Genomic DNA, 43,683 nt, shown 5'->3' with positions numbered 1-43,683 from the left:
CGTGAGGTGCGGGGCTTCGTCGTTCCCGGAGCCGACCGTTCCCGGGCCCGTCCGGTCCCGACCGGACTCCTGACGGCGCCTCCGACGGCACGCCGACCACCCCCGCAGAACTCCCCCCGCCCCCGGCCCCCGCGCGCCGCCTCAGTGCCGGTGCAGGTGCGCGGTCGCCGTCTCGCGCAGCGACGCGATCGCGGCCTCCGGGTCGTCCGCACCGAAGACCGCGGAGCCCGCGACGAAGGTGTCGGCTCCCGCCTCCGCTGCGATCTCGATCGTCCCGGGTGCGATCCCGCCGTCGACCTGGAGCCAGACGTCGAGCCCGGTGCGGTCCACCACGTTCCGGAGCGTGCGCAGCTTGGGCATCGTCTCCTCCATGAAGGACTGTCCCCCGAAGCCGGGCTCGACCGTCATCACGAGGACCTGGTCGAACTCGGGCAGGAGGTCGAGGTACTCGTCCACCATCGTGCCCGGCTTGAGCGCGATCCCCGCCCGCGACCCGATCTCGCGCAGGCGCCTCGCGAGGGCCACGGCGTCGCGCGCGGCCTCGGCGTGGAAGGTCACGGAGTAGGCGCCGGTCTCGGCGTAGTCGGGGGCCCAGCGGTCGGGGTCCTCGATCATCAGGTGCAGATCGAGCGGTCGGGGCGAGACCTCCTGGAGGCGCTGGACCATGGTCAGCCCGAAGGTGAGGTTCGGCACGAAGTGGTTGTCCATCACGTCGACGTGCACGAGGTCGGCTCCGGCGATGCGCTGCAGCTCGGCCTCGAAGTTCACGAAGTCGGCGGAGAGGATGCTGGGGTTGATCCGTGCGGGCATGCCTCCAGCCTAGATCGGAGCGTCCTCCGCGACCGCCCGGCCGCGCGCGCTCCCGCTCCGGACGTCAGGCGTCCGGCGACGCCGACTCGAGGGGCCGGCGGCGGAGGAGCTGCACGAACATGGCGTCGGTGCCGTGCCGATGCGGCCAGAGCTGCACGTGGAGGGGCCCGTCCGGCAGCGGGAGCGGGTCCGCCGTCACCCCGCGCAGCACGGCCGGCGTGTCGACGAGCTCGAGCTCGTGCCGCTCCTGCGCCAGGGCGAGCACTCGCCGGGTCTCGCCGAGGTGCGGCGAGCAGGTCACGTAGGCCAGCAGCCCGTCGGGAGCGAGAGCCCGCACCGCGGAGTCCAGCAGCTCGCCCTGGAGGGCGGCCAGCGGCTCCACGTCGGCCGCGGACTTGCGCCAGCGCGCCTCGGGCCGCCGCCGCAGCGCGCCGAGACCGGTGCAGGGCGCGTCGAGGAGGATGCGGTCGAACGATCCCGGCTGCTCGTCGCCCAGGTCGCGCCCGTCGCCGGTGCGCACCTCGACCGACGGATCGACGGCGGCCAGCGCCTGCCGCACCAGGCCCGCGCGGCCCGGGACCACCTCGTTCGCGAGCAGAGACGCCCCTCCCGTGCGCGCCTCCGCCGCGAGCAGCGCCGCCTTGCCGCCGGGTCCCGCGCACAGGTCGAGCCAGCGCTCGCCCGGGCGGACCGGCCGTGCCCGGGAGAGTGCTAGAGCGGCGAGCTGGGAGCCCTCGTCCTGCACTCGCACGCGGCCCTCGTGCACCGCGGGGAACGCCTCCGGGTCGCCGCCGGTGCTGGTCATGCCGACCGGCGAGAACCGGTCGGGCTCGGCGTCGGCGATCTCGCCGGGAGACGCCAGGCCCGGCAGAGCGACCAGGTTCACGCGCGGAGCCGCGTTGTCGGCGTCGAGCAGCGCGTCGAGCTCATCGGCCGCCCCCTCCGCCGCCAGCGCCCGTCGCAGGGCGCGCACGATCCACACGGGGTGCGAGCTCAGCGCGGCGATCCGGTCGTCCCCGGAGACCGCGGCGGCGGAGACCCGCTCCCGCCAGTCGACGGCGCTGGAGCGGGAGACCGTGCGCAGCACGGCGTTGGCGAAGGCGACCGCTCCCCGCGAGGAGCCGGCCGCGACGAGCGCGACGCTCTCGTTCACCGCGGCGTGCGGGGCCACGCGGGTCGCGAGGAGCTGGTGCACGCCCAGGCGCAGCGCGTCGAGGACCGGCGCGTCGATGCTCTCGACGGACCGGCCGGCCGCGAGGGCGATCACGCGGTCGTAGTAGCCGGACATCCGCAGGGTGCCGTAGCAGAGCTCGGTGGCCAGTCCCGCGTCGGCGGGCGAGAGGCCGGCGGCGCTGATCCGCGCCGGCAGGACCAGGTTCGCATAGGCGTCCGACCCGCTCACCGCGAGCAGGACGTCGTAGGCGACCCGGCGGGCGGGAGCGGCCTCGCGCCGGGCGCTCACGCGAGCACCGTGCTCTCGCGCAGACCGCGGGCCCAGGCCGCGCCGGCCATCGGGTTCTTGCCGGCGGGCTGGACGCTGACGAGCTCGACCGCTCCGTCCGCGGTGCCGACGAGGGCGCGCCCCGAGTCGAGGCGGACGACGCCCGGAGCGAGGTCGCCCTCCGCCGCGCGGACCGCGAGCACCTTGAGGCGGGCGTCGCCCACCGCGGTCGAGGCTCCGGGCTCGGGAGTCGTTCCGCGCACGAGCGCGAGGACCCGCGCGGTGGGGAGCGTCCAGTCGATCCGGCCGTCGGCCGCGTCGAGCTTGGGAGCGGGGGTCGGCTCTCCGGCCTGCGGAGTCGCGACGGCCGTGCCCTCCTCCAGCGCGTCGACCACGCCGAGGGTGAGGCCGGCGCCGCTCCCGGCCAGCTCCGCCAGCAGCTCGCCCGCGGTGCGCTCCCCCGCGTCGACGGCGAGCTCGGCGTAGACGTCGCCCGCGTCGAGCTCGGCGACCAGCTGGAAGACGCTCGCACCGATCCGCGTGTCGCCGGCCATCAGGGCCCGCTGGACGGGGGCCGCCCCGCGCCAGCGCGGCAGCAGGGAGAAGTGCAGGTTGATCCAGCCCAGGCGCGGCACCGCCAGCAGGCGCTGCCGGACGAGGCCGCCGTAGGCCACGATCACGCCTAGATCGGGGGCGAGCCCCGCGATCCGGTCCGTCACGTCCTCGTCGAGGCGGTTCGCCCGGATCACCGGGATCCCCAGCTCCTCGGCCGCGACGGCGACCGGCGAGGGGGTGAGCACGCGCTTGCGGCCCACCGGGGCGTCCTCCCGGGTGACCACGGCGGCGACCTCGTGCGCGGAGGCGGCGAGGTCGCGGAGGGTCGGGACGGCGGCGGCGGGCGTGCCGGCGAAGACGAGGCGCACGGGGGTCTCCTGGGGAGTCAGAGGATGTCGGGGTCGTCGAGACGGACCCGGAGCCGGGGGGCCGGCCGGAAGCGGCCGGGCGTGGTCGGCGGGCGACGGCGGCGCGTGGCGTTGCGGATCACGGCGGAGCGGAGGCGGGCGGCCACCTCCGCACCGCGAGCGTAGTCGAACCGCACGATCGCCCGGACGGAGCCGTCCTCGAGCCCGACCGGACCGAGCACCTCGTGCCGGTCGTCCTCGTCGAGCGCATCGAGCGCCTCCTCCACCGCGTGCGCGTCACCGCTCACCGTCGCCAGGCGCACCGCGGGCGGGAACCGCAGAGCGCGCCGCTCCTGCAGCTCGGCCCGGAGGTACTCGGCCTGCCGCCAGGTCGCCAGGGCGGTCGCGAGCCGGCCGCCGACCCCGACCAGGAGCACCGGGGCGCCCGGGCGGGCCAGCGCCGCGGCGTTCGACCAGGTGCGGAGCGCGTCGTCGGCGACCCGCAGGCTCTCGCGAGCCAGCATGCGCTCGCCGTCCAGCAGCAGGACGGCGTGGTAACCGCCGTCGGCCCGCGGCTCCGCTCCGCGCGTGGCCACGACGAGCGCGGGCTCGTCGGGGAGGGTGAGCACAGGGCGCTGCCCGTCGGCGACGATCACTGTGGCTCCCGGGAAGGCGCGCCCGAGCTCCTCCGCGGTGCGGCCGGCGCCGAGGGAGACGAGGCGCAGAGCCGTCGCCTCGCAGACGGAGCAGGTCCAGTCGGCCGCGATCAGGCCGCACCAGCCGCAGCTCGGCCGCCCGCCCTCGGAGTGCACGCCGAGCGGACCCTGGCAGCGGTTGCAGCGCGCGACGGTCCGGCAGCGGGCGCAGGCGACCACGGGCGCGTAGCCGGGGCGCGCGACCTGCACCAGCACCGGGCCGGAGTCGAGGGCCTTCCGCGCCTCCCGCCAGGCGGAGGAGGGGATGCGCGCGGCCGCGTCGTGCTCGTCGGCCGCCCACTGCTGCGCCGTCGGCACGACGTGCGGGCGGCGGCTCGGCCGCGGCTCCACCTCGGTCGCGAAGCCGATCTCGACGAGCCGCTCGACCTCGACCGTGCGCGTGTTGCCGAGCAGGACGAGGCCGGCGCCGCTCTGCTCCTGCCGCACCAGGGCGACGTCGCGGGCGTGCGCGTAGGGTGCGAGCGGCTCGGCGAAGAGTGGATCCCCGTCGTCCCAGAGCGCGATCAGGCCGAGGGCGGAGGAGGGCGCGTAGAGGACGGAGCGGTTGCCGACGACGACCCGCGGCCCGGGATCGAGGCAGCGGACGAAGGCGGAGTACCGCTCGGCGCCCTTCTGCCGCGCATCGAGGCGCACCACCGCCTCCGCGGGGACGAGGGCGGCGAGTGCGAGCTCCAGCTGCTCCTGGTCGCGGTAGTCGGGGACGGCCAGGATCGCGTCGCGGCCCGCGGCGAGCGTCTCCCGGGCGAGCTCGGCGAGCGTGACGGCCCAGCCGCCGACCCAGGCGCCCGAGGCGAGCCTCACGGGAGCCGGCACGGCCCCGACCGCCAGGCGGGCCCCCTCGGCCAGCCCGGCGAAGGAGGCGTCGGGGTAGCCCGTCACGCCGCCCGCCTCGACCGCGGGCGCCGCAGGAGCGGGACCCGCGGCGAGGCGCGCCTTCTCCACGCGGACGTGGCGGCGCGGCACGGCCAGGCGCAGCACGTCGCTCGCGCCGCCGGAGGCGCGGTCGGCCACTCGGCGGGCCAGGGCCCAGACCTCCGGAGTCAGCACGACGAGCGGCGAGACCAGCTCCTCGATGCCGCTGAGCGCTCCGGCGTGCTCGGTCCCCTCCCCCGTCTCGACGACGAACGCGTCGGCGATCCGGCCCCCGGTGCGCAACGGCACGCGCACGCGCACGCCGGGGACCACCCCGCCGCGCAGCGCCTCCGGCACCGCGTAGTCCAGGAGCCGGTCGAGCTGCGGGAGGGGCGAGTCCAGGAGCACGCGCGCGACGGCTCCGCTCGTCGCCATCGCCGCCGCGTCCGCTACGAGAGGCCCGCGGCGGAGCGCAGGTCGTCGACCCGGTCGAGACGCTCCCAGGTGAAGTCGGGGAGCTCACGGCCGAAGTGGCCGTAGGCCGCGGTCTGCGCGTAGATCGGGCGGAGCAGGTCGAGCGCGTGGATGATCGCGGCCGGGCGCAGGTCGAAGACCGAGCGGATCGCCTCGGTGATCGTCTCGTCGGAGACGGTGCCGGTGCCGAAGGTCTCGACGTAGAGGCCGACCGGGGCCGCCTTGCCGATGGCGTAGGCGACCTGCACCTCCAGCCGCGAGGCGAGCCCTGCGGCGACCGCGTTCTTGGCGACCCACCGCATGGCGTAGGCGGCCGAGCGGTCCACCTTCGACGGGTCCTTGCCCGAGAACGCGCCGCCGCCGTGGCGGGACGCTCCGCCGTAGGTGTCGACGATGATCTTGCGGCCGGTGAGGCCGGCGTCGCCCTGCGGGCCGCCGATCTCGAAGCGGCCGGTCGGGTTGATCAGGAGGCGCACGGCGGAGGAGTCGAGGTCGACCGTCTCGAGCACGGGGCGGATGACGTGCGCCGCGATGTCCGCGTGGATGGTCTCGGTGCTGACGTGCTCGGCGTGCTGGGTGGACAGCACGACGGTGTCGATGGTGGACGGCGTGGTGCCGTCGTAGCCGATGGTGACCTGGGTCTTGCCGTCCGGCCGGAGGTAGTCGAGCTCGCCCGACTTGCGGACGGCGGCCAGGCGCTCGGCGAGGCGGTGCGAGAGCCAGCTCGGCAGCGGCATGTACTCGGGGGTCTCGTCGGTCGCGAAGCCGAACATCAGGCCCTGGTCGCCCGCGCCCTGGCGGTCGAAGGCGTCCTCGCCCGCCTCGGAGGAGCGGACCTCGAGCGCCGTGTCGACGCCCGCCGCGATCTCGGGCGACTGCTGGCCGATCGAGACCGAGACGCCGCAGGAGCGGCCGTCGAAGCCCTTCTCCGAGGAGTCGTAGCCGATCTCGACGATCGTATCGCGGACGATCTTGGGGATCTCGACGTAGCCGCTCGTGGAGACCTCGCCCGCGACGTGCACGAGCCCCGTCGTGACCAGCGTCTCGACGGCGACCCGGCTGTGCGGGTCCTCGCGGAGCAGGGCGTCGAGGATGCGGTCCGAGATCTGATCGCAGATCTTGTCCGGGTGGCCCTCGGTGACGGACTCGGAGGTGAACAGGCGGAGGGGACCGGAGGTCATGCTTCTCTTCTCGTCCCGGCTCGTGCGCACCGGGGTCGTTCGTACCGGGAGTGGCCTGGCGGGCGCGATGCCGGGCGGCAGGCGATCGGCGCCTGGGCGGGCGGACCGGCGGGGCTAGCGCACGACCGCGTCGAGGACGCGATCGGCCACCTCCGCCTTGCTGCCCGAGGCCTCGCCAACTATAACGCCGGCCCGATCGAGGACCACGACGGCGTTGCTGTCGCTCTGGAAACCCTCGGCCCAGCCCACCCTGTTGAGGACCAGCAGGTCGCAGCCCTTGCGGACGATCTTGGCGCGGCCGAGGGCGAGCATCGCGTCCCGGTCCGGCTCGGTCTCCGCGGCGAAGCCGACGACGATCTGCCCCTCCCGCCGGGAGGCGGAGATCTCGGCGAGGACGTCCGGGTTCTTGACGAGCTCGAGGACGAGCCGGTCGCCCTGCTGCTCCTTCTTGATCTTCGCCTCGGCGACCGCGGCGGGCCGGTAGTCGGCGACGGCCGCGGCCATGATCACGACGTCCGCGCCGGGGGCCGCGGCGAGGGCGGCCTCGCGCAGCTCGAGCGCAGTGCCCACCGGGAGGACCGTGACGCCCTCCGGCGCCGGCACGTCGAGGTTCGCGGCGAGGAGGGTGACCTCCGCGCCCCGGGCCGCAGCGGCCAGCGCGAGCGCGACGCCCTGCCTGCCGCTGGAGCGGTTGCCGACGAAGCGCACCGGGTCGAGGGGCTCGCGGGTGCCGCCGGCGGTCACGAGGACGCGCACGCCCGCGAGGTCGCGGCGGGCGGAGGCGGAGCGGGCGTGGACGGCGAGGGCCTCCGCGACGATCGTCTCGGGCTCCTCCATGCGGCCCGGGCCCGAGTCTGCGCCGGTGAGGCGCCCGACCGCGGGGCCGACGACGTGCACGCCGCGGGAGCGGAGCACCGCCATGTTCGCGACGGTGGCGGCGTTCGCCCACATCTCGGTGTGCATCGCGGGGGCGACCACGAGCGGGGCCGTGCTCGCCAGCACCGTGTTGCCGAGCAGGTCGTCGGCGAGACCGGCGGCGAGCTTCGCGAGCGTGTGCGCCGTGGCGGGCGCGATCACGATGAGGTCGGCGGCCTGGCCGATGGCCACGTGCCGGACCTCGGCGACGCCCTCGTAGAGCTCGGTGTGGACCGGGTTCCGCGAGATGGCCTCGAGGGTGGGCTTCCCGACGAAGCGCAGCGCGGCCTCGGTCGCGACGACGTGCACGTCGTGCTCCGCGAGGACCAGCGCGCGGACGACTCCGACGGCCTTGTACGCGGCGATGCCGCCGGTGATGCCGACGACGACGTTGAGCCGTCGGCCGGCCTCGAGAGAGGAGCCCACCCGGAGGGGACTACTCGGCGAGGGGCTTGGCGACGAGCTTGTCCTCGTTGATCTCGTGCAGTGCGACCGAGAGGGGCTTGTCGTCGATGGTGGAGTCGACCAGCGGGCCGACGTTGTCGAACAGGCTGCCCTCGTGGAGGTCGGCGTAGTAGTCGTTGATCTGGCGGGCGCGCTTGGAGGCGAAGATCACCAGCGCGTACTTCGAGTCGACCTTCGAGAGGAGCTCGTCGATGGGCGGGTCGATGATGCCGAGGTTGTTGGCCATGGGTGTCTCCTTGCAGGCGCATCAGCGCCGATCTGCGGCTCCGGAGCAACACGGCGCGCGGGCTCCGAGGGGCGTGAGCCCGGTGGGACCCGGGGCGTCGGCCCGGAGGTGGTCGGTGGCCCGGTGTCAGCGGCCCGGGTCAGCGGGCGCGCCGTCGGCACGAGGCGACATCAATTCTACGACCTCGCGGGCCGCTTCGGGCACGGTGCTGTTGACGACGGCGAAATCGAACTCGTCCTGCGCGGCCAGCTCCACCCTCGCGGTGGCCAGGCGGCGCTCCTGCTCCTCCGCGCTCTCGGTGCCGCGGCCGACCAGCCGACGGACCAGCTCGTCCCAGCTCGGCGGCAGGAGGAAGACCAGGCGGGCGTCCGGCATCCGCTCGCGCACCTGGCGCGCGCCCTGGATGTCGATCTCGAGCATCACCTGGCGGCCCTGCTCCAGCGCGGCGTCGATGGGACCGCGGGGCGTGCCGTAGCGGTGCGCGTTGTGGACGACGGCGTACTCGAGGAACTCCCCCGCCGCGACCATCCGGTCGAACTCGGCGTCGTCGACGAAGTAGTAGCTGACGCCGTCCACCTCGCCCGGACGCGGGGCCCGGGTGGTGGCCGAGACCGAGAGCAGGACGTCCGGGTAGTTCTCGCGGATGTAGGTGGACACGGTGCCCTTGCCGACCGCGGTCGGACCGGCGAGGACGAGCAGGCGGTTGCGGCCGGGGCGGCGCTGCCGCGACTCCCGCTCCTCCAGGAACGACGCCAGGCCCTCGACCTGGCGCCGGCCGAGCCCGCCGAGGCGCTTCGACTCGGCGATCCGCAGCTGGTCCATCACCCGGGGGGTCTTCACCACGCCGAGCGCGGGCACGGCGCGGAGCAGCTCGCTGACGCGCATCCGCCCCTCGACTCCGAGCGGCTCGGCCTGGGCCGCCGCGAGCACGGCGGTCGCGGGGCGGCGTCCGGCGGCGACGGCCTTCTTCACGGCGGCGCGGGCACGGCGCGCCGCGATCGCGGCCTCGGAGGCGGCTCGCCGGTCGACCTCGGGCGGCGAGGGACGGCGCACGGCCTCCGGGCGCGACGAGGCGCCGGGATCGGGGCTGACGGTTTCAGCGGACAAGGGTCTCCTGGATGTCGGTCGCGCGGCGGGTGATCTCGGCCGCGATCCCCGAGGGGCCGGCGCCGAGCACGCTGCGCGACTCGCTGACGATGGTGGCGGCGCTCAGCGCGCCGAACAGCCGCTGCGCGTCCGCGACGGCCGCGCCCTGGTGGCCGAAGCCGGGCGCGAGCACCGGGAGTGCGGGGTGCAGCGGCTCGTCGATGCCGATGCCGAAGTCGCCCAGGGCGACCGTGGCGCCGAGCACCACGCCGACCGATCCGATCGACGCGCGAGCGTGAGCGTCGTTCCAGGATGCCACGTCCGCCACGACCGCGCGTGCCACGGTGGAACCCGCACGGCCGCCGTCCTGCACGAGGGCGCGCTGCACGGGGCGGGCCTCGGGGTTGGAGGTGGCCGCGAGGACGAACACGCCCTTGCCCGCCTCCTCGGCGAGGCTCAGCATCCCCTCGAGGGAGCCGAGCCCCTGGTAGGCCGCTGCGGTCATGGCGTCCGCCTCGAGCGGCGAGCCCGGCCGGAGCCACGCCTCGGCGTACGCGGTGACGCTGGTGCCGATGTCGCCGCGCTTGACGTCGGCGATCACCAGCAGTCCGGCCTCGCGGGCGTCGGCGAGCACGCGCTCGAGCGCGGCGTAGCCCGCCGAGCCGTGCCGCTCGAAGAACGCGATCTGCGGCTTCACGACGCCCACGCGGCCGGCCGCCGCCTCGACGACCGTGCGGCCGAAGCTCTCGAGCCCGGCCGCGTCGTCGGCGAGGCCCCACGCGTCGAGCAGGTACGCGTGCGGGTCTATCCCGACGCAGAGCCGGCCGTGCGCGGCGAACGCCGCCTCGAGGCGCGAGCCGAAGGAGGCGGTGCCCGCCGCGCCGCCGCTCACGCGGTGCGCTCCGCGCGGCGCAGGGCGTAGTCCTGCAGGCTCGTCACCTCGAACGGCTCGTTCGCCGCGTCGAGCGAGGCGACCGCGGCGGCGAGCTGAGCGATCGTGGTGAACAGCGGCTTGTCCGCGGCGACCGCGGCGGCGCGGATCTCGTAGCCGTCGGCGCGGGTCGCTCCTCCGCTGGGCGTGTTGATCACCACGTCGACCTCGTCGCGGGCGATCAGCTCGACGATCGAGGGCGCGTCGCCCTCGGCGGCCTCGCTGTACTTGCGGACCACGCGGGCCTGGATGCCGTTGCGGTTCAGCACCTCGGCCGTGCCCTCGGTCGCGAGGATGTCGAAGCCGAGCTGGCGCAGGCGCAGCGCGGGCAGGACGATCGAGCGCTTGTCGCGGTCGGCGACCGAGATGAAGACGGTCCCACCGGTCGGCATGCCGCCGTACGCCGCGTCCTGGCTCTTCGCGAAGGCGCGCGGGAAGTCGCGGTCGATCCCCATGACCTCGCCGGTGGAGCGCATCTCGGGCCCGAGCAGCGAGTCGACGATCTGGCCCTCCTTGGTGCGGAAGCGCTTGAACGGCAGGACCGCCTCCTTCACCGCGATGGGAGAGTCCATCGGGACGTCGGAGCCGTCGCGCTCGGGGAGCAGGCCCTCGGCCTTGAGTGCGGCGATGGTCTCGCCGACCATCAGGCGCGAGGCGGCCTTCGCGAGCGGGATCCCCAGCGCCTTCGACACGAACGGCACGGTGCGCGAGGCCCGGGGGTTCGCCTCGAGCACGTAGAGCACGCCCTGGCCGATCGCGAACTGCACGTTGAGCAGTCCCCGGACGCCGACGCCCTGCGCGATCGCGAGGGTCGCCTCCCGCACCTGGTCGATCTGGCGGCGACCCAGCGTCACCGGCGGGAGCGTGCAGGCCGAGTCGCCGGAGTGGATGCCGGCCTCCTCGATGTGCTCCATCACGCCGCCGATGTAGAGCTGCTCACCGTCGAAGAGCGCGTCGACGTCGATCTCGATCGCGTCGTCGAGGAAGCGGTCCACCAGCAGCGGGTGCGCCTCGTCGATGATCCCCTCGCCGGCCATCCGCTCGAAGTAGTCCTCGAGCTGGGGAGTGCCGTAGACGATCTCCATCCCGCGCCCGCCGAGGACGAACGACGGACGGACGAGGACCGGGTAGCCGATCTCCACCGCGACCTCGCGGGCGCCGTCGAGGTCGGTGGCCGTGCCGTTGCGCGGAGCGAGCAGCCCCGCCTCGTCGAGGATGCGCGAGAAGGCGCCGCGCTCCTCCGCGAGGTCGATGTTCGCGGGGGTCGTGCCGAGGATGGGCACGCCGGCCGCCTCCAGGCCCGCGGCGAGCCCGAGCGCGGTCTGGCCGCCCAGCTGCACGACGACGCCCACGAGCTCGCCGGACTGCGACTCGGCGTGGATGACCTCGAGCACGTCCTCGAGCGTCAGCGGCTCGAAGTAGAGGCGGTCCGAGGTGTCGTAGTCGGTCGAGACCGTCTCGGGGTTGCAGTTGATCATGATCGTCTCGAAGCCCGCGTCCGAGAGCGCGAACGAGGCGTGCACACAGGAGTAGTCGAACTCGACGCCCTGGCCGATGCGGTTGGGGCCGGAGCCGAGGATGACGACCTTGCGGCGGTCCGCGGCGACGACCTCCGTCTCCTCGTCGTACGAGGAGTAGTGGTACGGAGTGAGCGCGGGGAACTCCCCCGCGCAGGTGTCGACGGTCTTGTAGACCGGGCGCACGTCGAGCGCGTGGCGGGTGCGGCGGACCTCCGCCTCGTCGAGCCCGCGGAGCTCGGCGATCTGAGCGTCCGAGAAGCCGTGGTCCTTCGCCAGGCGGAGGAGCCCGGCGTCGAGACCGTCGTGCTCGCGCACCAGGTCGGCGATCTCGTTGATCAGCACGATCTGGTCGAGGAACCAGGGGTCGATCTTCGTGGACTCGAACGCCTGCTCGACGGTCGCGCCCAGCCGCAGCGCCTGCTGCACCGTCACGATGCGGCCGTCGGTCGGGGTCTTCGCGATCTCGAGGAGCTCCTCCACCGACCGCTCCTGCGCACCCCAGTGGAACGACGACCCGCGCTTCTCGAGCGACCGCAGCGCCTTCTGCAGCGCCTGCGCGTAGTTGCGGCCGATGGCCATCGCCTCGCCCACCGACTTCATGGTGGTGGTCAGCGTCTTGTCGGCGGCGGGGAACTTCTCGAACGCGAACCGCGGGACCTTCACGACGACGTAGTCCAGCGTCGGCTCGAAGCTCGCCGGGGTCACCTTGGTGATGTCGTTCGGGATCTCGTCGAGGCGGTAGCCGATGGCGAGCTTCGCGGCGATCTTGGCGATCGGGAAGCCGGTCGCCTTGGAGGCGAGGGCGGAGGAGCGGGAGACGCGCGGGTTCATCTCGATCACGATGATCCGGCCGTCCGCCGGGTCGATCGCGAACTGGATGTTGCAGCCGCCGGTGTCCACGCCCACGTCGCGGATGATCCGGATGCCGATGTCGCGCAGCTTCTGGTACTCGCGGTCGGTGAGGGTCAGCGCCGGTGCGACGGTGATCGAGTCGCCCGTGTGCACGCCGACGGGGTCGACGTTCTCGATCGAGCAGACGACGACCGTGTTGTCGGCCGTGTCGCGCATCAGCTCGAGCTCGTACTCCTTCCAGCCGAGGATCGACTCCTCCAGGAGCACCTCGGTGGTGGGGCTCTGGTGCAGGCCGTCGCCGACCATCCGCACCAGCTCCTCGCGGGTGTAGGCGAAGCCGGAGCCGAGGCCGCCCATGGTGAAGGACGGGCGGATGACGAGGGGGTAGCCCAGGTCCTCGGCGTACTCGATCGCCTCGTCGACGGTGTGCGCGATGTAGGACTTCGCGACGTCGGCGCCCGCGTCCAGCACCAGCTGCTTGAAGATCTGGCGGTCCTCGCCGCGGTTGATCGCCTCGAAGCTCGCGCCGATGAGCTCGACGCCGTACTTCTCGAGGATCCCGAGGTCGTGCAGCTGGATGGCCGCGTTGAGGGCCGTCTGCCCGCCGAGGGTCGGCAGGATCGCGTCCGGCTTCTCCTTGGCGATGATCGCCTCGATCGCCTTGGGCGTGATCGGCTCGACGTAGGTGGCGTCGGCGAAGTCGGGGTCGGTCATGATCGTCGCCGGGTTGGAGTTGACGAGGATGACGCGCACCCCCTCGGCGCGGAGCACTCGGCAGGCCTGGGTGCCGGAGTAGTCGAACTCGACGGCCTGTCCGATGACGATCGGGCCGGAGCCGATGACCAGGACGCTCTGGATGTCTTCCCTGCGCGGCATTACTTCTGCTCTCCGATGCTGCTGGTCGTGGGGATGTCGGTGGGCTCCGAGGCCGGGCGCCCGGCCGTGCGCTGCACGACCATCTCGCGGAAGCGGTCGAAGAGGTGGTTGGAGTCGTGCGGGCCGGCCGCCGCCTCCGGGTGGTACTGCACCGAGAAAGCGGGGATGTCGATACAGCGCAGGCCCTCCACGACCGAGTCGTTGAGGGAGTAGTGGCTGACCTCGACGCGCCCGAAGCCCTCGGGCGAGTCCAGCTCGCCCTCGATCGGAGCGTCCACGGCGAACCCGTGGTTCTGCGAGGTGATCTCCACGCGGCCGGTGAGCTTGTCGAGCACCGGCTGGTTGATCCCGCGGTGCCCGAACGGGAGCTTGTAGGTGCCGAAGCCGAGCGCGCGCCCCAGCAGCTGGTTGCCGAAGCAGATGCCGAAGAACGGCAGGTCGGCGCGCAGGGTGGTGCGCAGAAGCTCGACGTGGCGGTCCGAGGCCTCGGGGTCGCCGGGGCCGTTGGAGAAGAAGAGCGCGGACGGGTCGAGCGCGAGCACCTGCTCGGCGGTCACCGACTCGGGCAGCACGTGCACGTCGAAGCCGCGCTCCGCGAGGTAGGTGACCGTCGAGGTCTTCACGCCCAGGTCGATCACCGCGACCGAGCCGACGCGCTCGCCGCGGGCGGGGACCGTGTACTGCTCATCGGTCGAGACCGAGGAGGAGAGGTTGAGCCCCTGCATCTGCCGGCCGCCGAGGACCAGCGCGAGCTGCTCCTCCTCGGGGAGGGCGAGGTCCTCGCCGGAGAACACGCCGGCGCGCATCGAGCCGGCCGAGCGGATGTGGCGGGTGATCGCGCGGGTGTCGACGCCGGAGATCCCGACGATGCCGTCGGACTCCAGGTCGTCGCCGAGGGAGCGCTGCGCGCGGAAGTTGGAGACGACGCGGGAGGGGTCGCGGACGACGTAGCCGGCGACCCAGATGCGGCGCGACTCCATGTCCTCGTCGTTGGTCCCGGTGTTGCCGATGTGGGGCGCGGTCTGCACGACGATCTGGCCGGCGAGGCGCTGCAGCTCGGCGACCAGGTGCGCCCGGAGGGCGGGCTCGGCCACACGGAGGTAGCTGTCGACGGTCTCGTCGCCGCGGGGCGACCAGGAGATCACGAGCAGGCCGCCCTCCTCGACGACGCGGTCGATCACGTAGCTGCCCTGGCCCGCTCCGCGCAGGAGGGCGGCCGGGATCACCGTCTCGCGCTCGCCGACGGGGGCGATCACGACGCCGCGCTCGTGAAGGCGCAGCACCGCGTTGCCGCGGAAGCCGAGCCCGGGCAGCACGACGCGCTCGAGCGGCTGCTCGAAGCGGGTCGTGGCCACGTACGGCAGGTCGACGCGCTCGACCTCGGCACCCAGCGAGGACGCGGGCACGGGCTCCGGCGCGAGGGCGGCCGAGCGGCGGCGCCGCTTGCGCCAGGAGAGCAGCATGCCGACGAAGACGAGGACGACGACCGCGGCGATGACGATCGTGATCGCGGCCCTATCCACGGGAGGCCTTCGCGGACGCGGCGACGACCGCCGCGTCGACGAGCTCGCCGTCCAGCACGGTCGGGAAGCCCCGGTGGAGAGTGGCGACGACGCGGCCCGGCAGCTCGCGACCGAGGTACGGGGAGTTGCCGCTGCGACCGCGCAGGTCCCCGGCCGAGAAGCGGCGGCGCGCCTCCGGGTCGTAGAGCACGACGTTCGCGGCGGCCCCGACGGCGAGGCCCTGGTCGTAGCCGTCGAGCCGACCGATGCGGGCGGGCGCGGAGGAGAGCACGCGCGCGACGTCGGACCAGCTCATCCGGCCGTCCTCGACGACAGCGGCGTGCACCACGCTCAGCGCGCTCTCGAGGCCGACCATGCCGAACGCCGCGGCGTCCCACTCGCAGTCCTTCGCCTCCACCGGGTGCGGCGCGTGGTCGGTGGCGACGATGTCGATGGTGCCGTCGGCGAGGGCCTCGCGGAGGGCGAGCACGTCCTCGTCGCGGCGCAGCGGCGGGTTCACCTTGAAGCGGGCGTCGTAGCTCGGCCCGTCCTGGCCGGCGACGGCCTGCTCGGTGAGGAGCAGGTGGTGGGGGGTGACCTCGGCGGTCACGTCGATCCCCCGGGCCTTCGCCCAGCGGATGACGTCGACCGAGCCCGCCGTCGAGACGTGGCAGACGTGCAGTCGGGAGCCCACGTGCTCGGCGAGGAGCACGTCGCGCGCGATGATCGCCTCCTCGGCCACGGCGGGCCAGCCCTGCAGCCCGAGGGCGCTGGAGACGGCGCCCTCGTTCATCTGCGCGCCGACGGTGAGCCGCGGCTCCTGCGCGTGCTGGGCGACGACTCCGTCGAACGCTTTGACGTACTCGAGCGCGCGCCGCATCAGCAGCGCGTCCGAGACGCACTTCCCGTCGTCCGAGAAGACCCGCACGGCAGCACGGCTGCGGGCCATCGCGCCGAGCTCGGCGAGCGACTCCCCCGCCAGCCCCACGGTCACCGCACCGATCGGGCGGACCGTCGCGTAGCCGGCGTCCTCGCCCAGGCTCTGGACCTGCTCGACCACGCCCGCGGTGTCCTGCACCGGCGAGGTGTTCGCCATCGCGAAGACGGCGGTGAAGCCGCCCGCGGCCGCAGCGCGCGTGCCGGTGAGGATCGTCTCGCTCTGCTCGAACCCCGGCTCGCGGAGGTGGGTGTGCAGGTCGACCAGGCCGGGCAGCGCCAGCAGGCCGTCGGCGTCGATCACGCGGGCCCCGCTCGAGTCGAGGTCGGCGCCGATCTCGACGATCACGCCCCCGTCGATCAGCAGGTCGGCGGTCGACTCGTCGGCGAGGGTCGCTCCCGAGATCAGGATCCGCTCCGTCGCCGTGCTCGGGCGTTGCTGGGCAGTGCTCATCAGTGGACCTCCCGTTCGCCGGACAGCAGCAGGTAGAGCGCGGCCATCCGGACGGACACTCCGTTCGTGACCTGTTCGAGCACCGTGGAGCGGCTCGAATCGGCGGCCGCCGAGGAGATCTCGACGCCCCTGTTCATGGGTCCGGGGTGCATGACGATGGTATCCGGACCCAGCCGGGCGAGCCGCTCGTCGTCGAGGCCCCAGATCCGCGCGTACTCACGGCCGTTGGGGAAGAACCCGCTCGACATCCGCTCGAGCTGGATGCGCAGGAGCATCACGACGTCGGGGAGCCCGGTGTCGATCGCCTCGTCCAGATCGAAGCGGACGGTCGCGGGCCAGTCGCGCGTGTCGACCGGCACGAGGGTCGGCGGAGCGACCAGGGTGACCTCGGCGCCCAGCGCCGTCAGCAGCCAGACGTTCGAGCGCGCCACGCGCGAGTGCAGGACGTCGCCGACGATGGTCACCGCGACGCCGTCGAGGCTCTTGCCCCGGGACGCGGACGCGCCGTGCAGGCGCCGGCGGATGGTGAACGCGTCCAGGAGCGCCTGGGTCGGGTGCTCGTGGGTCCCGTCGCCGGCGTTGAGGATCGACGCGTCGATCCAGCCGCTCGCGGCCAGCACCGCGGGAGCTCCGGAGGCGCTGTGGCGGATGACCACGCCGTCGGCGCCCATCGCGGCGAGCGTCTGCGCGGTGTCCTTCAGGCTCTCGCCCTTCGAGACGCTGGAGCCCTTCGCGCTGAAGTTGATGACGTCGGCCGAGAGCCGCTTCGCCGCCGCCTCGAACGAGATCCGCGTGCGGGTGGAGTCCTCGAAGAAGAGGTTGACCACGGTCTTCCCGCGCAGGGTCGGGAGCTTCTTGACCTCGCGGTTCTGCACGTCCGCCATGTCCTCGGCGATGTCGAGGAGGGCGATCGCGCTCGCGCGGTCGAGGTCGCGGGTCGAGAGCAGGTGCTTCACGGAGCCGCCTCCTCGCCGGTGGCGTGCGACTCGATCGCGACCAGGTCCTCGCCGTCCGTCTCGACGAGCCGGACGTTGATCCGCTCGCTCAGGCTGCTCGGAAGGTTCTTGCCGACGAAGTCGGCCCGGATCGGGAGCTCGCGGTGCCCGCGGTCGACCAGCGCGGCCAGCCGCACGGCTCGCGGACGCCCGATGTCGCTGAGGGCGTCCAGGGCGGCGCGGATGGTGCGGCCCGAGAAGAGGACGTCGTCGACGAGGACCACGGTCCGGCCGTCGATGCTCGCGGGGACGGCGGTGCGAGCGGGGGTGCGGACCGGGTGCCGGGAGAGGTCGTCGCGGTACATCGTCACGTCGAGGGAGCCGGCGAAGACGGGGGCCGCGTCCGGCTCGATCCGCGCGATCGTCTCGGCGATGCGCCGCGCGAGGGCGACGCCGCGCGTGGGGATCCCGAGGATGACCAGCGACTCGGGGCCGCGGTTCGACTCGAGGATCTCGTGGGCGATGCGCGTGAGCGCTCGCGTGATGTCAGCGCCGTTGAGCACGATTCGTGCCGTCACACCGACCTCCTTCCCCGCCTCACAGGACGGCTGTTAAAGGAAAAGCCGTGTCGAGTATAGGGGCCGTCGCGCACCCCGCCGGACGGGCCCCCGGGAACGTCCTCGGCCCGCCGGATCACGGGGATCCGGCGGGCCGAGGACGGTCTCGTGGCGGTCAGGCCGTCGTGCGGGACTCCGCGACCGAGGCCAGGAGCCCGTTGATGAAGCCCGCCGAGTCGTCGGTCGACAGCGACGTCGCGGCCTCGACGGCTTCGGAGATCGCGACGCCGTCGGGGACCGCGTCGTTGTGCAGGATCTCCCACACCCCGATCCGGAGGATCGCGCGGTCGACCAGCGGCATGCGCGAGAGGGTCCAGCCCTGGGCGAGGCGGGCGATCAACTCGTCGATCTCGTCGGCGTGGTCGATGACTCCGTCGACGATCTCGCGGGCGTAGAGCCACGAGGCCTCACGAGCCGGCTCGTTCGCCGCCCGCTCGGCCTCGGCGCGCAGCGACTGGGCGAAGCTGATCTGCCGGACGTCGGCGTTGTAGAGGATGTCGAGGGCGCGCTTGCGCGCCTTCGTGCGAGCACTCACGGGAGGCCCGGCTCAGCTGACGCGGCCGAGGTAGTCGCCCGTGCGGGTGTCGACCTTGACCTTCGTGCCCTGCTCGAGGAAGAGCGGGACCTGGATCTGGTAGCCGGTCTCGACCGTCGCGGGCTTGGTGCCGCCGGTCGAGCGGTCGCCCTGGAGGCCGGGCTCCGTGTAGGTGATCTCGAGGACGACCGAGGCGGGGAGGTCGATGTAGAGGGGGTCGCCGTCGTGCAGGGCGAGGGTCACGTTCTGGTTCTCGAGCATGAAGTTCGCCGCGTCGCCGACGACCGCCTCGGGGACGGTGATCTGGTCGTAGTCGCTGGTGTCCATGAACACGAAGTCCGCGCCGTCGCGGTAGAGGTACTGGAAGTCGCGGCGGTCGACGTTGGCCGTGTCGATCTTGGCGCCCGCGTTGAAGGTCTTGTCGACGACCTTTCCGGTGAGGACGTTCTTCATCTTCGTGCGGACGAAGGCGCCGCCCTTGCCCGGCTTGACGTGCTGGAAGTCGATGACGTTCCAGAGCTGGCCGTCGATGCTGAGGACGGTGCCGTTCTTGATGTCGGTGGTAGAGGCCATGCGAAGGGGGATCCGTTTCGGTGGAAGTCTGCGCCGGCGAGCCCGGTACGCGGGCGCGGCGATATCGGCCGGTCCGGCTGACCCGTCGAGTGTAGTCGACGCGGCCCCGTCGGCAGAGGAGTCTGGACGCCGCGTGCGAATCGCCCCACCGGTCCGCCGGAGCGCGAGACGGTGGAGGACCGACCCCGAGGAGGAGCACATGGACACCGTTCCCGCCGACATCGTCGTGCCGCCCTGGTACTCGATCGCGTTCACCGCCGTGCCGATCGTCATCGCCGTCGTGATCGTGCTCGTCGTGGTGCTGATCGTCGTGAACGTGCGCCGGGCGCGCTCGCTCGGAGTGGATCCGCTGACCCTGCGGACCGACGTCGCGGCCCGCTTCGCCCGCGAGGGCCCCGGCTCCGCCCGCCCGCTCGCGGACCGGCTCGCCGAGCTGGAGGCGCTGCGAGCGGCGGGAACGATCACCGAGGCCGAGTACGCCCAGGCGCGGAGGGCGGCCCTGGGCGGAGGCTGACGGCGCCGCCCCGGCGAAGGCTCCTGCTCAACCGGAGCTACGACCCGATCTCCTGGTACGCCGCGAACAGCAGCGACGTCTCCGGACCCTGCAGGATGCTCGGCCGCGCGATGTCGTCGAGGACCACGAAGCGGAGCATCCCCGCGCGGGTCTTCTTGTCGCGCTGCATGGCGGCGAGGAGCGTCTCCCACCGGCCGAGCGGGTAGCTCGTCGGCAGGGTCAGCGACTCGAGGACCCGGCGCTGGCGGTCCACGACCGCGTCGCTGAGCGATCCGGTCAGGCGCGAGAGCTCGGCCGCGAACATCATCCCGACGGAGACCGCCGCGCCGTGGCGCCACTGGTACCGCTCGGCGTGCTCGACCGCGTGCCCGAGGGTGTGCCCGTAGTTCAGGATCTCGCGCAGGCCCTTCTCGGTGAAGTCCTCGCCGACGACCCGCGCCTTGATCCCGATCGACAGCTCGACCAGGCTGCGGAACTCCTCCGACGTCGGGTCGGTGGCCAGGTCGATGTCGGACTCGATGATGTCGAGGATGCGGGGCTCGGCGATCATCCCGTACTTCACGATCTCGCCGAAGCCGGCGAGGATCTCGTTGCGCGGGAGGCTGGTCAGCACGTCGAGGTCGGCGACGACCGCCCGCGGCGCGTGGAAGGCGCCGACCAGGTTCTTGCCCTCGGCCGTGTTGATGCCGGTCTTCCCGCCGACGGCTGCGTCGACCATCCCGAGCACCGTGGTCGGCACCTGCACCAGGTCGACCCCGCGGAGCCAGGTGGCGGCGACGAAGCCGGCCAGGTCGGTGATCGCGCCGCCGCCGAAGCCGACGACCACGTCCGTGCGGGTGAAGTCCGACTGCCCCATCACCTGCCAGCAGAACGCCGCGACCTCCACGCGCTTCGCGGCCTCGGCGTCCGGGACCTCGGCGAGCAGCACCTCGTAGCGCTCGAGCAGGCTCTCGCGGATCTCGGCGGCGAGGACCGCGAGGGTCGGCGGGTGCACGATGAGCACCTTCGCGGCCCGGGGGCCGATCGCGTCGGCGAGGCCGTCGAGGAGTCCGCGCCCGACGTGGATGTCGTAGCCGTTCTCTCCGGCGACGGGAATGGCGGTGGTGCCGTCGTTCATGACTGTCTTCCGCTCGGGCGGCTCGTGGCCGCCGGGTCCGATGGTGCAGGGGTGGCGGAGGAGCGCTGCGCGCGCACCCACTCCGCGATCTCGGCGGCGATCAGGGTGATCGGCCGCCGGGAGGTGTCGACCACGGTGTTCGCGAGGGACTCGTAGACCGGGCGCCGCTCGTCGAAGATGCGGACCCAGTCGCCGACCCCGCCGCGCACCAGAGGGCGGGAGCCGGAGCCGAGCCGGTCGCGGACGGCCTCGGCCGTGGTGGTGAGAAGAACGACGGGCACGTCGGCGAGGTCGGCGCGCGTCGCAGGATCGAGCACCGCTCCCCCGCCGAGGCTCAGCACGACGTCGCGGCGGACGGCGCGCTCGACGACGCGGCGCTCCTCGCGGCGGAAGGCCGGCTCGCCGTGGGCGTCGAAGTAGGGGGCGATCGGGCCGTGGGTGCGCACGAACTCCGCATCGGAGTCGACGAACCCGGCGCTCAGCGCCTTCGCGACCCGCTTGCCGATCGTCGTCTTGCCGGCCCCCATCGGGCCGATCAGGACGACGCGGGCGCGGGCCGCGCCGGTATCGTGACCCGCCATCAGCGGGCCGCCGAGGACGCGGCCATCAGGCGAGCCCGAGACCCGGGTCGCTCGCGGCGGCCGTGCGGAGCTCGTCGGGGACGGCGGCGAGGTAGCCCTGCAGGTTGCGGCGGGTCTCGGTGACGCTGTCGCCGCCGAACTTCTCGAGCACGGCGTTCGCGAGCACCAGGGCGACCATCGCCTCCGCGACGACGCCCGACGCCGGCACCGCGCAGACGTCGGAGCGCTGGTGGTGGGCGCCCGCCGCCTCACCCGTGGCGACGTCGACGGTGCGCAGGGCGTGCGGCACGGTCGCGATCGGCTTCATGCCGGCGCGGACCCGCAGCACGGTCCCCGTGCTCATCCCGCCCTCGGTGCCGCCGGCCCGGTCGCTGGACCGGGAGATCCCGGCGGCGGCCTGGAACAGCTCGTCGTGCGCCTCCGAGCCGCGGCGGGTGGTGGTGAGGAAGCCGTCTCCGACCTCGACGCCCTTGATCGCCTGGATGCCCATCAGTGCCGCCGCGAGCTGGGCGTCGAGGCGACGGTCCCAGTGCACGTAGGAGCCGAGTCCGGGCGGGAGGCCGTACGCGAGGACCTCGACCACGCCGCCGAGGGTGTCGCCGTCGTCGTGGGCGCGGTCCACCTCGGCCACCATGAGGGCGCTGGTCGCGGCGTCGTGGCAGCGCAACGGGTCCGCGTCGAGGGCGGCGACATCTGCCGGCCCGGGCAGCGGCGAGCCCTCGGGCACGCGGACCGGCCCGATGGCGAGCGTGTGGCTGACGAGCGCGATGCCGAGCTCGCCGAGGAAGCGGCGGGCGACGGCGCCGAGGGCGACGCGGGCAGCGGTCTCGCGGGCGGAAGCGCGCTCGAGCACGTTGCGGGACTCGGGGAAGCCGTACTTCTGCATCCCGACGAGGTCGGCGTGGCCCGGGCGGGGACGGGTGAGCGCGGCTCCGCGGCCCTTCGGCAGGCTCTCGGGGTCGCGGGGCTCCGCCGACATGACGTCGACCCAGCGCGGCCACTCCGTGTTGCCGATGCGCAGGGCGATGGGGCTGCCCATCGTCGCTCCGTGCCGGACGCCGGAGGAGATCGTCAGCTCGTCCTGCTCGAAGTTCATCCGGGCCCCGCGGCCGTAGCCGAGCTTCCGGCGCGCCAGATCGGCGCGGACGTCGTCGAGGGAGACGGGGACGCCCGCCGGCAGTCCTTCGAGGACGGCGACGAGTTCGGGACCGTGGGATTCCCCGGCCGTGAGCCAACGGAGCATCCTCCGATTCTGGCACACGAGGTCAGTGCGCCGGGCCCGCCGAGACGGCTCGGCGCATCGCGGCGAGCACCTCGTCCTCGCGTTCGAGAGGCAGGGCCGGGTCGCCGCCGACGAAGATCCGCACCTGCACGAGGGCCTGGTGGAGCAGCATCCCGAGCCCCGAGACGACCGGGGAGCCGCCCTGCTCCCAGGTCCGGGCGAGCGCGCTCGGCCACGGGGAGTACGCCACGTCGAACAGGGTGGAGCCCGCGACCGCCGCGTCCGGGACGTCGAGGTCGTCCGCTGCTCCGCCCGGGAGCGTCGAGATCACCAGGGGCGCTCCGGTGGACCAGTCGCCGAACGAGTGGACCGAGAGCGAGACGCCGAGCGACTCCGCGAGCGGAGCGAGCTCGGCGGCCCTCGACGCCGTCCGCAGGACGAGGTCGACCCGCGCCGCACCCAGTCCGGCGGCGGCGGCGAGGGCGGAGGCGGCGGTCGCTCCCCCGCCGAGCACCTGGACGCGCTCCGCCGAGACGACGCCCGCCTCGGCGAGGGCCCGCACGATGCCCGCGACATCGGTGTTGAAGCCGCGGAGACGGGGTGCCGGGCCGGAGCGGTCGACCAGCACAGTGTTGACCGCGCCGGTGACCCGGGCGACCGCGTCCTCCTCTGCCAGCAGCGGACGCACCGCGTGCTTGAGCGGCATGGTCAACGACAGGCCGTGCCAGGGCTCGCCGGACACGACCTCGGCGAGGGTCTCCTCGGTCGTCTCGACGGCACGGTAGCTCCAGTCGAGTCCGAGCACCCGGTAGGCGGCCGCGTGCAGCGCGGGCGACTTCGAGTGCGCGATCGGCGCGCCGAGGACCGCGAGGCGGTACCCGGCGGCCGTCACTGGTACTCCGGGTGGTCCCGCATCCAGGCCTGCCACTGGTCGACGGCCGCGTTGTGCTCGGCGTCGGTGGTGGAGTAGACCGTCTCGCCCGTCTCGAGGTTCACCGTGACGAAGTACATCCAGGTGCCGTCCGCGGGGTGCATGACCGCGTCGATCGCCACGTCGCCCGGGTTCGAGATCGGCGCGGGCGGCAGTCCGTCGCGCTGGTAGGTGTTGTAGACGTTGCCGGCGTCGTTCCGCTCGGCGTCCGTCGTCGAGACGCGATCGGTCGCGCCGGTGCCGTAGGCCACGGTCGCGTCCGACTGCAGGCGCCACCCCTGGTCGAGACGGTTCTGGAACACGCGCGCGACCTTCGGGAAGTCCTCGGCGACGCGGGCCTCGCGCTGCACGAGGGAGGCGAACACGACGACGCGGTAGCGGTCGTCCACCGGCACGCCGGCCTGGTCGAGCGCCTGGTACATCCGGTCGACCAGCGTCTTCAGGATGTCGTGCGCGGGCGTCGACGGGTCGATGTCGTACGTCGCGGGGAACAGGAACCCCTCGAGGCTCGTCGCGCCGGCCGGGAGTCCGAACGAGCCCCAGTCGGCGGCGGCCGCCTCGAGGTCCGTCAGCGCGACCCCGGTGCCGTCGGCGATGAGCGGCAGCGCCTCCTTGAGGGCCGTCCCCTCGGGGATGACGAAGGTGTTCGCGAGGCGGGTCGACTCGGAGTCGAGCAGCGCCGACAGTGCGGCCTTGGCGCTCATCTCGGCCTTGAGCGAGTAGGCGCCGGGCTGGAAGACGGGCTCGGGGCTCTGGGCGAGGAGCAGGTCGTAGAACGGGTCGTAGGACTTGATGACCCCGTCCGAGACGAGGTTGTTGGCGATGTCGCTGCCGCCGTCGCCCTGGTGGATCGTGAACAGCACCTCGCTCGAGCCGGTGCCGGTGAAGTCGGTCGGCTCGGGCTCGGCGAACAGGCCGCGCACGGGCTCGAGGAAGATCGTCACGGCGATGGCGACGAGCGCGGCGAAGACGCCGAAGGCCAGGAGCCCGCCGATGAGCCCGCGGCGGCTGCGGCGCTTCTTCGCGCCGCCGGTCGCGCGAGCCGCGCGGCGCCGCTTCGGGCGCGCGTCCGGGTCGAACGCGGCGGCGTCGTCGCGGCCGCGGGGCTCGGGCACGTCGGGCCCGGTGAAGAGGCGGCCCAGCGGATCGTGCGCCTCAGTCGGCGCGGGCTGCTTCTCCGGAGTCGGGTCGGGCGGAGTCGGCTGCGACTGCTCGGCGGCGCGGGCGTCGCGGCGGCTCGGGGGGACGTCGGTCACGAGGAGGTCCTTCGTTCGGTTCGAGCAGGACTCCGGCCGGGGTGCCGGCCGAGCGCTCGGAATCGATGGCGTGCTGCAGGATCACCACGGCGGCGACCTGGTCGATCACGGCTCGGGAGCCGCGGGTGGTGCGTCCGGAGCGGTGCAGGGCGCTCTGGGCGGTGACCGTCGACAGCCGCTCGTCGACGAGCCGCACCGGAGCGGTGGGGACCGCTTCGGCGAGCAGCCGAGCGAATCCGCGCGCGTCCTCCGTCGAGGCCGTCTCGGCCCCCGACAGCGACAGCGGCAGTCCGACGATGATCGCCTGGGCATCGTACTCGGCGGCGAGGTGCGCGATCCGGGAGACGTCCGAGGATCCGCCGTCAGTGCCCGCCCGCGGGACCGTCTCGACGGGCAGCGCGAGCAGGCCGTCGGCGTCGCAGCGGGCGACTCCGATGCGGGCTCGGCCCACATCGATGCCGAGCCGGACGCCGAACCGGCCCATTCAGCTGGTCGCTTCCTGGACCACGGCCTCGAGTGCTGCGCCGATGGCGGAGACGTCGGAGCCGCCGCCCTGGGCGAGGTCGTCCTTGCCGCCTCCGCCGCCGCCGAGGATCCCGGCGGCGCGCTTGGCGAGCGCACCCGCGCGGCGGCCCTGATCGCGGGCGGCCTGGTTGGTGGCGACGATCACGGCGGGCTTGCCCGAGACGTCGGCGGCCAGCGCGACGACGGCCGGCTCCTGGCCGAGCCGCTCGCGGACGGAGGTCACGAGGGAGCGCAGCTCGTCGGTCGATCCCGCGGTGCCGATGTTCTCGGCGACGACGGTCGTGCCGCCCACTGTGCGGCGGGTCGCCGCGAGGGCGGGCACCCGGTCGGAGAGGGCCTTGGCCTCGAACGCGGCGATCCGCTTCTCGGCGGCCTTGAGGCTCGCGACGAGCTCGCCGATCCGCTCGGGCAGCTGCTCGCGCGGGGTCTTCAGCGAGGACGAGATCGTGCTGACGAGGGCGCGCTCGGCGGCGAGCTCCTGGAAGGCCTCGCGGCCCACGAGCGACTCGACGCGGCGGTTCGTCGATCCGACCGAGGACTCGCTGACCAGGCTGATCACGCCGACCTCGGACGAGCGCCCGACGTGGGTGCCCGCGCAGAGCTCGCGCGACCAGGGCCCGCCGATGTCGACCACGCGGACGACGTCGCCGTACTTCTCGCCGAAGAGGGCCATCGCGCCGAGCGCCTTCGCCTCGTCGATCGGGAGCTCGCGCGTGACGACCTCGAGGTTGTCCCGGATCGCGGTGTTGGCGATCTCCTCGATCTCGCTGCGGGTCTCGAGTGAGAGGGCCTGGTTCCACGAGAAGTCCAGGCGCAGGTAGCCCGCCTTGTTGTACGAGCCGGACTGGTGCGCCTGCGGGCCGAGGACCTGGCGCAGCGCGGCGTGGATGAGGTGCGTGCCCGAGTGGGCCTGCGTGGCGCCCCGGCGCCAGTCGCGGTCGACGACGGAGGTGGCGGCGTCGCCCACTCCGACCTCGCCGCTGGCGACCTGGACCTTGTGGCTGATCAGCCCCTTGACGGGCTTCTGCACGTCGAGGACCTCGAGGTCGAAGCCGGAGCCGACGATGCGGCCCGCGTCGGCCTCCTGGCCGCCGGACTCCGCGTAGAGGCTGGTCGCCTCGAGGATCACCTCCGCGATGTCGCCCGCGACCGCCTTGGTGACGGAGTGCCCGCCGACGATGAGGCCGAGGATGCGCGTCTCGGTGTCGAGCACGTCGTAGCCGGTGAACAGCGTCTCGCCGTGGGCGCGGAAGTCGGCATAGACCGAGAGGTCGGCCAGCGCCGACTTCTTCGACTTCGCGTCCGCCTTCGCCCGCGTCCGCTGCGCGGTCATGAGGGAGTCGAACGCCTCGCGGTCGACCGTCAGGCCCGACTCCTCGGCGATCTCGAGGGTGAGGTCGATCGGGAATCCGAAAGTGTCGTGCAGGAGGAACGCGGTGTCTCCCGGCAGCGTCGGCGACTCGGCCTTCTTCGTCTTCAGGACGGCGAGGTCGAGGATCTCGGTGCCGGCCGCGAGGGTGCGCAGGAACGCCTCCTCCTCGCCGTAGGCGCTGGTCGAGAGGCGCTCGAACTCGGTGGACACCTCGGGGTAGGCGGATGCCATCGCGTCGCGCGAGGCGGTGAAGAGCTCGGGGAACGTCGCGGTGTCCACTCCGAGCAGGCGCATGGCGCGCACGGTGCGGCGCATCAGGCGGCGGAGGATGTAGCCGCGCCCCTCGTTGGACGGCGTCACGCCGTCCGACAGCAGCATCAGCGAGGAGCGCACGTGGTCGGCGATGACGCGCATGCGGACGTCGTCCTCGTGGACGGCTCCGTAGCGGCGGCCCGAGAGCTCGGCGGCGCGGTCGAGGACCGGCCGGACCTGGTCGATCTCGTACATGTTCTCGACGCCCTGCTTGAGGAAGGCGACGCGCTCGAGGCCCATGCCGGTGTCGATGTTCTTGCGCGGCAGCTCGCCGAGGATGTCGAAGTCGACCTTGCTCGTGCCCTCTCCGCGGAGGTACTGCATGAAGACGAGGTTCCAGATCTCCACGTAGCGGTCGTCGTCCGTCGCCGGGCCGCCGTCGATCCCGTAGGCGGGGCCGCGGTCGAAGAAGATCTCGGAGCAGGGCCCGGCGGGGCCGGGCTGGCCGGTCGACCAGTAGTTGGTGTCCTTGTCCAGGCGCTGGATGCGCTCGTCCGGCAGTCCCGCGATCGTCTTCCAGAGGGCGATCGCCTCGTCGTCGTCCTTGTAGACGGTGACCCAGAGGTCCTTCTCGTCGAAGCCCAGTCCCCCGTCGCTCTCGGCGCCGGTGAGCAGCTCCCAGGCGTAGCCGATCGCCCCCTCCTTGAAGTAGTCGCCGAAGGAGAAGTTGCCGTTCATCTGGAAGAACGTGCCGTGACGCGGCGTCTTGCCGACCTCCTCGATGTCGTTGGTGCGGATGCACTTCTGCACGCTGGTCGCGCGCGGGAACGGCGCGGGGACCACTCCGGTGAGGTAGGGCACGAACGGCACCATGCCGGCGACGGTGAAGAGGAGGCTCGGGTCCTCGCTCACGAGGGAGGCGGAGGGGACCACGGTGTGGCCGCGGCTCCCGAAGAAGTCGAGCCAGCGGTTGCGGATGTCTGCGGTCTGCATGGGTTCCGTTACGGTTCGGTCGGTGACGACGCGGATGTCGGGCGGCGGGGCGTCAGCCCTCGCCGATGGCGGCCTTCAGTTCGGCCTCGCGCTGGTGGTAGCCCTCGGAGACGGCCTCGCCGAGCTCCTTCGCGGTGCGGTTGATGTCGGCGAAGAGCCGGGCGCCCGCCTCGGTGCGCGAGACCTGGTGGGCGACCGCGAATCCGAGGCCGATCCCGATGACGATCAGGAGGATGTTCTTCACGGGGTGTCCTTCCACAGCGGCGGGGCGGGCGCGGCGGCGCGACGACCCGTTCGATTCTAGGGCGCGGGCGCGGCGCTACTTCGAGCGCGGCCGCTTCGTGCGCTTCGCGGCGGAGCGGCCGACCGCGGCTCCGGCCTTGTCGGCCGTGCGTCCGGCGACGAGCACGGCGCGGACTCCGGCGGTGAAGCCGGCGAGCTTGATCAGCGGACCGCCGACGGTCGCGGCCGTGAGGGCGACGAGCGCGTTGACGTTGCCGGTGACCTCGGCGACGTCCTTCGTGATCGTGTCCACCCGGGCCAGCTGGTGGTTGGCCTCGCGGAGGGTGGAGGCCGACTCGTCGAGGATCGGCGTCAGGCCGTCGCCGGCCTGCTTGATGGCCTCGCTCGTGCTGTCGAAGACGCGTCCGAGCTTCCAGAGCGGGACGGCGGTGATCGCCACCAGGATCGCGAACACCCCCGCGGCGATGAGCCCTGCGATGTCTCCACCGGTCACGGTGACCTCCGTTCGATGCCGCCCAGCGCGGCACTCCAGCCTACCGACGGGCTGCGAGCGGGCGTGCCGGGTCCCCGCGTGCGATCTGCAGGTGCCTGTGCCGTGTGCAGGTGTCAATGCGGTCTGCAGGTGACCGTGCCGTGTGCAGGTGTCCGTGCCGAGACGCCGTGCCGTCTGCAGGTGACCGTGCCTGGCCGCCGTGCCGTCTGCAGGGGGGCGGATGTGCCGTCTGCAGGGCGCGGGTGTGCCGTCTGCAGGGCGCGGGTGTGCCGTCTGCAGGGCGCGGGTGTGCCGTCTGCAGGGCGCTGTGCCGTCTGCAGGGCGCTGTGCCTTCTGCAGGGGGCGGAGGTGCCGTCTGCAGGTCATGCAGGGCGAATCGCCTGTTTTTCCACATGATCGGAGTCGAAACCCCGGCATCCCCTGCAGATCGCGCCTTCCCCTGCAGATCGCGCCTTTCCATGCAGATCGCGCAGGTGCCTGCAGAGCGCACCTTCGCCTGCAGATCGCGCAAGTGCCTGCAGATCGCGCAGGTGCGTGCAGGTCGCGCAGGTGCCTGCAGATCGCACGCCGAGACCCCGGGAACGGGAAAGGCCCCGGTGCGGACACCGGGGCCTTTCTCTGCGGGGCTGGACTCAGCGGGCCGCGTAGTACTCGACGACGAGCTGCACTTCGCAGGTCACGGGGACCTCGGCGCGCTTCGGGCGGCGCAGGAGCGTCGCCTGCAGCTTGTCGATCTCGACCTCGAGGTAGCCCGGGGTCTTGGGGAGGACGTCGACGTGTCCACCGGCCGCGGCGACCTGGAAGGGCTCGGTGCCCTCGGAGCGGGTCTTGACGTGGATGACCTGGCCCGGCTTCACGCGGAAGGAGGGGCGGTCGACCGTCTTGCCGTCCACCATGATGTGGCGGTGGGTGACGAACTGGCGCGCCTGCGCGGTGGTGCGGGCGAAGCCCGAGCGCAGGACGAGGGCGTCGAGGCGCATCTCGAGGAGCTCGACCAGGTTCTCACCGGTCAGGCCCTGGGTGCGGCGCGCCTCCTGGAAGGCGATGCGGAGCTGCTTCTCGCGGATGCCGTACTGGGCGCGCAGACGCTGCTTCTCACGCAGGCGGACCGCGTAGTCGGAGTCGGCCTTGCGCTTCGAGCGGCCGTGCTCACCGGGAGCGTAGGGACGCTTCTCGAGGTAGCGGGCGGCCTTCGGGGTCAGGGGGATGCCGAGGGCGCGCGAGAGGCGCGTCTTCGAACGGGTACGGGACGTGGTCGACACAGTGGTCCTTCCAAGGTCTGAGAGGTTCGGTCGCAGCTCTCGACCGCCGGCTCCGGGAGGAGGGCGGACGCCGCGGTCGTGTCCTCCGCGGGTGCGGGGGAAGGGTGACCGCAGTGGCGGGCTGCGCGATTCAGAGGGATGTGCTGCTCCGCTCGGCTACAGAGCGGTGGGCAACCTCGCAAGACTATCAGGCCGCGGCCTCCCGTGCGGGTCCCGCGAGCACGCGGTCGGCGAGGTCAGCCCCGGTCGCCGCGGATGATGCGCAGGAGCTTCGCCAGGCGCGCGGAGACGTCGCGCTCGTTGCCGTGCTCGGTGGGCCGGTAGTACCGCGCGCCCTGGAGCGGGTCCGGGAGGTACTGCTGCTCGAGCACGCCGAGGTCGGCGTCGTGCGGGTACCGGTAGCCCTTGCCGTGGCCGAGCTTCTTGGCGCCGGGGTAGTGCGCGTCGCGCAGGTGCGGCGGGACCCGCCCCGCGCGGCCCGCACGCACGTCCGCGATGGCCGCGTCGATGGCGGAGTAGGACGCGTTCGACTTCGGGGCGGTCGCCAGGTGCACGACCGCCTGGGCGAGCGGGATGCGCCCCTCCGGCATGCCGATGAACTGCACGGCGTCGGCCGCGGCGATCGCGACGACGAGCGCCTGCGGGTCGGCCATGCCGATGTCCTCGGACGCGGAGACGATGATGCGGCGGGCGATGAACCGCGGATCCTCCCCCGCCTCGATCATCCGGGCCAGGTAGTGGAGCGCCGCGTCGACGTCGGAGCCCCGGATGGACTTGATGAAGGCGCTGATGACGTCGTAGTGCTCGTCGCCGTTGCGGTCGTAGCGCAGCAGGGCGCGGTCGACGGCGCGCGCGACGACCTCGGTCGTGATGACGGGGAGCGCGGGCTCCTCGGCGACCGCCTCGACGGGAGCGTCCTCCTCGTCGTCCTCCTCGTCCGGGTCCTCCGCGGCGGCGGCCCGGGCGACCCGGTCGGCCTCGCGGGCCTCCGAGCGGGCGGAGGTGGCGGCGGCCTCGAGCGCGGTCAGCGCCCGCCGGGCGTCTCCGGAGGCGAGCCGCACGATGCTCGCCCGGGCCTCCTCCTCCAGCGTCACGGAGTCGCGGAGGCCCCGCTCGTCGTGCAGGGCGCGGTCGACCAGGACGCCCAGGTCGTCGTCGCTGAGCGGCTCGAGGGTCAGCAGGAGCGAGCGCGAGAGCAGCGGCGCGATCACCGAGAACGAGGGGTTCTCGGTCGTGGCCGCGATGAGGATGACCCACCCGTTCTCGACCCCGGGCAGCAGCGCGTCCTGCTGGGCCTTCGTGAAGCGGTGGATCTCGTCGAGGAAGAGCACCGTCGACGTGCCGTAGAGGTCGCGGGTGGAGAGCGCCTCCTCCATCACCTGCCGCACGTCCTTCACGCCCGCCGTGACGGCGGAGAGCTCGACGAAGCGGCGGCCGCTGGAGTGGGCCACCGCCTGCGCGAGCGTGGTCTTGCCCGTGCCGGGAGGGCCCCAGAGGATGACGGACACCGCTCCCCGCTCCCCCGTCGTGTCGGCGGCGAGGGCGACCAGGGGCGAGCCGGGCGTGAGGAGATGGCGCTGACCGGCGACCTCCTCGAGGCTGCGCGGCCGCATCCGCACGGCGAGCGGAGTCGCCCCGGAGCGGAGTCCGGCCTGCTGCATGGTCATGCCCCCAGCGTAACGACGGCCTCCGACAGATCCCCGGCCCGACCGCTCGGCGCGACGGAGCGGCGTTTGTCGCGCCTCCGGCGGTTCTCGTAGGCTCGACGCGGCCTGCGTGCGCGGGCCGCCGCGCCGAAGCCGCGCGGACGAGGACGTCGGAGGAACACGTGGCCCAGGGCAAGTCGAACGACCGCGAGGCGCGCACCCGGCTCCGGGCCTACCAGGCCCGTCAGAGCCTCCACCGCTCGAGGCAGAAGCGGCGCGTGCGCGACAACGTGATCGCGGCGATCGCCGCCGTCGTCGTGATCGGGCTCGCCGTCGTCGCCCAGATCCTCTACTTCTCCGGCGGCCCCGGCACGCCGGTCGCCGCGCCGACCCCCTCCTCCTCCTCGACCCCGACGCCCGAGGCGACGGGCGAGAACACCGGCGACGTGCCCTCCTCGGACATCGCCGAGGGCCGCGACTGGACGGGCACGCTCACGATCGGCGAGGACCCGCTGGGCATCACGCTCGCCGGCGCCGCCGCACCGCAGGCCGTCTCGTCCTTCATCTCGCTGACGCAGTCCGGCTTCTACGACGGCGTCTCCTGCCACCGTCTCACCACCGAGGGCCTCTACGTCCTCCAGTGCGGCGACCCGAACGGCGACGGCACCGGCGGACCGGGCTACAGCTACGGCCCCGTCGAGAACGCGCCCGAGGACGGCGTCTACCCGGCCGGGACCATCGCGATGGCCCGTCAGGGCGGCAACGGCTACAGCCAGGGCAGCCAGTTCTTCGTCGTCTACCAGGACACGACCCTGCCCGCCGACGCGGCCGGCGGGTACACCGTGCTCGGGCAGGTCACCTCGGGGCTGGACGCGCTGGTCGCCGACGTCGTGTCGAAGGGCACGGCCGACGGATCGAGTGACGGCGCACCCGCCGAGCCCGTGACCATCACGTCCGTCTCCGTCCAGTAGCCGCACCCGCGGCGTCGTCACGGTCCGCCCGCGCGGGGAGTGCAATAGGCTTGTCGTCACTGCCCGTTCGCGGCCGAGCGCGGTCTTCGGCCCTCCGGCCGTCGAGCCCCACCGGCCGACGACGCGACGGGCACCGAGAAGCACGACATCGAACAGCAAGGTGAGGCTCCGAGCGATGAGTGACCAGCAGCCGTGGGGACGGGTCGGCGACGACGGGACGGTCTACGTCCGCGTCGGCGACGGGGAGCGAGAGGTCGGCCAGTACCCCGATGCGACTCCCGAGGAGGCGCTCGCCTACTACGAGCGCAAGTACACGGAGCTCGCCGGGCAGGTCTCCCTGCTCGAGCAGCGCGCCAAGCGGGGCGCACCCGCCGGAGACGTCGCACGCACGGTGCAGTCGCTGTCCGCGGCCATCGCGCAGGCGAACGCGGTCGGCGACCTCGAGTCGCTGCAGACCCGGGTCGACGCGCTGAGCGGCTCCGTCGAGGATCTGACCGAGCAGCAGGCGGCCGAGTCCAAGGCCGCGCTGTCCGAGGCCCTCGCCTACCGCGAGGCCATCGTCGCCGAGGCCGAGGCCCTGGCGGCGGTCGACCCGGCGAAGACGCAGTGGAAGCAGGCCAGCGCTGCCATCGACGACCTCTTCGCCCGCTGGCAGAACCACCAGCAGCAGGGTCCGCGCCTGCCCAAGAACGACGCGAACGAGCTGTGGCGCCGGTTCCGCGGTGCGCGCACCACGATCGAGCAGAACCGCAAGGCGTTCTTCGCCGACCTCGACTCCGCGCACCGCGAGGCCAAGCAGGCCAAGCAGGCGCTGATCGACCAGGCCGAGGCGCTGGTACCCCAGGGCGCGGACGCCATCCCGGACTACCGGGCGCTCCTCGAGCGCTGGCGTGTGGCAGGCCGGGCCGGCAAGCGGTTCGACGACGCGCTCTGGGCCCGCTTCAAGGCCGCCGGCGACGCGATCTACGGCGCCAAGGCCGAGATCGTCGCGCAGGAGAGCGTCGAGTACACCGAGAACCTCGACCTCAAGCTCGCCCTCCTCGAGGAGGCGGAGCCGCTCCTGCAGGAGCAGGACCGCGAGAAGGCCAAGCGGGTGCTGCTCTCTATCCAGGAGCGCTGGGACGCCGTCGGCCGCGTGCCGCGCGAGCAGGTGCGCACGGTCGAGGACCGCCTCCGCAAGGTCGAGGCGCACGTCCGCAAGCTCGACGAGGAGCACTGGAACCGCAGCAACCCGGAGCGCAAGGCCCGCTCCGAGGGTCTCGCCTCTCAGCTGACCGCCGCGATCCAGAAGCTCCAGGACGAGCTCGACGAGGCGAAGGCGCGCGGCGACCGCGACGCGATCGCCCAGGCTCAGGAGGCGCTCGACGCCCGCAAGGTCTGGCTCGACGCGATCGGCTAGACCCGCTCCGGCGGATCCCTCCACAGATCCGCTCGCGACGCTCCGGAGGGGAGGCGCATCGGCCAGCATGGCCGGATGCGCCTCCCCTCCGTCCTCCTCCCCGGGCATCTCCCCCTCGCAGAGCTGTGCGCCGCACGCCTCGACGGCGAGCTGGTCGCGCTCGACGAGGGCTTCCTCGTCGCGGACCTGCCCCTGGGGGCGTCCGAGCGGGCAGCCTCCCTGCGCTCGCTGCTCCCCCGCGGCGCCGTCGCCGATCGTCTCTCCGCCGCCTGGGTGCACGGAGCGACGCACGACCCGCCGCCGGTGCACAGCGCCTCCATCGACCGGCGGAAGCGCCGACAGGTGCCGTCGAACCCCCGCCTGCGCTGCCATGAAGTGCTGCTCGACGAGGACGACGTCGTCCTCCTCGGCGGGACGCCGGTCACGTCGCCTGCCCGAACGCTGATCGACCTCGCCCGGACGGAGGACGCGGGCTCGATCCTCCGGGCGCTCTCGCGCAGCACCCGGACCGGGCTGGCCGCCGTCGTCGCGAGACTCGAGGAGGGCAGCGCCGTCGCCGGACGGAGGATCGTCGGACGACGGCTGCGGGCGGCACTCGACGAGACGCCGCCCGGAGATCAGCCCCCGTTGACCCGGTAGACGTCGTAGACGGCGTCGATCCGGCGCACGGCGTTCAGCACGCGGTCCAGGTGGGTCGTGTCGCCCATCTCGAAGACGAACCGGCTGATCGCCAGCCGGTCGCTCGAGGTCGAGACCGTCGCCGAGAGGATGTTGACGTGGTGCTCCGAGAGCACGCGCGTCACGTCGCTCAGCAGGCCCGAGCGGTCCAGCGCCTCGACCTGGATCTGCACGAGGAAGATGCTCTTGGAGGACGGCGCCCACTCGACGTCGACGATCCGCTCCGGCTCCTTCAGCAGCTCCTGCACGTTGTGGCAGTTCGCCTGGTGCACGGAGACGCCGGCTCCCCGCGTCACGAATCCGACGATCTGGTCGCCCGGAACCGGGGTGCAGCACTTCGCGAGCTTGACCAGGATGTCCGGCGCGCCCTTCACGAGGACGCCCGACTCGCTGCTCCGGCTCCGCGGCCGGGGCGAGCGCGGGAGGGTGACCTCGTTCTCGTCCGACTCCGGATCGCCCTGGATGGAGGAGACGACCTTCTCGAGCACCGACTGGGTCGAGACGTGGCCCTCGCCGACGGCCGCATAGAGCGCCTCGACGTCGTTGTAGCGCAGCTGGCTGGCCACCTCGGTGAAGGTGTCCTGGCTCATCAGCTTCTGCAGCGGGAGGTTCTGCTTCCGCATCGCCCGGGCGATGGAGTCCTTGCCCTGCTCGATCGCCTCGTCGCGCCGCTCCTTGGTGAACCACTGGCGGATCTTGTTGCGGGCCCGCGGGCTCTGGACGAAGTGGAGCCAGTCCTGGCTCGGTCCCGAGTCGGGGTTCTTCGAGGTGAAGACCTCGACCACGTCGCCCGTCGTCAGAGCGGACTCCAGCGGCACGAGGCGCCCGTTGACCTTGGCGCCCATCGTCCGGTGCCCGACCTCGGTGTGCACCGCGTAGGCGAAGTCGACCGGGGTCGCGCCGGTCGGCAGGCCGATCACGCGTCCCTTCGGGGTGAAGACGTAGACCTCCTTGGCGCCGATCTCGAAGCGGAGGGAGTCGAGGAACTCGTTCGGGTCGGTGGTCTCCGACTGCCAGTCCGAGAGGTGCGCGAGCCAGGCGAGGTCGGTGTCGTTCGATCCGGAGGTGGGCACCTTGCCGGTGGCCATCTGCTCCTTGTACTTCCAGTGCGCCGCGATGCCGAACTCCGCGTGCTGGTGCATCTCGTTGGTGCGGATCTGGATCTCGACCGCACGGCCCTTCGGCCCGACCACCGTCGTGTGCAGGGACTGGTAGAGGTTGAACTTCGGAGTGGCGATGTAGTCCTTGAACCGGCCCGGCATCGGCGTCCAGCGGGCGTGGATCGAGCCGAGCACGGCGTAGCAGTCGCGCACCGAGTTCACGAGGACGCGGATGCCGACCAGGTCGTAGATCTCGTCGAACTCGCGACCGCGGACGACCATCTTCTGGTAGATCGAGTAGTACTGCTTCGGTCGGCCGACGACGCGACCGCGGATCCGCCCGGCCCGCAGGTCCTCGCTGATCAGGTCGATGACGTTCTGCACGAACTCCTCGCGCTGCGGCGTCCGCCGCTTCACCAGGCTCTCGATCTCGTTGTAGATCTTGGGGTAGAGCACCGCGAAGGACAGGTCCTCGAGCTCCCACTTGATGGCCTGGATGCCGAGGCGGTGCGCCAGCGGCGCGTAGATCTCGAGGGTCTCAGTGGCCTTGCGGGCCGCGGACTCGGCGGGGACGAAGCCCCAGGTCCGCGCGTTGTGGAGGCGGTCGGCGAGCTTGATGATCAGGACGCGGATGTCCTTCGACATCGCCACGATCATCTTGCGGACGGTCTCGGCCTGCGCGCTGTCGCCGTACTTGACCTTGTCGAGCTTGGTGACGCCGTCGACGAGCATCGCGACCTCGTCGCCGAAGTCCGCGCGGAGTTCGTCGAGCTGGTAGTCGGTGTCCTCGACGGTGTCGTGCAGCAGCGCGGCCGCGATCGTCTTCGAGCCGATGCCGAGATCGGCGAGGATCTGCGCGACGGCCAGCGGATGCGTGATGTACGGCTCACCGCTGCGGCGCTTCTGGTTCGCGTGCGCCCGCTCGGCGACCGAGTACGCGCGCTCGATGAGCGCGATGTCGCTCTTGGGGTGGTGCATCCGGACGGTGCGGACGAGGGTGTCGACGGCGCCGGAGGGCTGCGCACGCGAGAAGATCCGCGGGACCAGTCTGCGCAGGGCAGCGGTCGAGGACGTCGTCGTCGTTTCCGTCACGCGAGGATCTCCATCGCCCCATTATCGCCCGTGCGGACGATGCCGATGACCGTTCCGCCCGGGGCGGACGGTACCGGCGTCAGCCGATGCGTCCCGGACGCCCCTCGCCGTCGACCACGTCGCCGCCCGCCGCGGCCCAGGCGGTCATGCCGGCGTCGACGTTGGCGACCTCGTAGCCGGCGCCGTCGAGGGCCTGCGTCACCATCGCGGAGCGGACTCCGGAGTGGCAGACCACCAGGATCGCCGTATCGGCCGGGAGCTCGTCCTGCCGGGCGCCGATCTCCCCCATCGGGATGTGGTGGGCGGCAGGAGCGTGCCCTGCCGCCCATTCGTGCGGCTCGCGGACGTCGAGCAGCCAGACCTCGTCGCGCTGGACGAGTCCGACGGCGTCGGCCGCGGTGACCTGGGCGTAGTCGGCCACGGCTCAGCCCTGGACGGCCGGCGCCGCCGGAGCGGTCGCCTTCGCACGGGCCGACTCCACGCGCTTGTCGTGCTTGGAGATCTCGCTCTCCCGGCTGCGCAGCTGCGCGTACAGCGGAGCCGCGACGAAGATCGTCGAGTAGGTGCCGACGATGATGCCGATCAGCAGGGCGAGCGAGATGTCGCGGAGGGTGCCCGCGCCGAGGACGAACGCTCCGATCACGAGGATCGCGGCCACCGGGAGGGCGGCGACGATCGAGGTGTTGATCGAGCGCACCAGGGTCTGGTTCTCGGCCAGGTTCACTGTCTCGGAGAAGGTGCGGGTCGTGCTGCCGAGAGCCTCCGCCGTGTTCTCGCGGATCTTGTCGAAGACCACGACGGTGTCGTAGAGCGAGTAGCCGAGGATCGTCAGCAGTCCGATCACCGCCGCCGGCGAGACCTCGGTGCCGGTGATGCCGTAGACGCCCGCGACGATCACCAGGTCGTGAAGGAGCGCGACGATCGCGGCGAGCGACATCTTCCACGTCCGGAAGTACGCCCACATGGCCAGGGCCGCGAGGACGACGAAGATCACCAGGCCGCGCAGGGCCTGCTGGGTCACGTCGTTGCCCCATGCCGCTCCGATGAAGGAGGAGGCGACCTGGTCGGCGGGGACGTCGTACGCCTCCGACAGAGCGTTCTTGACCGCGGTCGACTCGTCGGTCGAGAGCTGTCCGGTCTGCACGCGGATGGAGTCGTCGCCGACGATCGACACGCGCGGCACGGTCTCCGGCGCGACGGAGGTGACGGCGTCCGTGGCCGTCGCCTGCTCCAGGCTCGCCGGTGAGGACACGGTGAACTGCGAGCCGCCGGTGAACTCGATGCCGAAGTTGAAGCCGCCGCGGGCGACGGTCCCGAGCAGCGTGATCAGGATCAGGGCGAGCGAGACGAGGTACCACGTGCGGCGCCGGCCGACGAAGTCGATCGATCGCGCACCGGTGTAGAGGTCGTTTCCGAACTGCGAGAAGCTGGCCATCACGCGTCCTTCCCGTTCGAGTCGTTGGAGTCGCGCAGGCCGGTCGCCTCGGCGGCCTTCCGCTCGGCGATGGTCTGGCGCTTGGCCGCCTCGCGGGACGCGGAGGCGCGCTTGCCGGCGACCACCTGGTCCTGCGGACGGAAGGCCGCACGGCCGCGATAGACCGCTCCGAGCGCCCGGGGATCCAGGCCCGAGGCCTTGTGCCCCTCGGCGAAGAACGGTCTGGTGGCCATCAGCTGCAGGATCGGGTGGGTGAACAGAGCCACCACGATCAGGTCGATGATCGTCGTGATCCCGAGGGTGAGCGCGAAGCCGCGGACGCTGCCGACGGCGAGGAGGAAGAGCACCACCGCGGCGAGCAGGTTCACCATGTCGGACGCGAAGATCGTGCGCAGAGCGCGCCGCCAGCCGGACTCGACGGCGGACTCGAGGCCGCGCCCGTCGCGCAGCTCGTCGCGGATGCGCTCGAAGTACACGATGAACGAGTCGGCCGTGATGCCGATCGCGACGATCAGACCCGCGACCCCCGCGAGCGAGAGGCGCAGTCCCTCCCGCCAGGACAGCAGCGTGACGACGAGATAGGTGACGATCGCCGCGACGAGCAGCGAGGCGATCGTGACGGCTCCGAGCACGCGGTACTGCGCGATGGAGTAGACGATGACGAGGATCAGGCCGATGAGGCCGGCGAGCAGGCCGCTGGCGAGCTGGGCGGAGCCGAGCGTCGCCGAGATGCTGTCGGAGCTCTGCACCTGGAAGCCGATCGGCAGCGCGCCGTACTTGAGCTGGTCGGCGAGCGACTTCGACGACTCCTGGGTGAAGGAGCCCGAGATCTGCGCGTTGCCGTCGGTGATCGCGGCGTTCGTCGACGGGGCCGAGATGACCCGGCCGTCGAGCACGATCGCGAACTGGTTCTGCGCACCCTGCAGCGCCACGAGGCGCGAGGTCACGTCGCCGAAGGCCTGCGTGCCCTGGTCGTCGAACGAGAGGTTGACGGCCCAGGTGCCGGTGCTGGCGCCGGAGGAGGTCGTCATCAGGCCGTTCGAGGCGTCCGAGATGTCCTCGCCGGTGATCTCCACCGGGCCGAGGACGTACTTGACGGTGCCGCTGTCGTCACAGGTGATGAGCGGCTGGTCGGCCGGCGCGAGGTTCGGGTCCTGGCCGTTGAGGAAAGCGCAGTCGAAGGCGGTGTACTGCGCCTCGAGAGCCGGAGTGAGGTAGGCGAGGTCGCTCGCGTTCGTCGGCGAGGCGGTCGGCTCCGTCGAGAGGGACGGATCCACGGGCGTCGGAGTGGGCGAGGACGTCGCGTCGCCCCCGACCGAGCTGTTGGTGGCCTGGCTCGCGACGAGGACGGGGCGGAAGTCGAGCTTCGCCGACGCCTCGATGCGCTGGAGGGTCTCGTCGTCCGGCGTGCCCGGGATCGAGACGACGATGTTGCTCGAGCCCTGGGTCGTGATCTCGGCCTCGGAGACGCCGGACGCGTCGATGCGCTGGCGGATGATCGAGACGGCCTGCGTCAGCTGCTCCGACGAGACGGTGTCGCCGTCGTTGAGCTGCGGCTGCAGGACGATCTGCGTGCCGCCCTCGAGGTCGAGAGCGAGCTTCGGCGTCCAGGAGCCGCCGCCCCAGAGGACGGCCGCCGTGTTGAGTCCGACGAGAGCGAGGATCAGGACACCGAGCCAGCTCAGGGAGCGGCGGGCCTTCCGGACGGGGGTTGATGCGGCCACCCAGGGCTCAGCTTTCTCTTCGGTCGACGGTGATCGTCCCGGGGTCGCCCGGGTGTGGAGAAGGGCGGGCGGGCGTCGATGCGCCCGGCCCGCCCAGGAGACTACTGCGCGTCGGGACGGCGGTCGCGCTCCACCGGGTCCACCAGCGGGTCGCGGTGCGCGGAGTCGCGCTCGCCGAACTCGGGCGAGCCGGTCGCGGTCAGCGGGTCGGCCTCGTCCTCGGCCTCGACGACGACGGCGTTCTCGCTCGGGTCGATGAGGCGGGCGATCGCCTGACGGTGGATGGTCAGCAGCGTGCCGGGGGTCGACTCGATGACGATCTTGTTCGCCTCGTCGTCGATCGACACGACGGTGCCGAAGAGGCCGGAGCCGGTCATCAGCTCCACCCCCGGCTGGAGGTTGTTCTTCATGCTCTCCGCGTCGCGCTGGCGCTTCTTGTTGTTGCGGAACATGAAGATGATCATCACGGCGAGCAGCAGGACGAGCAGGATGATCGTCGGATCCATGGGTGGGCCTTCCGGAGTGGATGGGCGATCCGTCGCGCGGCCTCAGGTCGAGGCGGAGCGGATCGAGCGGCCCGTCGGGCCTAGAGAATCATAGATCATCGGGGAACAGGGGCGGCTGAGCCGCCGTCCCCCGGGGGTCGATGCCGAAGTGGCGGTAGGCGGCCGGGGTCGCCACCCGGCCGCGCGGCGTCCGCGTCAGCAGGCCGATCCGCACGAGGAACGGCTCGACGACGGCCTCGACCGTCTCGGCCTCCTCCCCCACCGACACGGCGAGGGTGTTCAGACCGACCGGCCCGCCGTCGAAGCGGGTCAGCACGATCTCCATCACGGCGCGGTCGAGGCGGTCGAGTCCGAGCGCGTCCACGTCGTAGAGCTCCAGCGCCGCGCGGACGGCGATCACGTCGGCACGGCCGCCGTGGACCAGGGCGAAGTCCCGCACCCGCCGGAGCAGGCGGTTGGCGATGCGCGGGGTGCCGCGGCAGCGGCCGGCGATCTCGGCGATCGCGTCCGCGTCGATGTCGAGCTCGAGCAGCCGTGCCGCCCGGGCGAGGACCTGCCGCAGCTCGTCCTCCGCGTAGAACTCGAGGTGCGCGGTGAAGCCGAAGCGGTCGCGGAGAGGGTTGGGCAGCAGGCCGGAGCGGGTCGTGGCGCCGACGAGCGTGAACGGGGCGAGATCCAGCGGGACGGACGTCGCTCCCGCCCCCTTGCCGACCATGATGTCGATCCGGAAGTCCTCCATCGCGAGGTAGAGCATCTCCTCCGCGGAGCGCGCCATGCGGTGGATCTCGTCGATGAAGAGGATCTCGCCGGGCAGCAGCGAGGACAGTACGGCGGCGAGGTCGCCCGCGTGCTGGATCGCGGGGCCGCTGGAGAGCCGCAGGGGCGAGGAGCTCTCCTCCGCCACGATCATCGCGAGGGTCGTCTTGCCGAGCCCGGGCGGGCCCGCCAGCAGGATGTGGTCGGGCGTCCGGCCCTGCATGGCCGCGGCCTTGAGCAGCAGCTCGAGCTGGCCGCGCACCTTGCGCTGGCCGACGAACTCACTGAGATTCCTGGGGCGCAGGGCACCCTCGAAGGCGACCTCGGCCTCCGAGGCGACCTCGGCGCCCAGCACCTCGTCGCTCATGAGCGGGCCGCCGGTCCGAGGCGGGCGAGAGCGAGCCGCAGCAGCGCCTGCACGTTCGCGGCGTCGGAGGCCTGCGCGTCGAGCAGGATCTCATCGACCACGTCGGCCGCGGTGCGCTCGGGCCAGCCGAGGCCGACGAGCGCCGCGAGCACGTTCTGCGCGGCGGTGGCGGCGGGACCGGAGCCGCGGGCGGCGCGCGGCCGCACGGTCACCTTGCCGGCGAGCGAGAGGATGATCAGCTTGGCCGTCTTCGGGCCGATGCCGCTGACCTTCCGGAACACCCCGTCGTCCTCGTCGGCGACCGCCTGCGCGATCCGGTCCGGCTCGACCGCGCCGAGCACGCCGAGGGCGGACTTGGGGCCGACGCCGGTCACGCCGATCAGCAGCTCGAAGATCTCGAGCTGCTCCTCGTCGGGGAAGCCGTAGAGGGTGAGCGAGTCCTCGCGGACGACGAGCACGGTGCTGACCGTCGTCTCGTCGCCGACGCGCATCTCGAGCGCGTGCTGCGGGGTCACGTTCACCGCGTAGCCGACGCCGTGGACGTCGAGGACGGCGAGGCTCCCGCGGGCGGAGAGGACGGTGCCGCGGAGAGAGGAGATCACCGAGTCAGTCTAGATGCTCGAACAGGCGTTCGACTCGCGGCCTCGGCGGCGCGCCACGCACGCTGTGCTGCTGTGCCGCCCGTCGCCCCGTCGGCACCGGCTCCCGCCGACCCGGAGGTCGGCGCGAGCGGGGTCCGCCAGGCGTGGCAGACGGCCAGGGCGAGGGCGTCGGCCGCGTCGGCCGGCCGCGGGGGGGCGTCGAGCCGGAGGACGCGCTGGATCATCGCCGTGACCTGACGCTTGTCCGCGGCTCCGTAGCCGGTGACGGCGGCCTTCACCTCGCTCGGCGTGTGCATCCCGACCGGGAGCCCGCGCCGGGCCGCCGCGACGAGGGCGACGCCGCTGATCTGCGCGATGCCCATGACGGTGCTGACGTTGTTCTGCGCGAAGACCCGCTCGATCGCGACGGCGTCGGGGCGGTGCTCGTCGAGCAGCGCCTCGAGCCCGTCGCCCAGGGCCAGCAGGCGGCGCTCCAGCGCGTCGTCCGGCGGCGTGCGGAGCACCGTCACGTGCACGAGGGTCGCGCGGCGGTCGCGCGAGACGTCGACGATGCCGACGCCGCAGCGGGTGAGCCCGGGGTCGATCCCGAGGACGCGCATCAGGCCGCCCTCCGGGATCGGGCCGGGCTCACCGCGTCACTCCTCGTTCTCGAGCTCGGCACGCACCTCGGCCGTGATGTCGAGGTTGGTGTAGACGTTCTGCACGTCGTCCGAGTCCTCGAGCGCATCGATCAGGCGGAAGACCTTGCGGGCCGTCTCGGCGTCGGCCTCGACCTGGAGGGAGGCGACGAACTCGATGTCGGCGGAGTCGTAGTCGATGCCCGCGTCCTGCAGCGCGGAGCGGGCCGGGACGAGCTCGCTCGGCTCGACGCGGACCTCGAAGCTCTCGCCGTGGTCGAGGACGTCGTCGACGCCGAAGTCGAGGACCGCGCCGAGCACGTCGTCCTCGGTGACGCTCTCGCCGTGGGGCACGGAGATGACGCCCTTGCGCGCGAAGTTGTAGGCGACGCTGCCCGGGTCGGCCATGGTGCCGCCGTTGCGGGTCATCGCAGTGCGGACGTCCGCCGCGGCGCGGTTCTTGTTGTCGGTGAGGCACTCGACGAGCAGGGCGATGCCGTTGGGGCCGTACGCCTCGTACATGATCGTCGTGTAGTCGATGACCTCGCCGGTGAGACCGGCGCCGCGCTTGATCGCGCGGTCGATGTTGTCGTTCGGCACCGAGGTCTTCTTCGCCTTCTGCACGGCGTCGACGAGCGTCGGGTTGCCGGAGAGGTCGGCGCCGCCGGTCTTGGCGGCCACCTCGATGTTCTTGATCAGCTTGGCGAAGGACTTCGCGCGGCGCGAGTCCTTGATCGCCTTCTGGTGCTTGGTCGTGGCCCACTTGGAATGCCCGGACACGGTGCTCCCTCGGAAATCTCGTTGCGTGCGGCCCCCGAGGGCGCCGCTGATGGCAGGGGCCAGTCTATTCGAGAGCCGGTCCCCGCCCGGCTCTCCGCGGTCGGCCCGACGAGGTGGTCGCGCAGGTGGAGCGGGAAGCGTCCGGCTACGTCGATCCGCTGGCACGCGGATCGCCGGTCCGCCTCGCACACGAGCCGGTCCCCGCCCGGCTCTCCGCGGTCGGCCCGACGAGGTGGTCGCGCAGGTGGAGCGGGAAGCGTCCGGCAACGTCGATCCGCTGGCACGCGGATCGCCGGTCCGCCTCGCAGACGAGCCGGTCCCCGCCCGGCTCTCCGCGGTCGGCCCGACGAAGTGGTCGCGCAGGTGGAGCGGGAAGCGTCCGGCTACGTCGATCCGCTGGCACGCGGATCGCCGGTCCGCCTCGCACACGAGCCGGTCCCCGCCCGGCTC

General features: G+C 72.6%; 39 protein-coding genes and 1 pseudogene. 4 read left to right on the top strand and 36 right to left on the bottom strand.

From position 1 onward, the window contains the following. Positions 1 to 141: 141 nt before the first annotated feature. The 16 genes from rpe to efp form a co-directional block, all read right to left on the bottom strand. Entirely contained in the window at positions 142 to 810 is a 669-nt protein-coding gene (gene rpe / locus C5D08_RS14820) for a ribulose-phosphate 3-epimerase (RefSeq protein WP_104277692.1), read from the bottom strand. A gap of 64 nt (positions 811 to 874) precedes the next feature. Then, the gene (locus tag C5D08_RS14815) at positions 875 to 2,272 is read right to left on the bottom strand and encodes an RsmB/NOP family class I SAM-dependent RNA methyltransferase (RefSeq protein WP_258067423.1); all 1,398 of its coding nucleotides are present in this window, start codon (positions 2,270 to 2,272) and stop codon (positions 875 to 877) included. Then, positions 2,269 to 3,174, bottom strand: coding sequence for a methionyl-tRNA formyltransferase (locus C5D08_RS17420; protein ID WP_104277690.1), 906 nt, complete (start codon positions 3,172 to 3,174; stop codon positions 2,269 to 2,271). Before C5D08_RS17420 ends, C5D08_RS14815 begins: the two co-directional genes overlap by 4 nt. Before the next feature lie 17 nt (positions 3,175 to 3,191). Next, a complete protein-coding gene (locus C5D08_RS14805; protein WP_104277689.1) occupies positions 3,192 to 5,156 on the bottom strand; it encodes a hypothetical protein in 1,965 nt (654 codons plus the stop codon). Between the two features lie 14 nt (positions 5,157 to 5,170). Next, entirely contained in the window at positions 5,171 to 6,376 is a 1,206-nt protein-coding gene (gene metK, locus C5D08_RS14800) for a methionine adenosyltransferase (protein WP_104221839.1), read from the bottom strand. A gap of 114 nt (positions 6,377 to 6,490) precedes the next feature. Further along, positions 6,491 to 7,717, bottom strand: coding sequence for a bifunctional phosphopantothenoylcysteine decarboxylase/phosphopantothenate--cysteine ligase CoaBC (gene coaBC / locus C5D08_RS14795; protein ID WP_104277688.1), 1,227 nt, complete (start codon positions 7,715 to 7,717; stop codon positions 6,491 to 6,493). A 10-nt stretch (positions 7,718 to 7,727) separates the two neighbouring features. Continuing rightward, positions 7,728 to 7,982 (bottom strand): DNA-directed RNA polymerase subunit omega, encoded by a 255-nt coding sequence (gene rpoZ, locus C5D08_RS14790; RefSeq protein WP_104221835.1) that lies wholly within the window; start codon positions 7,980 to 7,982, stop codon positions 7,728 to 7,730. Between the two features lie 126 nt (positions 7,983 to 8,108). Next, positions 8,109 to 9,035, bottom strand: coding sequence for a guanylate kinase (gmk, locus tag C5D08_RS14785; protein ID WP_104277687.1), 927 nt, complete (start codon positions 9,033 to 9,035; stop codon positions 8,109 to 8,111). 43 nt (positions 9,036 to 9,078) lie between these two features. Further along, a complete protein-coding gene (pyrF, locus tag C5D08_RS14780; protein WP_104277686.1) occupies positions 9,079 to 9,960 on the bottom strand; it encodes an orotidine-5'-phosphate decarboxylase in 882 nt (293 codons plus the stop codon). Continuing rightward, positions 9,957 to 13,247, bottom strand: a complete 3,291-nt coding sequence (gene carB / locus C5D08_RS14775; RefSeq protein ID WP_104277685.1) for a carbamoyl-phosphate synthase large subunit — start codon at positions 13,245 to 13,247, stop codon at positions 9,957 to 9,959. Before carB ends, pyrF begins: the two co-directional genes overlap by 4 nt. Continuing rightward, positions 13,247 to 14,770 (bottom strand): glutamine-hydrolyzing carbamoyl-phosphate synthase small subunit, encoded by a 1,524-nt coding sequence (gene carA / locus C5D08_RS14770; RefSeq protein WP_258067422.1) that lies wholly within the window; start codon positions 14,768 to 14,770, stop codon positions 13,247 to 13,249. Before carA ends, carB begins: the two co-directional genes overlap by 1 nt. Then, positions 14,763 to 16,139, bottom strand: coding sequence for a dihydroorotase (locus C5D08_RS14765; protein ID WP_104277684.1), 1,377 nt, complete (start codon positions 16,137 to 16,139; stop codon positions 14,763 to 14,765). Before C5D08_RS14765 ends, carA begins: the two co-directional genes overlap by 8 nt. Beyond that, positions 16,139 to 17,095, bottom strand: coding sequence for an aspartate carbamoyltransferase catalytic subunit (locus C5D08_RS14760; RefSeq protein ID WP_104277683.1), 957 nt, complete (start codon positions 17,093 to 17,095; stop codon positions 16,139 to 16,141). Before C5D08_RS14760 ends, C5D08_RS14765 begins: the two co-directional genes overlap by 1 nt. Continuing rightward, positions 17,092 to 17,652 carry a bifunctional pyr operon transcriptional regulator/uracil phosphoribosyltransferase PyrR gene (gene pyrR / locus C5D08_RS14755; protein ID WP_104277682.1) on the bottom strand — a complete coding sequence of 187 codons (561 nt, stop codon included), beginning with the start codon at positions 17,650 to 17,652 and terminating at the stop codon, positions 17,092 to 17,094. Before pyrR ends, C5D08_RS14760 begins: the two co-directional genes overlap by 4 nt. Before the next feature lie 154 nt (positions 17,653 to 17,806). Then, positions 17,807 to 18,226, bottom strand: coding sequence for a transcription antitermination factor NusB (nusB, locus tag C5D08_RS14750; RefSeq protein ID WP_104224751.1), 420 nt, complete (start codon positions 18,224 to 18,226; stop codon positions 17,807 to 17,809). 12 nt (positions 18,227 to 18,238) lie between these two features. Continuing rightward, positions 18,239 to 18,799, bottom strand: a complete 561-nt coding sequence (gene efp / locus C5D08_RS14745) for an elongation factor P (protein WP_068210208.1) — start codon at positions 18,797 to 18,799, stop codon at positions 18,239 to 18,241. A 199-nt stretch (positions 18,800 to 18,998) separates the two neighbouring features. Here efp and C5D08_RS14740 point away from each other — a divergent pair, with 199 nt between their 5' ends. Beyond that, positions 18,999 to 19,313, top strand: coding sequence for an SHOCT domain-containing protein (locus tag C5D08_RS14740; protein WP_104277681.1), 315 nt, complete (start codon positions 18,999 to 19,001; stop codon positions 19,311 to 19,313). 37 nt (positions 19,314 to 19,350) lie between these two features. Here the strand turns inward: C5D08_RS14740 and aroB are convergent, their stop codons facing one another. The 11 genes and pseudogenes from aroB to C5D08_RS14685 all read right to left on the bottom strand — a co-directional run bounded on the left by aroB (position 19,351) and on the right by C5D08_RS14685 (position 31,227). After that, positions 19,351 to 20,430: a 3-dehydroquinate synthase gene (gene aroB / locus C5D08_RS14735; protein WP_104224752.1), complete on the bottom strand. Its 1,080-nt coding sequence runs from the start codon at positions 20,428 to 20,430 to the stop codon at positions 19,351 to 19,353. Further along, the gene (locus C5D08_RS14730) at positions 20,427 to 21,011 is read right to left on the bottom strand and encodes a shikimate kinase (RefSeq protein ID WP_104277680.1); all 585 of its coding nucleotides are present in this window, start codon (positions 21,009 to 21,011) and stop codon (positions 20,427 to 20,429) included. Before C5D08_RS14730 ends, aroB begins: the two co-directional genes overlap by 4 nt. A 25-nt stretch (positions 21,012 to 21,036) precedes the next feature. After that, on the bottom strand, positions 21,037 to 22,254 hold the full coding sequence (aroC, locus tag C5D08_RS14725) for a chorismate synthase (RefSeq protein ID WP_104277679.1): 1,218 nt from the start codon (positions 22,252 to 22,254) through the stop codon (positions 21,037 to 21,039). Positions 22,255 to 22,276: 22 nt separating this feature from the next. After that, positions 22,277 to 23,125, bottom strand: a complete 849-nt coding sequence (locus tag C5D08_RS14720) for a shikimate dehydrogenase (RefSeq protein WP_258067421.1) — start codon at positions 23,123 to 23,125, stop codon at positions 22,277 to 22,279. Continuing rightward, a complete protein-coding gene (mltG, locus tag C5D08_RS14715) occupies positions 23,122 to 24,420 on the bottom strand; it encodes an endolytic transglycosylase MltG (protein ID WP_181110292.1) in 1,299 nt (432 codons plus the stop codon). Before mltG ends, C5D08_RS14720 begins: the two co-directional genes overlap by 4 nt. Before the next feature lie 7 nt (positions 24,421 to 24,427). Beyond that, positions 24,428 to 24,904: pseudogene (gene ruvX / locus C5D08_RS14710) on the bottom strand (Holliday junction resolvase RuvX); the annotation flags it as partial. Continuing rightward, complete coding sequence (gene alaS / locus C5D08_RS14705) at positions 24,905 to 27,562, bottom strand: alanine--tRNA ligase (protein WP_104277675.1); 2,658 nt, start codon at positions 27,560 to 27,562, stop codon at positions 24,905 to 24,907. Positions 27,563 to 27,614: 52 nt separating this feature from the next. Further along, a complete protein-coding gene (locus C5D08_RS14700; RefSeq protein WP_104225329.1) occupies positions 27,615 to 27,806 on the bottom strand; it encodes a hypothetical protein in 192 nt (63 codons plus the stop codon). Between the two features lie 75 nt (positions 27,807 to 27,881). After that, entirely contained in the window at positions 27,882 to 28,298 is a 417-nt protein-coding gene (locus C5D08_RS14695) for a DUF948 domain-containing protein (protein WP_104277674.1), read from the bottom strand. 632 nt (positions 28,299 to 28,930) lie between these two features. Beyond that, positions 28,931 to 29,560 (bottom strand): 30S ribosomal protein S4, encoded by a 630-nt coding sequence (gene rpsD, locus C5D08_RS14690; protein ID WP_068210518.1) that lies wholly within the window; start codon positions 29,558 to 29,560, stop codon positions 28,931 to 28,933. A gap of 236 nt (positions 29,561 to 29,796) precedes the next feature. Beyond that, complete coding sequence (locus C5D08_RS14685) at positions 29,797 to 31,227, bottom strand: replication-associated recombination protein A (protein ID WP_104277673.1); 1,431 nt, start codon at positions 31,225 to 31,227, stop codon at positions 29,797 to 29,799. 161 nt (positions 31,228 to 31,388) lie between these two features. Between C5D08_RS14685 and C5D08_RS14680 the strand changes: the two genes are divergently transcribed. From C5D08_RS14680 to C5D08_RS14670, 3 genes are all read left to right on the top strand, one after another. Continuing rightward, on the top strand, positions 31,389 to 32,177 hold the full coding sequence (locus C5D08_RS14680) for a peptidylprolyl isomerase (RefSeq protein WP_104277672.1): 789 nt from the start codon (positions 31,389 to 31,391) through the stop codon (positions 32,175 to 32,177). Positions 32,178 to 32,352: 175 nt separating this feature from the next. After that, positions 32,353 to 33,576, top strand: a complete 1,224-nt coding sequence (locus C5D08_RS14675) for a DUF349 domain-containing protein (protein ID WP_104224762.1) — start codon at positions 32,353 to 32,355, stop codon at positions 33,574 to 33,576. Between the two features lie 75 nt (positions 33,577 to 33,651). Next, positions 33,652 to 34,215, top strand: coding sequence for a type IV toxin-antitoxin system AbiEi family antitoxin (locus tag C5D08_RS14670; RefSeq protein WP_104277671.1), 564 nt, complete (start codon positions 33,652 to 33,654; stop codon positions 34,213 to 34,215). Here C5D08_RS14670 and C5D08_RS14665 read toward each other — a convergent pair. The 9 genes from C5D08_RS14665 to C5D08_RS14625 form a co-directional block, all read right to left on the bottom strand. After that, positions 34,194 to 36,446, bottom strand: a complete 2,253-nt coding sequence (locus C5D08_RS14665; protein WP_104224764.1) for a bifunctional (p)ppGpp synthetase/guanosine-3',5'-bis(diphosphate) 3'-pyrophosphohydrolase — start codon at positions 36,444 to 36,446, stop codon at positions 34,194 to 34,196. The genes C5D08_RS14670 and C5D08_RS14665 overlap by 22 nt on opposite strands. Before the next feature lie 79 nt (positions 36,447 to 36,525). Then, positions 36,526 to 36,867 (bottom strand): rhodanese-like domain-containing protein, encoded by a 342-nt coding sequence (locus C5D08_RS14660; protein WP_104277670.1) that lies wholly within the window; start codon positions 36,865 to 36,867, stop codon positions 36,526 to 36,528. A gap of 3 nt (positions 36,868 to 36,870) precedes the next feature. After that, complete coding sequence (gene secF, locus C5D08_RS14655) at positions 36,871 to 37,881, bottom strand: protein translocase subunit SecF (protein WP_104277669.1); 1,011 nt, start codon at positions 37,879 to 37,881, stop codon at positions 36,871 to 36,873. Then, positions 37,881 to 39,605, bottom strand: coding sequence for a protein translocase subunit SecD (gene secD, locus C5D08_RS14650; protein WP_104277668.1), 1,725 nt, complete (start codon positions 39,603 to 39,605; stop codon positions 37,881 to 37,883). Before secD ends, secF begins: the two co-directional genes overlap by 1 nt. A 101-nt stretch (positions 39,606 to 39,706) precedes the next feature. Next, positions 39,707 to 40,111, bottom strand: coding sequence for a preprotein translocase subunit YajC (yajC, locus tag C5D08_RS14645; protein WP_104277667.1), 405 nt, complete (start codon positions 40,109 to 40,111; stop codon positions 39,707 to 39,709). A gap of 88 nt (positions 40,112 to 40,199) precedes the next feature. After that, positions 40,200 to 41,234 carry a Holliday junction branch migration DNA helicase RuvB gene (ruvB, locus tag C5D08_RS14640; RefSeq protein WP_104277666.1) on the bottom strand — a complete coding sequence of 345 codons (1,035 nt, stop codon included), beginning with the start codon at positions 41,232 to 41,234 and terminating at the stop codon, positions 40,200 to 40,202. Continuing rightward, the gene (gene ruvA, locus C5D08_RS14635; protein WP_104225337.1) at positions 41,231 to 41,836 is read right to left on the bottom strand and encodes a Holliday junction branch migration protein RuvA; all 606 of its coding nucleotides are present in this window, start codon (positions 41,834 to 41,836) and stop codon (positions 41,231 to 41,233) included. The genes ruvB and ruvA overlap by 4 nt, the downstream gene beginning before the upstream one ends. After that, a complete protein-coding gene (ruvC, locus tag C5D08_RS14630; protein ID WP_104277665.1) occupies positions 41,833 to 42,435 on the bottom strand; it encodes a crossover junction endodeoxyribonuclease RuvC in 603 nt (200 codons plus the stop codon). The genes ruvA and ruvC overlap by 4 nt, the downstream gene beginning before the upstream one ends. A gap of 36 nt (positions 42,436 to 42,471) precedes the next feature. Further along, a complete protein-coding gene (locus C5D08_RS14625) occupies positions 42,472 to 43,233 on the bottom strand; it encodes a YebC/PmpR family DNA-binding transcriptional regulator (RefSeq protein ID WP_104277664.1) in 762 nt (253 codons plus the stop codon). Positions 43,234 to 43,683: the final 450 nt, after the last annotated feature.

It is taken from the genome of Rathayibacter sp. AY1B6 (assembly GCF_002932755.1).
Taxonomy (GTDB): domain Bacteria; phylum Actinomycetota; class Actinomycetes; order Actinomycetales; family Microbacteriaceae; genus Rathayibacter.
The sequence above is the reverse complement of the archived record's forward strand: the minus strand, read 5'-3'. Positions and strand labels throughout refer to the sequence as shown.

Excerpts from the sequence above, each read along its gene's own strand:
- aroB (WP_104224752.1), bottom strand. The coding sequence starts at position 20,430 with ATGAACGACGGCACCACCGCCATTCCCGTCGCCGGAGAGAACGGCTAC.
- metK (WP_104221839.1), bottom strand. The coding sequence starts at position 6,376 with ATGACCTCCGGTCCCCTCCGCCTGTTCACCTCCGAGTCCGTCACCGAG.
- efp (WP_068210208.1), bottom strand. The coding sequence starts at position 18,799 with ATGGCCTCTACCACCGACATCAAGAACGGCACCGTCCTCAGCATCGAC.
- rpoZ (WP_104221835.1), bottom strand. The coding sequence starts at position 7,982 with ATGGCCAACAACCTCGGCATCATCGACCCGCCCATCGACGAGCTCCTC.
- C5D08_RS14670 (WP_104277671.1), top strand. The coding sequence starts at position 33,652 with ATGCGCCTCCCCTCCGTCCTCCTCCCCGGGCATCTCCCCCTCGCAGAG.
- aroC (WP_104277679.1), bottom strand. The coding sequence starts at position 22,254 with ATGCTCCGTTGGCTCACGGCCGGGGAATCCCACGGTCCCGAACTCGTC.
- C5D08_RS14805 (WP_104277689.1), bottom strand. The coding sequence starts at position 5,156 with ATGGCGACGAGCGGAGCCGTCGCGCGCGTGCTCCTGGACTCGCCCCTC.
- alaS (WP_104277675.1), bottom strand. The coding sequence starts at position 27,562 with ATGCAGACCGCAGACATCCGCAACCGCTGGCTCGACTTCTTCGGGAGC.
- rpe (WP_104277692.1), bottom strand. The coding sequence starts at position 810 with ATGCCCGCACGGATCAACCCCAGCATCCTCTCCGCCGACTTCGTGAAC.
- C5D08_RS14730 (WP_104277680.1), bottom strand. The coding sequence starts at position 21,011 with ATGGCGGGTCACGATACCGGCGCGGCCCGCGCCCGCGTCGTCCTGATC.
- carB (WP_104277685.1), bottom strand. The coding sequence starts at position 13,247 with ATGCCGCGCAGGGAAGACATCCAGAGCGTCCTGGTCATCGGCTCCGGC.
- ruvC (WP_104277665.1), bottom strand. The coding sequence starts at position 42,435 with ATGCGCGTCCTCGGGATCGACCCCGGGCTCACCCGCTGCGGCGTCGGC.
- ruvB (WP_104277666.1), bottom strand. The coding sequence starts at position 41,234 with ATGAGCGACGAGGTGCTGGGCGCCGAGGTCGCCTCGGAGGCCGAGGTC.
- C5D08_RS14685 (WP_104277673.1), bottom strand. The coding sequence starts at position 31,227 with ATGACCATGCAGCAGGCCGGACTCCGCTCCGGGGCGACTCCGCTCGCC.
- yajC (WP_104277667.1), bottom strand. The coding sequence starts at position 40,111 with ATGGATCCGACGATCATCCTGCTCGTCCTGCTGCTCGCCGTGATGATC.
- secF (WP_104277669.1), bottom strand. The coding sequence starts at position 37,881 with ATGGCCAGCTTCTCGCAGTTCGGAAACGACCTCTACACCGGTGCGCGA.
- C5D08_RS14740 (WP_104277681.1), top strand. The coding sequence starts at position 18,999 with ATGGACACCGTTCCCGCCGACATCGTCGTGCCGCCCTGGTACTCGATC.
- C5D08_RS14765 (WP_104277684.1), bottom strand. The coding sequence starts at position 16,139 with ATGAGCACTGCCCAGCAACGCCCGAGCACGGCGACGGAGCGGATCCTG.
- C5D08_RS14675 (WP_104224762.1), top strand. The coding sequence starts at position 32,353 with ATGAGTGACCAGCAGCCGTGGGGACGGGTCGGCGACGACGGGACGGTC.